This window comes from Streptomyces sp. NPDC029014 (genome assembly GCF_055564695.1).
Genome location: NZ_JBVHVT010000020.1, coordinates 55,348 through 109,906, shown reverse-complemented (window position 1 = coordinate 109,906; position 54,559 = coordinate 55,348). Strand labels below are relative to the sequence as shown.

54 protein-coding genes and 3 pseudogenes (1 of these 57 cut by a window edge) are annotated in these 54,559 nt (G+C 72.9%); 33 read left to right on the top strand and 24 right to left on the bottom strand.

All coding sequences use genetic code 11. The annotated features are described in order from the left end of the window. Positions 1-126: 126 nt before the first annotated feature. The gene (locus tag ACZ4VL_RS13885) at positions 127-936 is read right to left on the bottom strand and encodes an SDR family oxidoreductase (RefSeq protein ID WP_468199445.1); all 810 of its coding nucleotides are present in this window, start codon (positions 934-936) and stop codon (positions 127-129) included. 11 nt (positions 937-947) lie between these two features. Next, the gene (locus ACZ4VL_RS13880; RefSeq protein WP_468199443.1) at positions 948-1,694 is read right to left on the bottom strand and encodes an SDR family oxidoreductase; all 747 of its coding nucleotides are present in this window, start codon (positions 1,692-1,694) and stop codon (positions 948-950) included. A gap of 317 nt (positions 1,695-2,011) precedes the next feature. On the opposite strand from ACZ4VL_RS13880, the gene ACZ4VL_RS13875 reads away from it, so the two are divergent. The 6 genes from ACZ4VL_RS13875 (at position 2,012) to ACZ4VL_RS13850 (ending at position 5,872) form a co-directional block, all read left to right on the top strand. Further along, positions 2,012-2,398: a hypothetical protein gene (locus tag ACZ4VL_RS13875; RefSeq protein WP_468199441.1), complete on the top strand. Its 387-nt coding sequence runs from the start codon at positions 2,012-2,014 to the stop codon at positions 2,396-2,398. A 205-nt stretch (positions 2,399-2,603) separates the two neighbouring features. After that, a complete protein-coding gene (locus tag ACZ4VL_RS13870) occupies positions 2,604-2,879 on the top strand; it encodes an isoamylase early set domain-containing protein (RefSeq protein ID WP_404236032.1) in 276 nt (91 codons plus the stop codon). Positions 2,880-2,892: 13 nt separating this feature from the next. Next, on the top strand, positions 2,893-3,369 hold the full coding sequence (locus ACZ4VL_RS13865; RefSeq protein WP_468199439.1) for a hemerythrin domain-containing protein: 477 nt from the start codon (positions 2,893-2,895) through the stop codon (positions 3,367-3,369). Positions 3,370-3,494: 125 nt separating this feature from the next. Then, entirely contained in the window at positions 3,495-3,797 is a 303-nt protein-coding gene (locus ACZ4VL_RS13860) for a hypothetical protein (RefSeq protein WP_468199437.1), read from the top strand. An 81-nt stretch (positions 3,798-3,878) separates the two neighbouring features. Continuing rightward, entirely contained in the window at positions 3,879-4,574 is a 696-nt protein-coding gene (locus tag ACZ4VL_RS13855) for a DUF6766 family protein (RefSeq protein ID WP_468199435.1), read from the top strand. A gap of 116 nt (positions 4,575-4,690) precedes the next feature. Further along, positions 4,691-5,872, top strand: coding sequence for an alcohol dehydrogenase catalytic domain-containing protein (locus ACZ4VL_RS13850; RefSeq protein ID WP_468199432.1), 1,182 nt, complete (start codon positions 4,691-4,693; stop codon positions 5,870-5,872). Between the two features lie 103 nt (positions 5,873-5,975). On the opposite strand, the gene ACZ4VL_RS13845 is transcribed toward ACZ4VL_RS13850, so the two are convergent. The 7 genes from ACZ4VL_RS13845 to ACZ4VL_RS13815 form a co-directional block, all read right to left on the bottom strand. Further along, positions 5,976-7,574, bottom strand: a complete 1,599-nt coding sequence (locus ACZ4VL_RS13845; protein WP_468199431.1) for a phytoene desaturase family protein — start codon at positions 7,572-7,574, stop codon at positions 5,976-5,978. After that, complete coding sequence (locus ACZ4VL_RS13840) at positions 7,561-8,004, bottom strand: SRPBCC family protein (RefSeq protein WP_468199429.1); 444 nt, start codon at positions 8,002-8,004, stop codon at positions 7,561-7,563. The genes ACZ4VL_RS13845 and ACZ4VL_RS13840 overlap by 14 nt, the downstream gene beginning before the upstream one ends. Positions 8,005-8,128: 124 nt before the next feature. Further along, positions 8,129-9,160: an SDR family NAD(P)-dependent oxidoreductase gene (locus ACZ4VL_RS13835; protein ID WP_468199427.1), complete on the bottom strand. Its 1,032-nt coding sequence runs from the start codon at positions 9,158-9,160 to the stop codon at positions 8,129-8,131. Continuing rightward, complete coding sequence (locus tag ACZ4VL_RS13830) at positions 9,157-9,699, bottom strand: Hsp20/alpha crystallin family protein (protein WP_468199424.1); 543 nt, start codon at positions 9,697-9,699, stop codon at positions 9,157-9,159. The genes ACZ4VL_RS13835 and ACZ4VL_RS13830 overlap by 4 nt, the downstream gene beginning before the upstream one ends. Before the next feature lie 194 nt (positions 9,700-9,893). Beyond that, positions 9,894-11,456, bottom strand: a complete 1,563-nt coding sequence (locus ACZ4VL_RS13825) for an FAD-dependent oxidoreductase (RefSeq protein ID WP_468199422.1) — start codon at positions 11,454-11,456, stop codon at positions 9,894-9,896. After that, positions 11,453-12,220, bottom strand: a complete 768-nt coding sequence (locus ACZ4VL_RS13820) for a methyltransferase domain-containing protein (protein WP_468199420.1) — start codon at positions 12,218-12,220, stop codon at positions 11,453-11,455. The genes ACZ4VL_RS13825 and ACZ4VL_RS13820 overlap by 4 nt, the downstream gene beginning before the upstream one ends. Then, positions 12,204-13,448 (bottom strand): lycopene cyclase family protein, encoded by a 1,245-nt coding sequence (locus ACZ4VL_RS13815; protein ID WP_468199418.1) that lies wholly within the window; start codon positions 13,446-13,448, stop codon positions 12,204-12,206. Before ACZ4VL_RS13815 ends, ACZ4VL_RS13820 begins: the two co-directional genes overlap by 17 nt. 231 nt (positions 13,449-13,679) lie before the next feature. Between ACZ4VL_RS13815 and ACZ4VL_RS13810 the strand changes: the two genes are divergently transcribed. Genes ACZ4VL_RS13810 through ACZ4VL_RS13795 form a run of 4 tightly spaced genes read left to right on the top strand, consistent with a single transcriptional unit; the run spans position 13,680 to position 18,641 of the window. Next, on the top strand, positions 13,680-15,074 hold the full coding sequence (locus tag ACZ4VL_RS13810) for a polyprenyl synthetase family protein (RefSeq protein ID WP_468199415.1): 1,395 nt from the start codon (positions 13,680-13,682) through the stop codon (positions 15,072-15,074). Next, positions 15,071-16,609 (top strand): phytoene desaturase family protein, encoded by a 1,539-nt coding sequence (gene crtI, locus ACZ4VL_RS13805; protein ID WP_468199413.1) that lies wholly within the window; start codon positions 15,071-15,073, stop codon positions 16,607-16,609. Before ACZ4VL_RS13810 ends, crtI begins: the two co-directional genes overlap by 4 nt. Beyond that, positions 16,606-17,628 (top strand): phytoene/squalene synthase family protein, encoded by a 1,023-nt coding sequence (locus tag ACZ4VL_RS13800; protein WP_468199410.1) that lies wholly within the window; start codon positions 16,606-16,608, stop codon positions 17,626-17,628. Before crtI ends, ACZ4VL_RS13800 begins: the two co-directional genes overlap by 4 nt. Next, entirely contained in the window at positions 17,625-18,641 is a 1,017-nt protein-coding gene (locus tag ACZ4VL_RS13795) for a DUF5914 domain-containing protein (RefSeq protein WP_468199408.1), read from the top strand. Before ACZ4VL_RS13800 ends, ACZ4VL_RS13795 begins: the two co-directional genes overlap by 4 nt. 36 nt (positions 18,642-18,677) lie before the next feature. Here ACZ4VL_RS13795 and ACZ4VL_RS13790 read toward each other — a convergent pair whose 3' ends face one another. Then, positions 18,678-18,890, bottom strand: coding sequence for a hypothetical protein (locus ACZ4VL_RS13790; protein ID WP_468199405.1), 213 nt, complete (start codon positions 18,888-18,890; stop codon positions 18,678-18,680). Positions 18,891-19,278: 388 nt separating this feature from the next. Here ACZ4VL_RS13790 and ACZ4VL_RS13785 point away from each other — a divergent pair, with 388 nt between their 5' ends. The 3 genes and pseudogenes from ACZ4VL_RS13785 to ACZ4VL_RS13775 all read left to right on the top strand — a co-directional run bounded on the left by ACZ4VL_RS13785 (position 19,279) and on the right by ACZ4VL_RS13775 (position 20,545). After that, positions 19,279-19,707: an Hsp20/alpha crystallin family protein gene (locus ACZ4VL_RS13785; RefSeq protein WP_468199403.1), complete on the top strand. Its 429-nt coding sequence runs from the start codon at positions 19,279-19,281 to the stop codon at positions 19,705-19,707. A 208-nt stretch (positions 19,708-19,915) separates the two neighbouring features. Beyond that, positions 19,916-19,993, top strand: a pseudogene (locus tag ACZ4VL_RS13780) (DUF2267 domain-containing protein); the annotation flags it as partial. A 150-nt stretch (positions 19,994-20,143) separates the two neighbouring features. Further along, complete coding sequence (locus tag ACZ4VL_RS13775; protein WP_468199466.1) at positions 20,144-20,545, top strand: DUF2267 domain-containing protein; 402 nt, start codon at positions 20,144-20,146, stop codon at positions 20,543-20,545. On the opposite strand, the gene ACZ4VL_RS13770 is transcribed toward ACZ4VL_RS13775, so the two are convergent. Further along, complete coding sequence (locus ACZ4VL_RS13770; RefSeq protein WP_468199400.1) at positions 20,540-21,952, bottom strand: M20/M25/M40 family metallo-hydrolase; 1,413 nt, start codon at positions 21,950-21,952, stop codon at positions 20,540-20,542. The genes ACZ4VL_RS13775 and ACZ4VL_RS13770 overlap by 6 nt on opposite strands. A gap of 127 nt (positions 21,953-22,079) precedes the next feature. Here ACZ4VL_RS13770 and ACZ4VL_RS13765 point away from each other — a divergent pair, with 127 nt between their 5' ends. Beyond that, entirely contained in the window at positions 22,080-23,336 is a 1,257-nt protein-coding gene (locus tag ACZ4VL_RS13765; RefSeq protein WP_468199398.1) for a preATP grasp domain-containing protein, read from the top strand. 146 nt (positions 23,337-23,482) lie between these two features. Beyond that, entirely contained in the window at positions 23,483-23,899 is a 417-nt protein-coding gene (locus tag ACZ4VL_RS13760; protein ID WP_468199395.1) for a CBS domain-containing protein, read from the top strand. A 64-nt stretch (positions 23,900-23,963) separates the two neighbouring features. Here ACZ4VL_RS13760 and ACZ4VL_RS13755 read toward each other — a convergent pair whose 3' ends face one another. Continuing rightward, positions 23,964-24,152, bottom strand: a complete 189-nt coding sequence (locus tag ACZ4VL_RS13755) for a DUF6381 family protein (protein ID WP_468199392.1) — start codon at positions 24,150-24,152, stop codon at positions 23,964-23,966. 198 nt (positions 24,153-24,350) lie between these two features. Here ACZ4VL_RS13755 and ppk2 point away from each other — a divergent pair, with 198 nt between their 5' ends. The 4 genes from ppk2 to ACZ4VL_RS13735 all read left to right on the top strand — a co-directional run bounded on the left by ppk2 (position 24,351) and on the right by ACZ4VL_RS13735 (position 27,874). Beyond that, complete coding sequence (ppk2, locus tag ACZ4VL_RS13750; protein WP_468199390.1) at positions 24,351-25,352, top strand: polyphosphate kinase 2; 1,002 nt, start codon at positions 24,351-24,353, stop codon at positions 25,350-25,352. Between the two features lie 242 nt (positions 25,353-25,594). Then, positions 25,595-25,891, top strand: coding sequence for a WhiB family transcriptional regulator (locus ACZ4VL_RS13745; RefSeq protein ID WP_468199388.1), 297 nt, complete (start codon positions 25,595-25,597; stop codon positions 25,889-25,891). Positions 25,892-26,082: 191 nt separating this feature from the next. After that, positions 26,083-27,561: an aminotransferase class I/II-fold pyridoxal phosphate-dependent enzyme gene (locus ACZ4VL_RS13740; RefSeq protein WP_468199386.1), complete on the top strand. Its 1,479-nt coding sequence runs from the start codon at positions 26,083-26,085 to the stop codon at positions 27,559-27,561. A 109-nt stretch (positions 27,562-27,670) separates the two neighbouring features. After that, positions 27,671-27,874, top strand: coding sequence for a CsbD family protein (locus tag ACZ4VL_RS13735; protein ID WP_468199384.1), 204 nt, complete (start codon positions 27,671-27,673; stop codon positions 27,872-27,874). A gap of 665 nt (positions 27,875-28,539) precedes the next feature. Here ACZ4VL_RS13735 and ACZ4VL_RS13730 read toward each other — a convergent pair. Beyond that, complete coding sequence (locus ACZ4VL_RS13730) at positions 28,540-29,571, bottom strand: YihY/virulence factor BrkB family protein (protein ID WP_468199382.1); 1,032 nt, start codon at positions 29,569-29,571, stop codon at positions 28,540-28,542. Positions 29,572-29,707: 136 nt separating this feature from the next. Between ACZ4VL_RS13730 and ACZ4VL_RS13725 the strand changes: the two genes are divergently transcribed. From ACZ4VL_RS13725 to ACZ4VL_RS13715, 3 genes and pseudogenes are all read left to right on the top strand, one after another. Next, positions 29,708-30,598 (top strand): LLM class flavin-dependent oxidoreductase, encoded by an 891-nt coding sequence (locus tag ACZ4VL_RS13725; RefSeq protein ID WP_468199380.1) that lies wholly within the window; start codon positions 29,708-29,710, stop codon positions 30,596-30,598. A gap of 27 nt (positions 30,599-30,625) precedes the next feature. Next, positions 30,626-32,010, top strand: a pseudogene (locus tag ACZ4VL_RS13720) (NtaA/DmoA family FMN-dependent monooxygenase). A 112-nt stretch (positions 32,011-32,122) separates the two neighbouring features. Further along, positions 32,123-33,242: pseudogene (locus ACZ4VL_RS13715) on the top strand (LLM class flavin-dependent oxidoreductase). Between the two features lie 122 nt (positions 33,243-33,364). On the opposite strand, the gene ACZ4VL_RS13710 reads toward ACZ4VL_RS13715, so the two are convergent. Together ACZ4VL_RS13710 and ACZ4VL_RS13705 are read right to left on the bottom strand one after the other, a co-directional pair. Beyond that, positions 33,365-35,056: a multicopper oxidase family protein gene (locus tag ACZ4VL_RS13710; RefSeq protein ID WP_468199378.1), complete on the bottom strand. Its 1,692-nt coding sequence runs from the start codon at positions 35,054-35,056 to the stop codon at positions 33,365-33,367. Further along, positions 35,053-35,472, bottom strand: coding sequence for a hypothetical protein (locus tag ACZ4VL_RS13705; RefSeq protein WP_468199376.1), 420 nt, complete (start codon positions 35,470-35,472; stop codon positions 35,053-35,055). Before ACZ4VL_RS13705 ends, ACZ4VL_RS13710 begins: the two co-directional genes overlap by 4 nt. Positions 35,473-35,897: 425 nt before the next feature. On the opposite strand from ACZ4VL_RS13705, the gene ACZ4VL_RS13700 reads away from it, so the two are divergent. Then, positions 35,898-36,194: a hypothetical protein gene (locus ACZ4VL_RS13700; protein WP_468199374.1), complete on the top strand. Its 297-nt coding sequence runs from the start codon at positions 35,898-35,900 to the stop codon at positions 36,192-36,194. A 255-nt stretch (positions 36,195-36,449) separates the two neighbouring features. Here the strand turns inward: ACZ4VL_RS13700 and ACZ4VL_RS13695 are convergent, their stop codons facing one another. After that, positions 36,450-37,280: a serine/threonine-protein kinase gene (locus ACZ4VL_RS13695; protein WP_468199463.1), complete on the bottom strand. Its 831-nt coding sequence runs from the start codon at positions 37,278-37,280 to the stop codon at positions 36,450-36,452. On the opposite strand from ACZ4VL_RS13695, the gene ACZ4VL_RS13690 reads away from it, so the two are divergent. Continuing rightward, positions 37,225-37,473: a hypothetical protein gene (locus tag ACZ4VL_RS13690; protein WP_468199468.1), complete on the top strand. Its 249-nt coding sequence runs from the start codon at positions 37,225-37,227 to the stop codon at positions 37,471-37,473. The genes ACZ4VL_RS13695 and ACZ4VL_RS13690 overlap by 56 nt on opposite strands. A gap of 331 nt (positions 37,474-37,804) precedes the next feature. Next, positions 37,805-38,689: a hypothetical protein gene (locus ACZ4VL_RS13685; RefSeq protein ID WP_468199372.1), complete on the top strand. Its 885-nt coding sequence runs from the start codon at positions 37,805-37,807 to the stop codon at positions 38,687-38,689. A gap of 89 nt (positions 38,690-38,778) precedes the next feature. On the opposite strand, the gene ACZ4VL_RS13680 is transcribed toward ACZ4VL_RS13685, so the two are convergent. Then, entirely contained in the window at positions 38,779-39,348 is a 570-nt protein-coding gene (locus tag ACZ4VL_RS13680) for a carboxymuconolactone decarboxylase family protein (protein WP_468199370.1), read from the bottom strand. Positions 39,349-39,558: 210 nt separating this feature from the next. Here ACZ4VL_RS13680 and ACZ4VL_RS13675 point away from each other — a divergent pair, with 210 nt between their 5' ends. Next, complete coding sequence (locus ACZ4VL_RS13675) at positions 39,559-39,843, top strand: winged helix-turn-helix transcriptional regulator (RefSeq protein WP_468199368.1); 285 nt, start codon at positions 39,559-39,561, stop codon at positions 39,841-39,843. Positions 39,844-40,279: 436 nt separating this feature from the next. On the opposite strand, the gene ACZ4VL_RS13670 is transcribed toward ACZ4VL_RS13675, so the two are convergent. Next, entirely contained in the window at positions 40,280-40,498 is a 219-nt protein-coding gene (locus tag ACZ4VL_RS13670) for a hypothetical protein (RefSeq protein WP_468199366.1), read from the bottom strand. A 325-nt stretch (positions 40,499-40,823) separates the two neighbouring features. On the opposite strand from ACZ4VL_RS13670, the gene ACZ4VL_RS13665 reads away from it, so the two are divergent. Beyond that, positions 40,824-41,366, top strand: a complete 543-nt coding sequence (locus tag ACZ4VL_RS13665) for a hypothetical protein (protein ID WP_468199364.1) — start codon at positions 40,824-40,826, stop codon at positions 41,364-41,366. Positions 41,367-41,528: 162 nt separating this feature from the next. On the opposite strand, the gene ACZ4VL_RS13660 is transcribed toward ACZ4VL_RS13665, so the two are convergent. Continuing rightward, complete coding sequence (locus ACZ4VL_RS13660; protein ID WP_468199362.1) at positions 41,529-42,092, bottom strand: HAD family acid phosphatase; 564 nt, start codon at positions 42,090-42,092, stop codon at positions 41,529-41,531. A gap of 384 nt (positions 42,093-42,476) precedes the next feature. On the opposite strand from ACZ4VL_RS13660, the gene ACZ4VL_RS13655 reads away from it, so the two are divergent. Continuing rightward, on the top strand, positions 42,477-43,058 hold the full coding sequence (locus ACZ4VL_RS13655; protein ID WP_468199360.1) for a DJ-1/PfpI family protein: 582 nt from the start codon (positions 42,477-42,479) through the stop codon (positions 43,056-43,058). A 121-nt stretch (positions 43,059-43,179) separates the two neighbouring features. Here the strand turns inward: ACZ4VL_RS13655 and ACZ4VL_RS13650 are convergent, their stop codons facing one another. Continuing rightward, positions 43,180-44,043: an NAD(P)-dependent oxidoreductase gene (locus ACZ4VL_RS13650; RefSeq protein ID WP_468199358.1), complete on the bottom strand. Its 864-nt coding sequence runs from the start codon at positions 44,041-44,043 to the stop codon at positions 43,180-43,182. 176 nt (positions 44,044-44,219) lie between these two features. Here ACZ4VL_RS13650 and ACZ4VL_RS13645 point away from each other — a divergent pair, with 176 nt between their 5' ends. After that, positions 44,220-45,122, top strand: coding sequence for a helix-turn-helix transcriptional regulator (locus tag ACZ4VL_RS13645; RefSeq protein WP_468199355.1), 903 nt, complete (start codon positions 44,220-44,222; stop codon positions 45,120-45,122). Positions 45,123-45,285: 163 nt separating this feature from the next. Here ACZ4VL_RS13645 and ACZ4VL_RS13640 read toward each other — a convergent pair whose 3' ends face one another. Beyond that, complete coding sequence (locus tag ACZ4VL_RS13640) at positions 45,286-46,542, bottom strand: serine hydrolase domain-containing protein (protein ID WP_468199352.1); 1,257 nt, start codon at positions 46,540-46,542, stop codon at positions 45,286-45,288. Positions 46,543-46,704: 162 nt separating this feature from the next. Then, complete coding sequence (locus ACZ4VL_RS13635) at positions 46,705-48,246, bottom strand: AMP-binding protein (RefSeq protein ID WP_468199350.1); 1,542 nt, start codon at positions 48,244-48,246, stop codon at positions 46,705-46,707. Positions 48,247-48,613: 367 nt separating this feature from the next. Here ACZ4VL_RS13635 and ACZ4VL_RS13630 point away from each other — a divergent pair, with 367 nt between their 5' ends. Both ACZ4VL_RS13630 and ACZ4VL_RS13625 read left to right on the top strand, forming a co-directional pair. Beyond that, entirely contained in the window at positions 48,614-48,964 is a 351-nt protein-coding gene (locus tag ACZ4VL_RS13630; RefSeq protein WP_468199460.1) for a DUF6191 domain-containing protein, read from the top strand. Further along, positions 48,961-49,470 carry a DUF3995 domain-containing protein gene (locus tag ACZ4VL_RS13625; RefSeq protein ID WP_468199348.1) on the top strand — a complete coding sequence of 170 codons (510 nt, stop codon included), beginning with the start codon at positions 48,961-48,963 and terminating at the stop codon, positions 49,468-49,470. Before ACZ4VL_RS13630 ends, ACZ4VL_RS13625 begins: the two co-directional genes overlap by 4 nt. Before the next feature lie 713 nt (positions 49,471-50,183). Here the strand turns inward: ACZ4VL_RS13625 and ACZ4VL_RS13620 are convergent. Together ACZ4VL_RS13620 and ACZ4VL_RS13615 are read right to left on the bottom strand one after the other, a co-directional pair. Then, the gene (locus ACZ4VL_RS13620; RefSeq protein ID WP_468199346.1) at positions 50,184-51,062 is read right to left on the bottom strand and encodes a DNA/RNA non-specific endonuclease; all 879 of its coding nucleotides are present in this window, start codon (positions 51,060-51,062) and stop codon (positions 50,184-50,186) included. 796 nt (positions 51,063-51,858) lie between these two features. Next, positions 51,859-52,404 carry a hypothetical protein gene (locus ACZ4VL_RS13615; protein WP_468199344.1) on the bottom strand — a complete coding sequence of 182 codons (546 nt, stop codon included), beginning with the start codon at positions 52,402-52,404 and terminating at the stop codon, positions 51,859-51,861. A gap of 554 nt (positions 52,405-52,958) precedes the next feature. Between ACZ4VL_RS13615 and ACZ4VL_RS13610 the strand changes: the two genes are divergently transcribed. Together ACZ4VL_RS13610 and ACZ4VL_RS13605 are read left to right on the top strand one after the other, a co-directional pair. Beyond that, complete coding sequence (locus tag ACZ4VL_RS13610) at positions 52,959-54,233, top strand: sensor histidine kinase (protein ID WP_468199342.1); 1,275 nt, start codon at positions 52,959-52,961, stop codon at positions 54,231-54,233. After that, positions 54,230-54,559 carry the start of a response regulator gene (locus tag ACZ4VL_RS13605; RefSeq protein ID WP_468199340.1) on the top strand. Its footprint extends 375 nt past the window's final position, so the window shows 330 of its 705 coding nt (coding positions 1-330); it begins with the start codon at positions 54,230-54,232; its stop codon lies beyond the right edge, outside the window. Before ACZ4VL_RS13610 ends, ACZ4VL_RS13605 begins: the two co-directional genes overlap by 4 nt.

Sequence of the window (54,559 nt, the reverse complement as noted above, 5' to 3'; positions counted from 1 at the left end):
GGCCGGGCGCCGGCGCCGTACGGCGCCGTACGGTGCCGGCCGGCCCCGACCGCGCGGCACGCGACCGGCCGGCGCCCGCCTCCGCGCGAGCGGCACCGGCGTGTGCGCCGCCCCGGCAGCTGCCCGTCAGGGCCGGCGCCAGCGGTCGTGGTCCAGGTGCGACCCGGCCATCGGTCCCATCAGCAGCATGCCGCCGTCGACAGGCCACGAGGCGCCCGTGACGTACGAGGCGTCGGGCCCGGTCAGGAAGGCGACGACGGCGGCGACCTCCCGGGCGTCACCGGGCCGACCGGCAGGCACGCCCGGACGCGGCTCCGCCCGGACGTCCCGGTCCTCCTGGCCGGTCATCGGCGTGGCGATCTCGCCCGGCGCCACGCAGTTCACGGTGATGCCGTGTTCGGCGAGTTCGAGTGCCATCACCCGGGTCAGCAGGCCCAGCCCGCCCTTGGCGGCGCAGTACGGCGCTGCGCCCACGCGGGGCTGGTGCTCGTGGACCGAGGTCACGTTGACGATCCTGCCTCCACCGCCCTGCCCGATCATGCGGCGGGCGGCCCGCTGGCCGCACAGGAGCGGGCCCACGAGGTCGACGTCGAGGACCTCCCGGACGGTGGCGAGGTCCAGGTCGAGGAAGGGCGTGGCCGTGCCGATGCCCGCGTTGTTGACGAGGACGTCGATGCGGCCGAGTTCGTCGGCGAGACGGTCGACCACGTCGGCGGCGGCCGGTAGGTCCCTCAGGTCCAGCCGGGCGACGGCGGCCCGCCGGCCCCTGCCCCGGACCTCCTCGGCGGTGCGCAGGGCCCCCGCCTCGTCCAGGTGCCAGGTGATGCCGACGTCCATGCCGGCGGCGGCCAGCCGGACCGCGACGGCACGGCCGATCCCGGAGTCGGAGCCGGTGACCACCGCCGTGGTGGGGGAGAAATCGAGCGGACTGATCATGGCGGTCCCCCTCACGGCCAGGACGGCTCCCGGCGCGGTACGACGACCAGCTCGCCCACCACGCTGCCCGGGGGCACGGAGAGCGCGTACAGCACGGTGTCGGCGACGATCTCCGGGCTCTGCAGGAGGCTGACGTCGGCGTCCGGGAACCGGTCCATGACGAACGGGGTCTCCATGCCGCCCGCGATGACCCCGGTCACCCCGATGCCCGTGCAGTCGCGCTGGGCCTCCTTGAACAGGGTGTGGGTGAAGGCGCGCAGCCCGGCCTTGCTCGCCGCGTACGGTCCGGCCTCCGTCCAGGTGCGGTTGGCCGCGGTGGAGAGGATGTTGACGATGTGACCGCCACCGGCGGCGACCATGCGGCGGTAGGTCTGCAGGCACAGGTACATCGGTCCGAGCAGATTGGTGGTCACCACCCGGGTGACCTCGTCCGCCGTCAGGTGTTCGACCGATTTGGACACGTCGACGGCGGCGTTGTTGACCAGGATGTCGACCGACCGGCCGTCCTCCTCGATGTCCCGCAGGACGGCGGCGACGGCGTCCGCGTCGCAGACGTCCATCTCGACGAACCGGGCCCGGCCGCCGGCCACCACCATGTCGGCGCAGAGCTGCTGGGCGAGGTCCTTGCGTACGTCGGCCACGAGGACGCCGGCCCCGGCCGCGGCGAGCCGGCGCGCGATGGCCGCGCCCAGCCCCCGGGCACCGCCCGTCACGAGTGCCTGCCTGCCCGTCAGGTCCACCTGTACCGCGCTGCTCATGCTGTCCCCTTCGTCGGTCCGGGGGCGGCAGCCTGCCCGGGCGGGCGGCTGCCGGTGGTCCCCGTACACCCCACTGTGGGCAGCCGAGCCGGGGCGGGCGCGCGGGGTTAGGCCGCTGGGCGGGGCGGCGCCAGCCCCTCGGGCGGGCTCTTCGGCGGTCCTGCGGCGCAGCGGGCCCGGTGGCGGGCAGGGACCCGGACGGCACCCCTGGCGGTGCCCGCAGCCGTCTCGGTGAAAGCGGCCGCTGCCGCGGTTGCCCGGCCGGGTGCGGGGCAGGCGCCCGGCGACCGAACACCCCGAACCGGGAGGTGGCTGTAATGGCCACGAGTCCGAAGTCGCACGTCCCCCACGGCGAGGGACCGAGTCGGCACGAAGGCACCGAGCAACACGGCTGGTCACCCGATGTCGACGCGACGCACACCCAGGAGAACCCCAGCGCCCGGCGGTCCTTCGACCCGCCGGAGAAGCACGGGGGCGGCTCCCGCAAGGCCCGCAAGAGCCCGCAGACCGGCAAGGCCGATGAGGGCGTACCGGTGAAGAGCAGCACGCGCAGCGGCGAGGACCTGGCCAAGCCCGGCGGCCCGAAGGGTCACCATGACCTGGGGTCCCAGGGACGCTCCCAGCGCCCCAGCGGCGGCAAGGACGAGTCCGCCTTCACCGGCGTCGAGAAGAAGGACGGCCCCAAGCGGCTCCGCCCTGGCTGATCCCGGCTCCTTCACCGGCCGTGAAGGCGTGAAGGAGGGAGGACCGCCCCGACGCGTGTTCGATCGGGGCGGTTGCCGCCGTGCGGCCCGGCGGCCGAGCGGGTGACGGCCGCCGCTGCCGATCGGCGTGTACGGACTCCGCCGTGGGCGGCCGTGCGACGGTGCAAGAACCTCATTTCTGCCAGCCACCCTCGGGAGTCTTCCGGTGCTCGAACGCAAGCAGCTCAAGGGCCGTACCCAGGTCACCTTCGTCCTTCCCGAGGACAGCCCCGAAGGACCGGTGAGCGTGGTCGGGGACTTCAACCACTGGAACCCCTCCGCGCACCCCCTGCGTCCCCGCGGTGACGGTACCCGTGTCGCCACGGTCGCGCTGCCCGCCAACGGCAGCCACTCCTTCCGCTACCTGGCGGCCGGCGACTACTGGTTCGACGACGACCAGGCCGACGGCCACGACGGCGCCAACAGCCGCCTCCACACCTGACGGACGGCCGGCCATGGACGCCATCGTGCTGCTGCGCGAGGACCACAAGACGGTCGAGAAGCTGTTCAAACAGTTCGAGAAGACCGGCGACGAGGACACCGCGGACCGCCGCGAGATCGCCGACAAGGTGATCGAGGAACTCACCGTCCACGCCTGGATCGAAGAGCAGTACTTCTACCCCGCCGCTCGCGAGGCCGCGCCCGACACCACCGATCACGTCCTGGAGAGCATCGAGGAGCACCACGCGGTGGTGTGGATGCTGTCGGAACTCAAGGACATGGACCCGGCCGACGAGCGGTTCAAGGCCAAGATGAGCGTGCTGATGGAACAGGTCCGCCATCACGTCGAGGAGGAGGAGCAGGACTGGTTCCCGGACGTGCGCAAGGCCATGGGCCGCAACCGGCTCGTCGAGCTCGGCGAAAAGCTCCGGGCGGCGAAGGACGACGCGCCGCGCGACCCGCTGTCCGTGCCCAGCGCCGACTCGAAGTGACGCGGCCGCAACCGTCCCGGTCCCCGCGCCGCAGGCGGGCGCTGCTCGTGTGGTGCGCCTGCGCCCTCGCGGCGTGCGGCTGCTCGGAGCCCGCATCACGCGAGGCCGCCGCCGGCCGGGCGGGTGTGGCTTTCGAACAGGCCGTGGGCGTGGGGGACCAGCTGCGCGCCTGCACCCTGCTCGCCCCGGGCACCCGCCGCCAGGTGGAGCAGGACGCACGGCAGAGCTGCCCGCAAGCGCTCGGCAGCGAGCAGCTCCCCCCTGCCGGCAGCCTTCGCGACGTCCGGGCGTACGGCAGACAGGCGATGGCGCGGATGTCGGGGGACACCCTGTTCCTGTCGCTGTTCCCCGACGGGTGGAAGGTGGTGGCCGCGGGGTGCACACCGCAGTCGGGCCGTCCCTACCAGTGCCTGGTCAAGGGGGGCTGACATGCGCGGGCTGTTCATCACCACCCTCGTGGTGATCCTGGGCGGTCTGGGCTACTTCATCACCATCGGGGTGCTGCAGCGATGACGGACGGCCGTGAACGACGGGGCGGCTTCTGGCGGGACAACAGCCTGACGCTCGCTTTCGGAGGCGCCTTCCTGCTGACGCTGGCCTGCCAGGCCGTCGCCGGCCATGCCGAGTTCAACGAGCAGCTCACCGTGGACGGCATGCAGCCGCTCGGCTTCGGCGACTACCTGACCTCCTCGGACTTCGCCGTGGACGTGACCGAGAACTGGCAGTCGGAGTTCCTGCAGTTCTTCCTCTACATCTTCGGCACCGTCTGGCTCGTGCAGCGCGGCTCGCCGGAGTCGAAGAAGGTCCACAAGGCTGGCCCGGAGAGCGACGAGGACCAGCGCATGGGCGACCATGCGCGGTCCGACTCCCCCCGGTGGGCGGGGACCGGGGACTGGCGGCAGACCCTCTACTCCCGCTCGCTCGGGCTGGTCATGGGCGGCCTGTTCGTGCTGTCGTGGCTGGCGCAGTCCATCACCGGCACCGCCGCCTACAACGGCCAGCAGCTCCGCCAGCTCGAAGACCCCGTCACCTGGACCGGCTACCTCACCACCCCGGACTTCTGGAACCGGACGCTGCAGAACTGGCAGTCCGAGCTCCTCGCGGTCGCTGCCATGGTCGTGCTGTCCATCTACCTCCGCCAGCGCGGCTCCCCGGAATCCAAACCCGTCGGCGCCCCCCACACCACCACCGGCATCGAGGGCTGACCGCCCGGCCCGCCGGTGGCTCCGCCGGCCACCCCGGCGCCGTGCGCGGGCGTTGCGGCGCGGAGACGGGGTAGGCGCGCTGATCCGGACTTCGGAGTCGTAGGAGAGGAGGCGCGATGAAAGCCGTGACCTGGCAGGGCCGCCGCGACATACGGGTGGAGACCGTTCCGGATCCGCGGATCGTCGATCCCACCGATGCGGTGATCGAGGTGACGACCACCGGCCTGTGCGGATCGGACCTGCACCTGTACGAGGTGCTGGGCCCCTTCCTCGACCCCGGGGACGTCCTCGGCCATGAACCGATGGGCGTGGTCGTCGAGGTCGGACCCGAGGTGAAGACGCTCGCGCCGGGCAACCGCGTCGTCGTCCCGTTCAACGTCTCCTGCGGCACCTGCTTCATGTGCGCACAGGGTCTGCACTCGCAGTGCGAGACCACGCAGGTCCACGAGCACGGTACCGGCGCGAGCCTGTTCGGCTACACCAAGCTGTACGGCCAGGTGCCGGGCGGGCAGGCCGAATACCTGCGGGTGCCGTTCGCCGACACCCTGCCGATACCCGTACCGGACGGGCCGGTCGACGACCGGTTCGTCTACCTCTCGGACGTCCTGCCCACCGCGTGGCAGGCCGTCGCCTACGCCGACGTACCCCCCGGAGGCAGCGTCGCCGTGCTCGGCCTGGGCCCCATCGGCGACATGTGCACCCGCATAGCCGCCCACCAGCGGGCCAGGGTCTTCGGCATCGACCTCGTCCCCACCCGTCTGGCGAGGGCGAAGGAACGCGGAGTGGAGGTCTACGACCTCGCCCAGCTCGGCGACGGCCTCGTCGAGGCGGTCCGCGAAGCGACCGGCGGCCGCGGCCCGGACGCAGTGATCGACGCCGTCGGCATGGAGGCCCACGGCAGTGCACTGGCCAAGGCCGTCCAGACCGCGACGGGGTTCCTGCCCGACGCCCTGGCGTCCGTGCTGATGAAGAAGGCCGGCGTCGACCGGCTCGGGGCCCTGTACCTGGCCATCGACCTCGTCCGCCGCGGCGGCACCATCTCCCTGTCGGGCGTGTACGGGGGGACGGCGGACCCGCTGCCGCTGCTCACCATGTTCGACAAGCAGATCCAACTGCGCATGGGACAGGCCAACGTACGGCGCTGGGTCGACGACCTGTTGCCGCTGCTGACCGACGGCGACCCGCTCGGCGTCGAAGGCTTCGCCACCCACCACCTCCCCTTGGAGGAGGCGCCCGACGCCTACGCGGACTTCCAGAAGAAGCGGCAGAACACCGTCAAGGTCCTCTTCCGCCCCTGACCCGTTGACCCGTTGGTGACCCGTTGCGGGCCGTGGCCCGCCCGGGCTCGCCGGGAGGAGCGGGACGCACCTGCCGCCGGGACGCATCTGCCGCTCATGCCGCTCAGCGGCTGCGGCGGCACCGGCGCAGCCGGGTCAGCGGCCGGTGCGCGGAGAGGACCGTCCGGGCCGCGTTGGCTCCGGGCGCCCCGTGGACGCCGCCTCCGGGGTGCGCCGTGGCGGAGGCGAGGTAGAGCCCGGCGATGGGGGTGGAGGGCCGACCGGTGCCCGGGAGCGGCCGGAAGACGAGCTGCTGGTGCAGGTTGGTGGTGCCCTGGTTGATGGCGCCGCCCACCAGGGCCGGGTTGAGGCGTTCGAGGTCGGGCGGGGCGAGGATCCGGCGGGCGCGGACCGAGGCGCTGAACCCCGGGGCGTAGCGTTCGATCTGCGCCTCGATCCTGGCGGCGATGGCTTCCTTCTCCCGCTCGTCCCAGCGGCCGGTGATGCCGTCCCCGCCCGCATCGCCCGCGATGTCCTGCGGGACGTGCGTGTACGCCCACGCGGACTCGGTGCCCGCGGGGGAGCGGCTCGCATCCGCCGTAGTCATCTGCCCGAACACGGTGAACGGGGTGCTCGGCACCTGGCGCATGGCGATCTGCGCGGCCAGGAGGGTCAGCTCGTCCACGCTGTCGGCGAGGTGGACCGTTCCCGCCGTGCGCGGGCCCTCCACCGCCCAGGGGACCGGCCGGGCCAACGCCCAGTCGACCTTGACGGTGGAGAAGTCCCACTGGAACCGTCGCAGATCGCTCCTCAGGCGCTCGGGCAGCGCTTCCCGGGGAAGGAGCCGCTCGTAGAGCACCGGTGCCGGCAGGGCGGCGAGCACCGCTCTGCGCGCCCCGACCAGCGTGCCGTCGACCGTACGGACGGCAACGGCCCGCCCACCCCGCACCAGTACCTCGGTCACCTCCTGACCGCACTGCAGCACACCTCCGTGCGCCGTGAAGCGGCTCACGAGGGCGTCGGTGAGGCCCTGTGCGCCGCCGCGGGGCACCGGGAAGCCGTACTTCTGGCCGAGCATGCACATCATCCAGCCGAATCCGCCGCCGAGCGCCGATTCGGGCGCGAGGTCGGCGTGCAGGGCGTTGCCCGCGATCAGCAGGCGCCCGCCTGCGCCGGCGAACTCCTCCTCGCCGAGCCGCCGTGCCGGCAGGACCATGGTGCGCGCCACCCGCAGGCCTTCGGCGTAGCCCAGCCGGACCGCCAGCCTGCCGGCCGCGCGGGCCGGCGGGAACGGCGTGAAGAGGCAGTCCAGCAGGTCGTCGCCGATCCGCTCCCACAGTCGGCACAGCCGCAACCACGCGGCCCCGTCACCGGGGGCGAACCGCTCCAGCGAGGCCGCCGTGGCCTCGGGGTCGGCGGCGAGGACGGCGCAGCGCCCGTCGGTCAGCGGGTGCGCGACGGTGACGGGCGCACGGCTCCACCGCAGCCCGTGGTCCTCCAGGCGGAGCCGCCTGATCACCGGTGAGGCCGCCGCCAGCGGGTAGAAGGCGCTGAACACGTCATGGACGTACGCCGCGTCGACGCCGCGGTCGCTGCGCACCGCGCCACCCGGTACGGGCCGCGCCTCCAGCAGCACGACCTGCCAGCCGGCGTCGGCCAGGAGATTGGCCGCGACCAGCCCGTTGGGGCCGGAGCCGATCACGACCGCGTCAGGGTCGGCCATGGCCGCCGTCCTCGCATTCGCGGGCCAGCCGCGCCAACAGCAGGCGGTGCCGCAGCTGGGCGACGGCGTCGATGGCCGCGTGGTGGAAGGACCAGCCCCGGCCGCGCAGGGGATGCTCGTCCACGACCACCAGCGTCTCCGCTCCCCACGGCCGCACCTCGAAGGCGATGCGCGCGCTGGCGTCACCCGCGACGGCTTCCAGCTCCAGCCGGTCCGGTGCCTCGTTGACGCGCACGACGGTTTCGCCCTCGTACCGCAGCGGGCCGAGCTTGACCTGGTACTTCAGCACGGCCCCCTCCAGCGGCCACCTGTCGTCCGCCTCCCGGGCGCTGTGCGCGCCCACCACCCACTTCGCGTACCGGTTCCCGTCGGACAGGACCTGCCACACCCGTTCCGGCGGACACGGCACAAGCCGGTGCTGCACTGCCATGATTGCCTCCCCGATCGGGGCCCGAGCCTGTAGGAGTCGGGCGTCTACCCGCCGGCGGACACCTCACGCCCGCCAGCCGGCTCCCCGGCCGCGCGCGCTGGCTAACCGGCCGGGCGGGCGCCGGCTAACCGGCCGGACGTACAGCGCGTACGGCGCGCAGCGCTCCCAGCGCGACGGCGGCCGCGGCCGCCCCGCGGGCAGCCGTCCTCAGCCGCCCGTGGCGTCCGCCGTGCACGGCGGCGTCCGGCCCGCAGGGCACCTCCAGGATGCCGGAGGTGGCCTCCTGCGGTCCGCCGCCGAAGTAGGCGCGATCCGTACGCCACGCCACGGTCCGCCGCACCACCGCGGGGCACACGGCCCGGGCGCCGACCAGCAGTCGGGCGTAGGGGCCGACCAGCACCCGGCTGCGGGGGCGGCGGGCGGTACCGGCGATCGCACGGGCGACGCGTTCGGGGCTGGCGACGGGCGGCAGGGAGCGCAGCACGCGTCCGGTGTGGTTCGCCGCATGGCGGAAGAACGGCGTGTCCACCCCGGCGGGCAGCACCGTGCACACCCGGATCCGCCGTTCCCCCATGAGGGCCAGCTCCCCGCGCACCACCTCGTCGAACGTGATGAGCGCCGCCTTGGACAGGGCGTAGCCGCCCACGTACGGTGCCGTGACGCGGCCGCCGAGCAGGGAGGCCACGTCGATGACGACTCCGCGGCCCTGCCGGCGCATGACGGTGACGGCGGCCCTGGTCCCGTGGACGGCACCGAGGACGTTCACGTCGACCAGCCGGCGCAGCTCCCGCGCCGGAACCTGGTCGAACCGTCCCAGGATGCCCACCCCGGCGGCATTGACCCATACGTCGATCCGGCCGAACCCGTCGACCGCGCGGCGCGCGAGAGCCTCCACGGCCGCCTCGTCCGTCACGTCCGTGGGCACGGCGAACGCCTCGCCGCCGCGACGCCGGCACACCTCGGTGACCTGCTCCAACTGGGCGGCGCTGCGGGCCGCCAGCACCACGCGGGCGCCGCGCCGTGCGCACTCCACGGCGGTGGCCCGTCCGATCCCGCTCGAAGCGCCCGTGATGACGACGACGGCATGGCGCATGCTCACGCCCGGCCTCTGACCCGCCAGCGCCGCGTTCATGCCGACCGGGACGAAAGACGTCACGGTGGGGGAGTGCGTGGTTCGGAGGCCTGCGCGGTCGCGCCGGCCACGAAGGTGTTGTGTGCTTCGACCGGGGACATGCCGTCGTTCTCGCGGGGGAGTCCACTGGTCCCGTCCCGCCGAGCGGCGGGTCCCTGCCCGATCTCGATCCTGCGGCGCCGCTGCCGTGCGGCCCGGGGCACCGTCACGGTCAGGACGCCGCTGTCGAGGGTGGCCCGGCAGCGCTCGGCGTCGGCCCCGGCGGGCAGGGCGGTGCGGAACACGAAACGGCCCTGCCGGCGACTGAGCACCCTGGCGCGGTCTTCTTCCGGCAGGTCGCCGCTGATGATCAGCCGGCCGTCCTCCACCTCGATGTCGATGCTGTCGGCGGGGTAGCCGGGGAGTTCGAGCTTGAGGACGAAGGAGCCGTCGCGCTCGTCCTCCTCGGACGCGGGGAGCCAGGTTCCGCCACCCGTTCCGGGGGGTGCGGCCCGGTCCAGGAACCGGCCTGTCTGTTCGCGCACCCTGTCGAGGTCGCCGAGCGGCGCCAGGGCCCTGAGCACTCTGCCAGGACTGCTTGCGCAGCGTCGGATGAGCCGTGCCATCCCCTTCACCTCCGTCCGGATCCCGGGGCGGGAGCGCCTTCCGGTACAGGGCGACTAACCGCGCCACCAGCGGCCAAACCCGCTCGGCCCGGCCCGGCACCGGTGGCCCCGGGCTGAGGGTGCCTCCCGCCGCCCCCACAGCCGCGGGCGCCTCACCGGCCGTACGCCGTGCGGGCCGCCCACCGCAGGGCTGCGGTGCGGCCCCGGACCGGCACCGTCCACAGCGGGTGACCGCGCAGGCCCCAGCCGCCCAGCAGGGCGTTGGCGGCGAGGAAGCCGCTGGTGGCCGCCCGTTCCATCAACGCGACGGGCAGTCCGGTCCGCACGCCGTCACCGGCCACGACCAGGCCGGGCGTGGGCGTGCGCACGGTGGGCCGGTCGCCGTACCCGCCGACCGGGAAGAGCGGGCAGTCGGCACGCCATTCGTGGCGGGCGTCCACCGTCCTGGCCGCCCGCGTCTCCGGATAGATGCGGTGCAGGTGCGCCAGGAGTTCCTTCTGCCGCACCTGCCGGTCGGTGTCGCAGGGCAGCGCGTAGGCGTGCAGCTCCAGCACCGACCCTCCCGTACGGGCGGCCCAGCGCGCGGCCTCGCCCTCCCACCGGTTGAGGACGCTGACGTTGTCCAGCGGTCCGTATCCGCTGGTGCCGAGGAAGCCGGGGCGGTCGGGGCGCACGGGCCGGTCCAGCCAGAGCCGGGAGACGAGGAACGGCGGCGCGCACCGCAGACGCGCCACCTGCCCGCGCCACCGCTCGTCGCCCAGGCTTGCGGAGCGGGCCGCCAGGGCCCGCAGGCCCCCCGGGTCCAGGGCCAGCACCACGGCGTCGCAGCCCTCCTCGGAGCCGCCGCCGGCGAGGGTGAAGCCGCCGCCGGGCCGGGCCGTGACCGTCTCGACCGCGGCCGAGGTGCGCAGGTCCACCCCGAGACGGGTCAGGTGGCCGGCCAGCGGCTCCCACAGGGCCTGCGGGAACGGCTCGTCGGGCACGTCGAACAGCAGCCCCTCGGAAGACCCCAGGAAGTAGATGTGGAACATGAGCGCCATCTCCGCCGCGGACAGCAGCCGGGGGTCGGCGAAGAAGCTGCGCGAGAAGACCTCGAAGGCGAGGTGCCGGGCCGCCGCCGGGAAGCGGATCGCCTCCAGGAAGTCGTGGGCGCTCGTACGGTCGAGGCGGTCGTACACGCCCGGCACCCGCACGTCGAGCAGCGGCAGCGCGGCCCGGGCGTTCATCCGGGCCAGGTCGCGCACCCGGAAGGAGCGGCTGAGCGCCGCGAAGCCGACCGCGCTCAGCGGCGGTGTGCGCGGTACGTGCCGGAAGCCGTCCCGGCCGCCGCCCGCATGGCGCAGGGGATAGTCGGGCAGGCCGGTGAGACGGGTCAGGGCCGGGTCGGTGCGGCGCAGCAGGGCCCGCAGGTTGTAGTACTGGCGGAAGAACGCGTGGAAGCCCCGGCTCATCGTCACCGTGCTCCCGTCGGCGAGCCGGGTGCGCCAGCCGGCCAGCCGGCCTCCGAGCACCTCCTCGCGTTCGTACAGGGTGACCCGCACCCCGCGTTCGGCCAGCGCCGTGGCCGCGGTCAGCCCGGCGATGCCTCCGCCGACGACCACGGCGCGCGGTGCGGCGGCGGGATCGGCGCGGGCCGCCCCGGGCGGCGCGGGGATCAGCCGCGCCAGCCGGTCCCGGCCGGGGCGCCCGGAGGGCCGTGGCGTGCCGTGGGTCATCGCGGGGCCTCCTCGCCCGTCGGGACCGGGCCGTCGGACCCGAGGGCGGGGTCGGCGGCCGGCCGGCGCGCCACCACGGTGTGGGTGATGCCGGTCTGCCAGCCGGGCAGCGGCAGGACGCGCACCCTCTCGAAGCCTGCCCGCGCCACCCGGCGGCCCAGGGCGCCGGCCGTGTCGAACGCGCGGACGCTGCGCCACAGGTGCCGGTAGAGGGGCCCGTCCCCGAGCAGGGCGGCGACCGGCAGCACGAGTCCGCCGCACACGGCGTTCCACACCGCCCGGTGCGCGGCCCGCCCGCTCAGTGCGTACTCGTGCACCGCCAGGCGGCCGTGCGGCGCGAGCAGCCGGAGCGCGGTGGCGAGCACGGCGTCCGGATCGGCGGCGTTGCGCAGCAGGTAGGCGGCGAACACCGCGTCGAAGGGGCCGCTCACCCCCGCCTCGTCCAGCCGCTCCACCGGCGCGTGCACGAACCGCACCGGCCGTGCCCAGGTCCTGTCGGCGGCGTGCCGGAGCATGCCCGCCGAGGCGTCGACGGCCGTGATCTCGGCGCCGGGCAGCACGGCGGCCAGGGCCGCCGTGGACGCCCCCGTGCCGCAGCCCAGGTCCAGCACCCGCAGTCGCCCGCCGTCCGGCGGGAGGCCGAGACGCCGGGCCGAGCGGCGCAGGTGGGCGTGGTAGCCGGGGTTGGCGGCCACGAGCGTGTCGTAGCTGCGGGCCGCGTGGTCGAAGGCGTCGGCCAGGTCGGCGTCACGCAGAAGGGGCATGCGGCTCGGCTCCGGTGTCGGTCGGGGGGCGGTGGGCGGGAAGGGCCCGGCGCGGGGCGAAGGGGAGGGTGACGGCGGAGGCGAGCATCGCGGCGACGGGCACGTGCGCGCCGATCCCGAGGTCCTCCGCCAGGTTGGTGCGGCCGTCCAGGAACCGCAGCAGCCGCTCCGCGGGCACGCGCGCGAAGAGACGGGTGAAGAACGCGGGGCCGTCGATGCGGCCGCCGGCGAGCGCGTGCAGCAGCACCGCGTCCATGAGGCGGGCGCGGGCGGAGTGCGGCCGCGGCGGCAGCGGGTGCCGTCCGCAGTGCAGGGCGGCGGCCACGGCGCGCGCCTGTCGCTGCACGCCGCTGAACGTGTACCCGGTCGACGGGCGGGTGGCACCGGCGCACGCGCCGATCCGGAACACGCCGGGCGCGGTCTGCCGGGCGAACTCGGCGTCCGTCATCGGGATCACCCCTTGCTCGCGCCCGGTGACCTCGTAGCGGTCCAGGCCGAGCACCCGCTCCGCGTAGTGCCGCAGCACCCGCTCGTACGCGGCGCGGCCGAGCACCCGGCGGGAGAACTCCGTGTACTCGACGAGGGCCTCGCGCGGGCCGACGGGCAGCACGTAGCCGAAGGAGAGCCCACGCGCCGGCTGCGGTGTGCGGAAATCCATCAGTTCCACCACCCCGGGCTCGAAAGCGGGCCGCTCGGTACGGACGAACCAGCCGCGGAAGTGCTGGAGCAGCGTCGTGCGGGCGGGTGGGAGAAGGCCGAGCGGACGGGAGTCGAACACCCATCGGGCGTGGACGGTGACCGGGGCGCCACCGGCACGCCGGGCGTGCACCAGGGCGCCGTCCGGCGTCGGCGCGATCCGGTCGACGGCCGCCTCGACGCGCGACACCCGTCCGCTCGCCGCGATCTCACGGTCCGCCAGTCCTTCCAGTGCCTCGGAGCGCAGCATCTTGTAGTGCAGCGGGGCGATGGCCGCGGTCACCTCCGACCCGCCGGTGCCCCGAACGCGCAGCCGCTGCCAGGACGCGGCCAGCACCTCGTCGTACGGGCCGCCACCCGCCTCCCAGAAGCACCAGGTCCGCGGGGCGGCGCGGCCCGGGCCCGCGGGGGCGGCGAGCAGCACCGTGTCCAGCGGTCCGGCGCCCGCGGGCGGCCGGGCCAGCCGCAGCGCCAGGGACAGCCCGGCCGCTCCGGCCCCCACCACGGCGACGTCGGCCGTCACATCCACCACCGCTGCTCCCTGCTCCGCGCGCCCGGGTCCCTCGGCAGTCCGCGGAGGACCGCGCCCGCGCGCCTGCTGCCCAGTGTTCCGGCCGGGAGGGGCGAACGGATGCGGAGCAGGGCGTGTCGTCACGGCGCGGGCCCGCGCCCCCGACTTCTCCACCGATCGGCGCATCCGGTCCGGCGTCCCGCGCGGAATGTGTCTTGGCAAGGAACGGGACGTCGGCCGAGAGGAACCGCGATGAGCTCCACCCAGGCGACGCTCCGGTGCACGGCACCCCCCTCGGGCGCAGGGCGCGCCACCTCGGTCGCGCCCGCTGCTGCCGCGGGGCCGCCGGGCGCCGCGGCGTGCCGGCCGCCGGGCGGTGCGGCCCCCGGCCACCACGCGGCGGCCCCCGACCGGACCGCCCGCGGCGGCGGGTCCCGCTCCGATGCGGCAGCCGTCGACCGCGACGTCGCGGCGGCGGTCCACACGGTTCTGGACGGCCTCCTCGCCACCCGACTGGCGCACTGCGACCGGTTGGGCGGGCTCTTCGCCCGGGACCTCGTACGCCGCGTCACCGACCTCACCCTGCACGCCGGGCACCGCACCCGCCCCCGGCTGCTGTGGTGGTCCCTGCGCGCCTGCGGCGGCGGCGACCGCGACCAGGTCCGGGCGGCGCTGCGGGCGGGCGCGGCACTGGAGCTCCTGCAGACCTGTGCGCTCGTCCACGACGACGTGATGGACGGCGCGCCGACCCGCCGGGGCCGCCCCGCACTGCACGCCGCCGTCGCCCGCCAGTACGCCGCGGGCACGCCCGGCGGGGCCCGGCGGCTGGGCGACGCAGCCGGCGTGCTCGCCGGCGACCTGGCCCTCGCGTGGGCGGACGACACCGTGACGGACCTCCTGCTGGACGGAGGCGCGCTGCCGCCCGGGGCCGTGCACCGCGTCCGCGACCTGTGGCGCACCATGCGGACCGAGATGGTCGCCGGCCAGTACCTCGACGTACAGGGCCAGGCCACCGCGCACATGACCGTCGCCCGGGCGCTCCACGCGGCCTGCTTCAAGAGCGCCCTGTACACCGTGGCACGTCCCCTGGAACTGGGGGCCGCCCTCGCCGGCGCCGACGCGGCCGTCACACGGGCGCTCGGCCGAGCCGGCCGCTGCGCGGGGCTCGCCTTCCAACTGCGCGACGACCTCGACGACCTCTTCGCCGACCCCCGCGCCACCGGCAAGCCGTCCGGCGGTGACGTCCGCGCCGGCAAGCCCACCTACCTCATGGCCGTCGCCCGCGCCCGCGCCGCGACCGCCGGGGACCCGGCCGTGCTCGGCGTCCTGGACGCGTCACTCGGCCGCGCCGACCTCACCGAGGAGGACCTGGAGCGGGTCCGCGACGCCCTGACCGCCGACGGCACCCGCGACCTGGTCCGAGCGAGGATCGAACGGTTGGACCACCGGGCCCGCGGCCATCTCCTCGCAGCCGGCCTCGCGTCGGGCCCCGCCGCGGCGACGCTCCACGCCCTCCTCGCCGAAACAGCGGGCGTGCCGCCTGCCGCCCGGTGTCCCCGGCCGCCCGACGGCCCGCCCGACGGAGCGCCCGACGGCCCGCCCGACGGAGCGGCGACCGCCGCCCCGGGTGCGGGGGAACGCCGGTGACCGGCGCCCTGGAGGGGCCGACCGACCACGTGGTCGTCGTCGGCGCCGGCCTGGCCGGACTGTCCGCGGCCCTGCACCTGCTCGGCGCCGGGCGCCGGGTGACCGTCGTCGAGCGGGACCCCGGCCCTGGCGGGCGTGCCGGCCGGCTGGTCCGCGGCGGCTACCACTTCGACACCGGCCCCACCGTCCTGACCATGCCGGAGATCGCAGACGAGGCGTTCGCCGCGGTCGGCGCCTCGCTGCGCGACCGCGTCGAGCTCGTCCCCCTGCACCCCGCCTACCGGGCCTCCTTCGCCGACGGCAGCACCCTCGACGTCCACACCGGCGCCGAGGCGATGGAGGCGGAGGTCGAACGCTTCGCCGGGCCGGCCGAGGCGGCCGGCTACCGCCGGCTGCGCCGCTGGCTCACCGACCTGTACCGCGCCGAACGGCACCGCTTCCTCGACGCCGACTTCGACTCGCCCTGGCAGCTGCTCGGCCCCGACCTCCTGCGGCTGGCCCTGCTCGGGGGCTTCGGCCGCTGGGAGACCGCGATCGCCCGCCACCTGCGCGACGAGCGCCTCCGCCGCGTCTTCACCTTCCAGGCCCTCTACGCCGGCCTGCCCCCTGCACGGGCGCTGGCCGCCTACGCGGTCATCGCCTACATGGACACGGTCGCCGGAGTCCACTTCCCGCGCGGCGGCATGCACGCCCTGCCGAAGGCCATGGCAGAAGCGGCCGAGGAGGCGGGCGCGGTCTTCCACTACGGCAGCCCCGTCACCCGGCTCGAACGCAGCGGCGACCGCATCACCGCGGTCGTCACCGACGAGGAGCGCATCCCCTGCGACAGCGTCGTCCTCACCCCAGACCTGCCCGAGGCCTACCGCCTCCTCGGTCGCACCCCGCGCCGCCCGGTGCGGCTGCGCCACGCCCCTTCGGCCGTGGTCCTGCACGCGGGCTGCGACCGCACCTGGCCGCAACTGGCCCACCACACCCTGTCCTTCGGCCGCGCCTGGCGGCGCACCTTCGACGAACTCACCCGCACCGGCGAGCTGATGAGCGACCCCTCCCTGCTGATCACCCGGCCCACCGCCACCGACCCCGCCCTCGCCCCGCCGGGCCGCCACCTCCACTACGTCCTGGCGCCCTGCCCCCACACCGGCATCGGCCCCGGCCCCGCCGACTGGCACTCGCTCGGGCCCCGCTACCGCGACGCGCTGCTGGGCGTCCTGCAACGCCGGGGACTCGACGGCATCGCCACGGCGATCGAGGAGGAATGCCTGGTGACACCCGCCGACTGGACCGCACGGGGGCATGCGGCCGGCACGCCGTTCTCCGCCGCCCACACCTTCTCCCAGACCGGCCCGTTCCGCCCCCGCAACCTGGTCCGCGGAACGGTGAACGCCGTCCTCGCCGGCTGCGGCACCACCCCCGGAGTCGGAGTGCCGCCGGTCCTGCTGTCGGGAAAGCTGGCGGCCACCCGCATCACCGGAGCCGGCCGCACCACCACCCGGCGCCCGAACCCCCGGCCCCACCCGGAAGGAGCCCGTCCATGACCGCCCGGGAACTGGACGCCGCGGGCATCACCGACCCGGCACTGCGCAGCGCCTACACCCGCTGCCGCCAGCTGAACGCCCGCCACGGCCGCACCTACTTCCTCGCCACCCGCCTGCTCACCCCCGAACGGCGGCCCGCCGTCCACGCCCTCTACGGATTCGCCCGCTGGGCCGACGACATCGTCGACGGCCCGGGCGGCGACGCCGGTCCGGCCGCACGCGCCCTCGCCCTGGACCGGCTGGAAGACGACCTGGCCCGCGGCCTGGCCGGCGGCGCCGGAGCCGAGCCGGTGGTGCGGGCGCTCACCGACACCGTGAGCCGCCACGGCATCGCCCCCCAGCTCCTCGCCGACTTCCTCACCTCCATGCGCAGCGACCTGACCGTCACTTCGTATCCCGACCACACGGCCCTGCGCGGCTACATGCACGGCTCGGCAGCGGTGATCGGACTGCAGATGCTGCCCGTGCTCGGCACCGTGACGCCCCATGAGGAGGCCGCACCCCACGCGGCCGAGCTCGGCGTCGCCTTCCAGATGACGAACTTCCTGCGCGACGTGGGAGAGGACCTCGACCGCGGCCGGGTCTACCTCCCGCAGGACCTCCTCGGCGCCCACGGCGTCCACCAGGACCTGCTCCGCCACTGCCGGGACACCGGCCGCACCGACGGCCGCGTCACCGCCGCACTGAAGGCGTTCGAGAGCCTCACCCGCACCGCCTACCGGCGGGCCGCACCGGGCATCGGCATGCTCGACCCGGTCTCCCGGCCCTGTATCCGCACGGCTTTCACCCTCTACGGGGAGATCCTCGACGCCGTGGCCGCCACCGGGTACCGGGTACTCGACCGCCGCGCCGTGGTGCCCCGGCGGCGGCGCGCCCTCGTGGCCGCGAACGGCCTGCTGAGGGCGACCGCGGCCCGCGCCGCCGCCCGCCGCGGCCCGGGCGCACCACCCGGTCCCGCAGCGCCGGCGCCGACCGACCCCTCCGCCGCGCCGCACCCCGCACACCGGGAGGTGGCGTGAAGCCCGCCCGGCGCTTCCGACCGCCGCTCCGCGTGCGCCGCAACCCGGTCGCCTGGGAGCGGCAGCGCCCCACGTGGCGCGAGGCACGGCCCGCCCTGATCGCCGACGCCCTCAAACGGGCCCTGGCCCGGCCCTGCGGCAACTGGTACGTCGTCGGCGACTCGCGCGCCCTGCGCCCCGACCGTCCCCTGGCCCGGACCGTCGCCGGCCGCGAGGTGGTGCTGTGGCGGGACGCCGGCGGACGCCTCGTGGCCGGTCCGGGCAGCTGCCCCCACCTGGGCGCCCCACTGGCCGACAGCCCGGTCCGCTGCGGCACCCTCGTGTGCCACTGGCACGGACTGGCCCTGACCGGACGGCCGTTCGCCGGCTGGCAGCCGTGGCCGGCCCACGACGACGGCGTACTGCTCTGGGTTCGGCTGGACGAGGGCGCGCAGGATCCCACCGACCGCCCGCCGGTGCCCGAGCGCCCGAGCCCGGCGGGGGCCCTCACCGCCGTGTACACCGCGGCGGGCGCCTGCGAGCCGGAGGACGTCCTGGCCAACCGCCTCGATCCCTGGCACGGGGCCTGGTTCCACCCGTACTCCTTCGTCGACCTCAGCGTCGTCCGCACCCCCGACGCGGCCGCGGCGGCCGACGCCACCGTCGAGGACGACGCCTTCGCGGTGGACGTGTCCTTCAAGGTCGCCGGGCGGCTCGTCGTCCCCGTCCGCGCCGTCTTCACGGCTCCCGGACCGCGTACGGTCGTCATGCGGATCACCCGCGGCGAGGGACGGGGGTCCGTAGTGGAGACGCACGCCACCCCGCTCGGCCCGGACGCCCTCGGGCGGCCCCGCACCGCGGTGGTGGAAGCCGTCGTGGCCACGTCCGACCGGCCGGGCTTCGCGGCGGCCCGCCGCGCCGCCCCGCTCCTGCGCCCGTTCATGAGGGCCGCGGCGGGCCGGCTCTGGCGCGACGACCTTGCCTACGCCGAACGCCGCTGGACCCTGCGCTCCGCGGGCCGTTCACCGGGCTGACCGGCGCCCGCTGCCGGGAGGCGGGCGGCGGGCGCGTCAGGAACCCCGGTGCCAGCGGCTCTGCTCACGGGTCCGCCGCTTGATCGCGTACAGGTCGGGGAGAGCCGCTGCCGTCAGCGCGAAGCAGGCTGCGGCCACCGAGATGTGGACGCTGCGGGACGGCGCCGCATGCGCGGGGGCGTGCGAGCCCAGCAACAACAGGAGAGCTCCTCCGACCGCGAAGACGGGCGCGAAGACGGGCGACAGCATGCGCCGCAGGCGCAGGTCGCTGCGCGCCCGGCGGGCCTCTGAACCGTCGTGGCGCCACCGCGCGGCTGCGGCGCGCGCACGGCGGTCGGCCGCGCGCCCACTGGTGGGGGCTGGGCGCCGGTCGCGGGTCCCCCGGGCTGGCTGCTCGCCCGAACTGCCCTCCGTGCCGGGGCACAGCCGCAGGTAGCGGCGTTCGGCCGCCTGCCCGGCCGGCTGACCTTGCGCAGCAGCAGGAGCGGGAGCCCGCGCAGGTGTCACCCTTCGGCTGACAACGGACGTGTCGTCCATCCGGTGAACCGCTTGCTTGTCATCGTTTCGATGACGTGCTACAACGGAGTCACCTGAAGCGCACTGGCATCCGCTGCAGACACATCAGGAGGTGTTTTTCATGCTGATGCGCACTGACCCCTTCCGTGAGATCGACCGTCTCACCCAGCAGCTGCTGGGCCCGGGCACCTGGTCGAAGCCGTCCGCAATGCCGATGGACGCCTACCGCGACGGCGACGCGTACGTGATCGCCTTCGACATCCCGGGCGTCGGCAAGGACGCCATCGACATCGACGTCGAGCGGAACATGCTGACCGTCAAGGCCGAACGCAGGCCGGCCCCGAGGTCGGACCAGGCCCAGATGGAGCTCTCCGAACGCCCGCTGGGCGTCTTCTCGCGGCAGGTCATGCTGGCGGACACCCTCGACACCGAGCGCATCGACGCCGACTACGAGGCGGGCGTGCTGACCCTGCGCATCCCGATCGCCGAGCGCGCCAAGCCGCGGAAGGTCGCGATCGGTGACGGCGGCCGGAAGCAGCTCAGCAGCTGACCCCTCCGGTCCCTCCGGGGCCTCCCTCCGTGCGTGGTGCGGCGAAGGACGGCGGAACCCCGGAAAGGGGAGGGGCAACAAGCCCCTCCCCTCCCCTCCCCTTCCCCGCCCGGCCCCTTCGCCGCACCGCGGGGACCACCCCCGGCCACGCGCGGGACCGCACAGCGCCGAGCGCTGCCGGGCGCCCACCTCGTCGGCGAGGACCACGGCCGAACCGCTCGACACGCAGCGGTTCATACGCGCCACCGCAGCCTGGATCTGGGGCGCGACCGAGCTGACCGCAGCCCCGGGACGTCAGCTCCGTGCCCTGTTCGGCCGAAACCACCGCCCCGCCTGACGCGGGCACCCGCCCGCGAGGGCCCCGCCGTCTCCCCTCTCGCAACGAAAGGCACGCCCCGTGTTCGAGCAGCTCGCCACCCACCGGCCGGCCCCGGACATGACCTACGAGCAGATGCTGCAGGCCGTGCAGTACGAAGGGGCCTACCCCGATGCCGGCCGTACGGCCGAAGCCGTCCACCGCGTACTCGCCGCCCTCGGCCGCCGGCTGACCGGACAGGAGCGGGTGGACCTGGCCGGCCGCCTCCCCACCGAAGCCGCCCTCGCTTTCACCGCCCAGGTCCCCGAGTTCGACCGGCTCACCGGTTGGGGCTTCGTGAAGGACATCGCCGCCCGTGCCGGAGTCAGCCCCGCCACCGCCCGCTGGGACACCGGCGCCGTCCTCGCCGTCGTGGCCCGCCTGGCGGGACCCGACCTGCTGGCACGCATCCTACGCAGCCTGCCCGGCGGCTACGCCCTGCTCTTCGGACAGCTCGACCCCACCGCAAGCAGTCCTTCATGACCCCCCGGTGATCGCTACCCCGCCCGCGTCACGCCGCCCCGCGGGCAGCTCCGCGAGGAACTCGGCGATCACCTCGGTGCCGAGGCGCAGGGCTTCGAGCGCGGCCCGCTCGTCGGGACCGTGCCAGCGGTCCCCGGGCAGACCGGTCCCGAAGAACAGCACCGGGGCGTCGCACGCGCGCGCCAGCTGCGCCGCCGGCGCGGCACCCCCGTTGCCGATCGTCAGGGCGGGGGACCGGTAGGCGCGGCCGACGGAGCGGGCGAGGGCGGCCAGCGCCGGGTCGTCGGGCGGGGTCTCGTACGGATCCGAGATGGTCGAGGACACCTCGAGCCGGTACGCGTACCCCTCCCGGCGGTGCTGTGCCAGCCACCCCCGCAGCTGCTCGGCCACCTGGTCGGCCCGCTGCTCGGGGACCAGCCGCAGCAACAGGTCGGCGCTCGCCTCGGCGGGGATGACACCGAGCGCCGGGACGTCGGTGCGGCCCGCGGTGACCCGTGCCACTTCGGCCGAGGGCCGGGCCCACAAGCGCTCGAGCACGCTGTATCCCGCTTCGCCGTCGGCCGTGAAGGTGCCGGTGTCCGCGAGCCACGTGCGACTGTCGAAGGGCAGGATGTCGAAGGACGCGCGGCGCGCGGGGCGGACTTCGGCCACCGCGTCGTAGAAGCCGGGCAGCGTGACCCTCCCGGCCCCGTCGTGCAGGCGGGCCAGCAGCCGGCAGAGCTCCGAGGCCGCGTTGGCGGCGGCGCCCGAGACGGCACCGCTGTGGACGTCCCGGCGGGCGCCGCACACCGTGAGCGTGGCGGTGACCGACCCGCGGACCGCCGTGCACACGGCCGCACGGTCCAAGGACCACAGCATGGTGTCGGACACCATGACCACGTCGGCCGCGAGCGTCCCCGCATGCTCCGAAAGGAGGTCGGCCAAGTGCACCGAGCCGATCTCCTCCTCGCCCTCGACCAGGAACTTCACCGTCACGGCCGGGCCGGCCGGGCCGCGCCGCTCCAGGTGCGCCCGCAGGCCCCACAGGTGGCACATGACCTGTCCTTTGGCGTCGGAAACGCCCCGGCCGTACAGCAGGCCGTCCCGCAGCACGGGCACGAAGGGCGAGCCCAGCCGCCATTCGGCGGGGTCGGCGGCATGGACGTCGTGGTGGCTGTACACCAGCAGTACGGGCGCCGCCGGATCGGCGGCCGGCATGCAGCCGTAGACCGCCGGCAGGCCCTGCGTCTCCCACACCTCCGCCTGCGGGCACCCCAGCCCGCGGAGCGCGTCCACCAGCCACTGCGCCGAGCGGCGCACGTCCCGGGCACGGGCCGGGTCGGACGACACGGACGCAACGGCCGCCCACTCGGCGAGGACCTCCGGCTCCGGCACGCGGTCCCGCCCGGTGAAACCATCCCCGCTCATGGTCGGGCGCCTGCCCCGCCCCGGCCCCGCCAACCGCCTCGACCGCCGCCGTACGGCGGTCCCGCGGGGAGTACCGGCCGGTCGCCGGGGTAGGGGGACGGCTGCCCCCGGACGAGGGAAGCAGCTCTTGATCCTCTACGCGAACCTGGTCTCCGACCTCGCCGTCGACCTCGCCCAGCGTGACGTACTACGGGCCTGGGCCGAGCAAGCGCCGCGGGACGTGTGGCTGCTGCGCCCGGGCGACGTCCTGGTGAGTCCGGTACCCGTCGGCGAGAAGTTCCTGAGGTACGCCTGCGGCCTGATGCGGATCCGGCCGGAGTCGGTGGCGGTGGTCGTCATGGCACGGCCCTTCGAGGTGGTGGGCGGTCCGGGGCCGCCACCGGGGGTCGTGCCGGCCGTACTGAAGGCGGCACCGGGGCGACGCGCCGGCGCGGTGCTCCCCACCGCCCTGGACTCTTCGGCGGTGGCGCTCGCGCGTGCCCTCGGCGTGCCGGTGGCACCGTACCCCTCCGCCGGGGCGGCCGAGGCCGCCCTGCGGATCACCGGGTCGCTCAACACCAAGGCCGCGTTCCGGCGCACGGCGCAAGAACTGGGCATGCGGCTTCCGGACGGCCGCGTCTGCCGCCGCGAAGAACTGCCGGACGCGGTGGAGGAGCTGCTGCGCGTCCACGGGCGCGTGGTGGTCAAACCTGACAGGTCAGCAGGGGGTCACGGCCTGCGCTTCCTCCCGGCGGCGACCGGAGCCGCACCCCTGGACGACCTGCCCGCGGTGGGCGGCCGGGACGGGCTGTGGGTGGTCGAGGAGCGCATCGACGTGGCACGCGCGGTGAGCATCCAGATGGAGACCGGACCCAGCGGGCCGCGGCCGGTGTTCAGCGGCGAGATGCGGACCGTCGAGGGCTCCTTCACGGGCTACGTGGCACCGCTGCCGGCCGCCTTGGAGGAGATCGGGCCGATGCTGGAGGGGTGGGGCGCCGCCCTGGGCCGACACCTGGCCGGGCACGGTTACGCGGGGCCGTTCGGCCTCGACGCGATGGTGTCCGCGGCAGGCGAACTCTTCGCCGGCGAGAGCAACGTCCGCCGCACGGCGACCACCACCCCGCACGCCCTGGTGCAACGCCTCGCGGCCGACTCCGGGACGACCGCGACGGCCTGGGCGACCGGCACACGGCGCACGTCCCGTCGGTACCGGTTCGACGAGGCCGTACGCCGGCTGGGCGCCGAGCGGATCGCCTACGACCCGGCCCGCGGAGAAGGGGTGGTCCTCTACGCCGGTGCACCCTCGGACGGTCGGACGTGGCGCTACGCGGTCGTCGCCGGCAGCCGCGCCCGCGTTGCCCGGTACGAGGAACTGCTGGACTCCACATGGGCCTCGGCCCCCTGAGGCGGGCCCGCCGTCCCGGACCGCCCGACCGGGCCGGGGCGGCCGGCGTCGCCTGTGAATGGTGTGCAGGCCTGCGGCCGCCTCCCGCATACGCCGCCGTGGGGCGGGCAGGCGCCACCTGCTCACCACTACCAGGGAGGCGTGGAATGACCACTGCCCGCGACATCATGACACCGGACGCCACCTGTATCGGCGCCAACGACACCATCACGGAGGCCGCGAAGAGGATGACCGACCTGGGCGTCGGCGCCCTGCCGATCTGCGGCACCGACCAGAAGCTCAAGGGCATGCTGACCGACCGCGACATCGTGGTGAAGGTCCTCGGCGCCGGCAAGGACCCCGCTACGTGCACCGCCGGGGAACTCGCCCAGGGCGAGGCCATCACCATCGGGGCCGATGACGACGCATCGGAAATCCTCCGCACGATGACCGAGCACAAGGTTCGGCGCCTTCCCGTCATCGACGGCCACACCCTGGTCGGTATCGTCGCCCAGGCCGACGTGGCCCGTGCACTGCCCGACCCGCAAGTCGGTGATCTCCTGCAAGCCCTTTCGACGGGCTGAGCCCGGACCGGTGGCCTGACCGGCGTCCACCGCGCCGCAGCCGGGCCACCGGCCGTGCCGCCGGCTACATGGGATCCATGGTCGCGCTCTCCGGACCGTCCTCCCGCTCGATCCGCTGCCGGAGCCGGACGGCCTCCTCCGCCAGCCTGCGCCGCTCGGTGTCATCGGTGGCGCGCTGGGCCGCCTGCTCCAACTCCTCGGCCTTCGCCCGCAGCTGCCGGGCGGACTCGCCGGACTGGTCTCCCACGCTCATGGTCGGTCCCCAACGTTGGCTGGTGTGTCCTGGTACCTCCTACCCAAGCGGCAGCACCGCCCCGGCCAGGGCGGCAGCGCCGGTACGACGAGAAATTCCCCCTCGAACGAGGGAACTGCCTGCCCCGGTGCCCGGCCCGGCTCCGTCCTCGCGCCGGAAGTGCGGTAGCGCCCCGTTGAGGCGGGGTAGGCGGCAGTCATGAACGGGCAGGGACGGTACGGGCCGGGGCCGGAGAATCTGCTGCTGGCGGGGCTGAGCGTGGATACGAGCCGTCCGGAGCAGCCGGTCCTGCTGGACGGCTCCGGAAACCCGATCCGGACCTGGCGGGAGAACTACCCCTACGACCGCAAGATCCGCCGTGCCGAGTACGAGCGGGCCAAGCGGATCCTGCAGATCGAGCTGCTGAAGCTGCAGCGCTGGGTCAAGGAGACCGGTGCGCGGGTGGTGGTGATCTGCGAGGGCAGGGACGCGGCGGGCAAGGGCGGCACCATCCAGCGCTTCACCGAGCGCCTCAACCCGCGCGGCGCACGCATCGTGGCCCTGGACAAGCCGAGTGAGCGGGAAGCAGGGCAGTGGTACTTCCAGCGCTACATCGCGCACCTTCCCGACCGAGGGGAGATCGTTTTCTTCGACCGCTCCTGGTACAACCGCGCCGGCGTGGAGAGGGTCATGGGCTTCTGCACCGACGAGCAGTACCGCCGCTTCCTCCGCCAGTGCCCGGCCTTCGAGGCCATGCTCGTCGAGGACGGCATCCTGCTCGTCAAGTTCTGGTTCTCCGTCTCCCGTGCCGAGCAGCGCACCCGCTTCGCGATACGACAGGTCGACCCCGTGCGCCAGTGGAAGCTCTCGCCGACCGATCTCGCCTCGCTGGACCGGTGGGACGCCTACACCGGTGCCAAGGTCGAGATGTTCCGGGCCACCGACACGGCCCACGCCCCGTGGACCGTCGTCAAGAGCAACGACAAGCGGCGCGCCCGGCTGGAGGCCATGCGCAGCCTGCTGTGGCGGATCGACTACACCAGCAAGGACGAGGCGGCGGTCGGCCGTCCGGACGCCTTGATCGTCGGTGGGGCGGACACCCTCCTCGAGGCGGGCGAGGATCCGGCAGCCCTGTCGCCGACCCCGCTGGGCGGGCCGCCCACGGGCCCCGGCCACCACCCCCCGGCCTCCGGCCCGGGACACGACGGCGCTGCGACGTGAGGACCCGCCCGCCCGGGACGCGTCGAGGACGAGCTCCAGCGGGCCGCCGGCGTACCGCAGGGCGGTGGCCACGATTTCGGCGAGGGCCCGTACCGGTCCGGAGGCGGTCCCACCCGTCAGGGGGAAGAAGCCCGGGTCGGCTGCACTTCCCGGCCACGGGCACGCATGGATGCGCGAGTTCCGGTGATACGCACCGCACCGGCGGTCACGACGGACCGCCTCCACCGGAAGGAGCCGCGGCCGTGGCCGACACCATCTCCCTGTTCGTGGCCGGACCGTTCGACCAGCAGGGCGATCGGCCCCTCGACGGGCCGTGCCGAACCGCGGACGGCGGCGTCTTCGTCCGCGCCGCGCACGAGCACGCGGCGGCAGCCCGGGAGCGCGAGGAGGCCGCCAAGGCCGTGTGCGGCGGCTGCCCGGTCCGTATCCCGTGCCGCCGCCACGCCCTCGCCGCCCGCATCCCGCACGGCGTGCGGGGCGGCCTGACGGCGGACGAACGCCACGCCCTGCTGGCAGACGCCTCCCGCGCACTCATATGACCGTGCGGCGTTGTACGCCGCTGTCCGCGGAAGTCGGCCGCGCGCCCCGCCGCGGTGCACCCGCACCGCGGACCCGTACGGACAGTGGGCCGCCCGACAGCCGGTGACGGCGGGAGGCGTTTCCCCTGGTGCCGGGCGGCAAGACGCCTCTACAGCCCCGCAGACCGACGCCGCCCCGGAAGGAATGACCGATGGACCAGTCACGCGCTCCGATACTCGAGGCTCTGCAGGAGTTCCGCCGGCGGAACGACGTGGTGTACGGGCCGCCGGGGCACAAACAGGGGCGGGGTGCGGACCGTCGGGTGGCGGACGTCGTCGGCATCGACGTGTTCCGCTCCGACGTGCTCCTGCTCAACGGACTCGACGACCGCCGGCAGTCCCAGGGGTTGCTCGAACAGGCGCAGGAACTGATGGCCGACGCCGTCGGCGCCGAGCACGCGTTCTTCTCCACGTGCGGCAGCTCCCTGTCCGTCAAGACGGCCATGCTGGCGGTGGCCGGGCCCGGCGAAAAACTCCTGGTGTCCCGCAATTCCCACAAGTCCGTGATCTCGGCGGTCGTCATCAACGGCGTCGAGCCGATCTGGGTGCACCCGAAGTTCGACGCGCAGCGGCACCTCGCCCACCCGCCCGAACCGGAAGACGTGCGCCGCCGCTTCAAGGAGCACCCGGACGCCAAGGGCATGCTCCTCATCACCCCCACGGACTGGGGAACCTGCGCGGACGTCCAAGGCGTGGCCAGGACCTGCCACGACTTCGACGTCCCGCTCATCGTCGACGAGGCGTGGGGCGCGCACCTCCCCTTCCACCCGGACCTGCCCCCGTGGGGCATGTACCACGAGGCGGACCTCGTCGTCACGAGCGTCCACAAGATGGGGGGCGCGATCGAGCAGAGTTCGGTCTTCCACCTCCAGTACGACCGGGTCTCGCCCGAGGTGCTGAAGCAGCGGGAGGACCTGCTGGCCACGACCAGCGCCTCCACCCTCGTCTACGCCACCCTGGACGGCTGGCGCCGCCAGATGGCCGAAGACGGCCGCGAACTGCTGGACGCCGCGCTGCACCGCGCGCAGCGCATCCGCGCCGCGGCCCAGGACCTGCCCGGGTTGCAGGTGATGGACCGCGAGGTCGTGCAGTCCGGGCTGGCCGCCGACATCGACCCGCTGAAGATCGTGATCGACGTACGGGAGCTGGGCGTCGGCGGCATGCAGGCGGCCGAATGGCTCCGCACCCACCAGCACGTCGACGTCGGGGGTTCGGACACCTGCCGGATCAGTGCGTCGATCACCCACGCCGACGACGCCGAGACGGAGGAAACGCTGCTCGCGGCATTGCGCGCCCTCGTGGAGGCCGCGGACGACATGGAGGCCCAGCCGCCGGTGCACCTCCCCGACCCCTCGGCGCTGGAGCTCGAACAGGCGATGCGGCCGCGGGACGCGTTCTTCGCCCCCGCGGAGCACGTGCCGGCGGAGCGGGCCGCGGGCCGGATCGCGGCGGAACTCGTCAGCCCCTACCCGCCGGGCGTCCCCGCGATCGCCCCCGGCGAGGTGATCACGAACGAGGTGGTGGACTACCTGCGCAGCGGCGTCGAACACGGCGTGTTGATCCCCGACGCAGCCGACTCCTCCGTGCGCACCCTGCGCGTCGTCGCGCGGGGCGGTGCCGAGGCGGCGTGATCCGACGACGGCCGCCCGGGCGAAGCCGGGCTGCCGGCTCGGCGCGCGAAATACACCGTTCTCACGTAGTTTGTGCCCGTAAGCAAGTCCTTCGAAAGGGAGACTTTCCATGGCTGAGAAGGCCAAGGGCAAGATGGACCAGGCCAAGGGCAAGGCGAAGGAAGCTGCCGGCAAGGTGACCGGCAACGAACGGATCGAGGCCGAAGGCAAGATGGACCAGGCGAAGGGCAAGGCGCGGGAGACCGCGGGCAAGGCCCAGGAGACGGCGCGCGGAGTCACTGACTCGCTGCGTGACCGCGGCGAGAAGCCCTGATCCCGATTGCTGCTCTCCGGCCCCCGGCGTGCACTGCGCCGGGGGCCGCTCCGTGGGGCGCCGAGGCCGCCGGAGGGGCGGAGCCGCCCAGCGCGGAGGAGCGGAGCCGCCCAGCGTCGACTCGTCCCGGGATCGGGTTCGGGAGCACCCCGGTCGAGGTTCCTCCCCACCACGCCGACGCGCCGCACGGCCGCGCCGGTTCACCCGTACGCAGTCGTTCGCGTCGGAACTCCTGGGAGCCGGCGGCTGCCCCGTCCGGCCGCTGCCCTCGAACGGTGAACCCTTCCCCGCCCGTTCCACCCGTCGTCCCGACTGCCGGGCCGAGGGGCATCGGGCGTGGTGGGCGGCCCGCAGCGTGTCGAAGTCCCCAGACCCACTGGGCGGCCGCCGCGTACCCCGTCCCTGGTCGGGCCGGCGTCCCCGAGCGTGCTGCCGAGTTGCCGTGGTGTCAGGTCCCGCGAGCGGCGCCCGTTGCTGTGCCCGCCTCGGCTCATGCCTGCCAGTCCAGTCGGACGGAGTCCGGAAGCCGGTGTCCGGCCGCGTCGTCTTCGCGGAGCAAGAACGACGGCCCCCGCTCGACGGCCACCCACACCGGCGGCCCTGGCGGCCCGGCGCCCACGACCGAACGGCGGCCACGCCGGATGTCCTGCGCCCCGGTAGGGGGCTCAGTCGCGGTGGCGGCGGCGGTGGTCGTCGTCGTTCCACGCCCGCGTGTCGCGGGGTTCCACGTACGGCTCCTCGCGCTCGGGCAGCCCACCGGCGATGGCGCGCTGGCGGGTCATCTCCGCGTCGAACTCCAGGCCGAGCAGGATGGCCAGATTCGTGATCCACAGCCACACCAGAAAGATGATCACGCCTGCCACGGTGCCGTACGTCTTGTTGTACGACCCGAAGTTCCCGACGTAGAACGCGAAGCCGGCCGAGGCGATCATCCAGATCAGCAGCGCCAGGAAGCTCCCCGGCGTGATCCACCTGAAGCCGCGGCCTTTGGCGTTCGGCGCGGCCCAGTACAGAAGCGCGATCATGATCGTGACGAGCAGGACGAGAACCGGCCACTTCGCGATCGACCACACCGCCATGGCGGTGTCCCCGATCCCGAGCGCCGCGCCCGCCTGCCTGGCCAGGCCGCCGGTGAACACGACGATCAGCGCGCTGGCGACGGCCAGTACCAGGAGCGCCACGGTCAGGGCCAGACGCAGCGGCAGGATCTTCCACACCGGGCGTCCCTCGGGTACGTCGTACACGGCGTTCGAGGCACGGATGAACGCGGCGACGTATCCGGAGGCCGACCAGACGGCCACGAGCAGTCCGGCCACGGCCAGTACGGATCCGACTCCGCTGCGGCCCTGCAACTGGTGCACCGCACCGCTGACCACGTCGCGGGCGGCCCCGGGGGTCAGCTTCTGGAGGGTGTCCAGCACCTGCCTGGTGGCGGACTCGCCCGCCACCCCCAGGAGGGACACCAGCACCAGAAGGGCCGGGAAGACGGCCAGTACCCCGAAGTACGTCAGGGCTGCGGCGCGATCGGCCAGCTCGTCGCCCTTGAACTCCTTCAGGGTGCCGCGCAGCACGGCCTTCCAGGATTTCTTGGGCATCTGCGAAAGTTCGTCGGGCGCTCGTTCCTCGACCAGCTTGCCGGGACCCGTGCTCGCCGACTCGTTGTCATCACGTTGCTCTGGCGCTGCTCTGGACCTCATGGTCGGCGCATGTCCATTCCAGGCGCACTCATGCATGGCGGACGCCGACGCCCCGCTCCTCGGCGAGCACGGCCGCTGACGTCGTTCGACCGGGGTTCGATCTCCCTCGGCGGAACCGCCCCGAGCACGCTCGTGCGTGCCGGACACGTCCGGGCGCACCGCCCCGGCGCGGCACGGACTGGTCCCGAGCGTGACGGCCACCCACACCGAGCCCCTCCACATCTCGAAGGCGATCGCCACGCTCGACTTCGTCAGCCGGGGTCGGGCGGGCCTGCGCGTGCAGACCTCCGGGCTGCCCCACGAGGCACGGCACTTCGGGCGCCGGGAGTTCCCGGTGCCGGTGGGCGAGCTGGCGGAGGAGGCCGCCGACCACGTGGAGGTGGTGCGGAGGCTGTGGGACAGCTGGGAGGACGACGCGGAGATCCGGTGCACCGCCACCGGCCGGTTCATCGACCGGGACAAGCTGCACTACATCGACTTCGCGGGGCCGCACTTCAGCGTCCGGGGGCCGTCGATCACCCCGCGTCCGCCGCAGGGTCAGCCCCTGGTCACGGCCTCGGCCGGCACGGTGGCTCCCCGGGCCGGCCTGGTCGACCTCGTGTACGTCACCCGGCGCGACCTGGACGAGGCGCGGGCGGCGGCCTCGGTGCTGCCTCCGCCGCCCGGCCCACGGCATGTCTTCGCCGACCTCACCGTGTTCCTGGACGGGGACCGCCATGCGGCCGCCGCCCGCCGCGAACGGCTGGACGAGCTCGCCGGCGCCCCGGCCACTGCCGACACCGCCGCGTTCGACGGGACCCCTGCCGAGCTCGCGGACCTGCTCCAGGAGTGGCAGGAAACCGGCCTGACGGGTTTCCGGCTGCGGCCGGGCGTCATCGCCCACGACAGGCCGGCCATCACCCGCCGGCTGGTGCCCGAGCTCCAGCGGCGCGGCGCGTTCCGGAGTACGTACGAGGCCTCCTCGCTGCGCGGGCTGCTGGGACTGGAACGCCCCGCCAACCGCTACACCGCCGCTCCCTCGGCCTGACCTCGCATCCGGAACCGGAAGGACGCCATCAGCACCAAGCCGCTCAAACAGATCCGTCTCGCGGCCCACTTCCCCGGAGTCAACAACACCCCGTATGGAGCGACCCCGCGGCCGGCAGCCACATCGAGTTCGAATCCTTCGTCCGCTTCGCGCGGACCGCCGAACGTGCCAAGTTCGACTTCCTCTTCCTCGCCGAAGGGCTCCGACTGCGCGAACAGGGCCGGCAGATATACGACTTGGACGTGGTCGGCAGGCCGGACACCCTCACCGTGCTCGCCGCGCTGGCCGCCGTCACCGAGCGTCTCGGCCTCACCGGCACCATCAACTCCACCTTCAACGAACCCTACGAAGTGGCCCGCCAGTTCGCCTCCCTCGACCACCTCTCCGGCGGCCGAGCCGCCTGGAACGTGGTCACTTCCTGGGACGCCTTCACCGGAGAGAACTTCCGGCGCGGCGGCTTCCTGCCCCGCGAGGAGCGCTACACCCGCGCGCGGGAGTTCCTGGCCACCGCGACCGAGCTGTTCGACTCCTGGGACAGCACGGAGATCGTCGCCGACACCGTATCCGGCACCTTCGTGCGCGACGCGCGGGCCGGGGCCTTCGCCCACCGGGGCCGCCACTTCGCCATCGAGGGCCGGTTCAACGTGCCCCGCAGCCCCCAGGGCCGGCCGGTGATCTTCCAGGCCGGCGACTCCGACGAAGGCCGCGACTTCGCCGCCGCCCGCGCCGACGCCATCTTCGGCCGGTACGCGACCCTCGCGGAGGGCCGGGAGTTCTACGCCGACGTCAAGGGACGCCTGCCCCGCTACGGCCGCCGCCCCGAAGAACTGCTGATCCTGCCGGCCGCCACCTTCGTCCTGGCCGACACGGACACCGAGGCCCGCGAACTCGCCCACGAGGTACGCCGCTCCCAGGTCAGCGGGGCCACCGCGATCAAGTACCTGGAGCACGTCTGGAACCGCGACCTGTCCGGCTATGACCCGGACGGACCGCTCCCGGACGTGGATCCCGCCCCCGGCGAGAACACCATTGCGCTCGGCCGTGCGAGCGTACGGCAGTTCCGTGACCCCGTGGCCACCGCCCGTCAGTGGCGCGAGCTCGCCGAGGCCAAGAACCTCTCCATCCGCGAGCTGGTGATCGCGACCACCTCCCGGCAGACCTTCGTCGGCTCTCCCGCCACCGTCGCCGACTCCATCAACAGCCTGGTGCAGGGGGACGCCGCCGACGGCTTCATCCTGGTCCCGCACATCACCCCGGACGGACTGGAGGGCTTTGCCGACACCGTCGTCCCGCTCCTGCAGGAACGCGGCGTCCTCCGCAGCGAGTACACCGGCACCACCCTGCGCGACCACCTCGGACTCGACGTGCCGTCGGCCCGGACGGCCGGCGTCCGGCAGGCCACGGCCCCCTGAAGTTGCTGGCCACCCCACTGAGCGCGCACGTCCGGGACATGTCCCACAGGCGCAGCGGGAGCTGCTCGCGAGTCCCTGATCCCCCTTCCGCCGATCTGTGAGGAGCCTGGCCATGTCCGGCATCCCGCTCGGAGTCCTCGATCTCGTCCCGGTCCCCTCCGGTTCCACCGCGGCCGACGCCCTGCACAACAGCATCGACCTGGCACGGCAGACGGAACGGCTCGGCTACAGCCGTTACTGGTTCGCCGCGCACCACCTCAGCCCCGGTGTGGCAGGGACCTCCCCGGCCGTGGTGTCGGCCCTGACCGCTTCTGCCACCTCCACGATCCGGATCGGCTCCGGAGCCGTACAGCTCGGCCACCGCACGGCGCTGTCCACGGTCGAGGAGTTCGGTCTCATCGACGCCCTGCACCCGGGCCGCCTCGACCTGGGCCTGGGCCGCTCGGCCGGCCGGCCTCCGCAGCGGGCCGCGGGAACGGGGTCCTTCGTCGGGTACACCCCGAACGGGCTGCGTATTCCCGAGGCCTTCTCGTTCGCGCACCTGTCGGGCCATCCCCGGCTCGCTCTTCAGCAGAAGCTGCTGCACCTGCCCGGCGCCCAGCCACAGGACTACGGCGAGCAGGTCGACTAAGTCCTCGCGCTGCTGCGCGGCGAGTACCGGTCCGCCGAGGGCATCGAGGCGCACGCCGTCCCCGGCGAGGGGGCCGACGTACAGGTGTGGATCCTGGGCAGCAGCGGCGGCCAGAGCGCCGAGACGGCCGGCCGCAACGGCCTGCGGTTCGCGGCGGACTACCACGTGAGCCCGTCGAGCGTGCTGGAGGCGGCCGAGGGCTACCGGGCCGCGTTCAAGCCCTCCGCCGAACTGGACCACCCGTACCTGACGGTGTCCGCCGGCGTGGTCGTGGCCGAGGACGACGCCACGGCCCGCGAACTGGCCGCCGGATACGCACCCTGGGTACGCAGCATCCGCACGGCCGAGGGCGCCATCCCCTTCCCGTCCCCGGCCGAGGCGCGGGCGCTGACCGGCCCCTGGACGGATGCCGACCGGAAGCTGGTGGCCGACCGGGTGGAGACCCAGTTCGTCGGCTCGCCGCGGACCGTCGCCAACCAACTCGAACGACTCCCGGGAAGCCACCCGTGCCGACGAGCTGCTGATCACGACGATCACGCACGATCACGCCGACCGGGTCCGCTCCTACCGCCTCCTGGCCGAGGAGTGGCGCCGCCGCTGACCTGACCTGACCTGCCCGGCCGAGCCGTGCGGGGCGCCGTTGGCCCCTCGCCCGGCCGCCCCCAGCCGCCGGGGACGCACGACATCGACCTTGGTGTGAGGCGTGATGGTGGCGCCGCCGGGTCAGACGACCCGGAAGTTGCCCATCATCGCCATGTCCTCGTGCTCCAGGTTGTGGCAGTGCATCATGTACCTCCCGCGGTAGCCGTCGAACCGCGCCAGCACCTCGACGACCTCGTACGGCCGCACGTCGACCGTGTCCTTCCAGCCGCCGTCAGTGGCGAGCGGTGCGCCCGCACCCCGGCCCACCACGGCGAAGTGCGCGAGGTGAACGTGCACGGGGTGGTGGAAGTCGCTGGAGAACCGCCACAGTTCGACCGAACCGAGCGCTGGATCGGCGAGGTCGCCACCCACGTCGAACGGTTTGCCGTTGATGGTCCACATCGCGCCGTCCCCGCCCATGTCCTCCGTACGGCGGAAGTCGAACACGCGCGTGCGCACGGCCTGGCTGCGCTGGGGCAGGTCCAGTTCCGCGAGCACGGGCCGTAGGACCGAGTCGTCACGGGCGGAACGGACGACGCGGAAGCGCATCACGTCCCGGGTGGCTCCCGTCTCGCCCAGCGTGTTGCGGACGGTGATCAGTGTGCCCACCGGGTAGCGGCCGAAGTCGATGACCAGGTCGAAGCGTTCGGCCGGGGACATCGGCACCTCGCGGTGCGTACGCGGCCCCGCGAGCAGGCCGGCGTCGCTGCCGACCTGGGTGAACGGGGCGCTGCCGTCCGGAGGGGGCGGGTCGAGGCGCAGGCGGTAGCGGCGGGCGTTGGACGCGTTGAGGAAGCGGAAGCGGTAGCGGGCGGCGTCGACCTCCATTTCCGGCCAGGGTGCGCCGTTGACCAGGAGCACGTCGCCCAGCACACCTTCCATGTACGCGTCCGTCACACCCGGCACGCCGGTGAGGCTGGCATCGAGTGCGGGGTAGCGGAACTGGCCGTCTGCGTCGAACGAGCGGTCGCAGAGCATCAGCGGCACGTCCCGGGGGCCGGCGGGAAGTCCTGATGCGTCGTCGGTGGCGTCGTCGACGAGGAAGAACCCGGCCAGACCCCGCCACACCTGCGGTCCGGTGAAGTCCATGCGGTGGTCGTGGTACCAGAGGGTGGCGGCCCGCTGCCGGTCGAGCGGGTAGGCGTAGTCCCGGGTCCGCTCGTGCAGTGTCCACGCCCCGGGGGGCACGTGCGAGGCCATGGGCATGGAGCCACGGCCGTGCCCACCCCCTGAGGCACCTCCGTGTGGGCCGCCCCCGGCGCCGTCGTGCGTCGGAGCGGGGGCGGCACCCGGCCGGTAGCCCCCCGCCGGTACGACGAGGTCCGTCGGGTAGCCGTCGGAATCCGGCGGCGTGACCCCGCCGTGCAGGTGCGTCGACGTCGGCACGGGAAGCTCGTTGGTCACCCGCACGGTTGCCGCGCGCCCCGAGCGAACGCGGAAGGTCGGTCCGGGAAACGTACCGTCGTACCCCCATACCGTCGTTCGTACGCCGGGGAGGATCTCGACTCCGGCCGAACGCTGGACCACCTCGTAGAGTTCGCTGCCGCCCGGTCCGCCCGCCGAGACGGGCCGTGCGGTGCGCGGTACGGGAAGCGGAACGGTGAAGCGACGTGGCAGTCCGGCCCCGCCGCTGCGCAGCAGTTCGCCACTGGTCTCGCGGGCGCAGCCGGTGGCGAAGGGTGCGGTCAGTCCGGCGGTGGCGCCCGCGACGAGTCCCAGGAAACGCCGGCGGGACAGCGTCGCCCGGGGCGTGGGCGCGCCCGTGCCGGTCATCGGGTGGCCTCCTCGGGCGCGGCCGGGGCGAGGAGGGTGCGCGGGGAGTCGGTGCCGGGAGCGTCGTCGGTGAGGTGCCGACGGTAGCCGAACGCCCAGATGAGGTGCCCCACGGAGATTCCCAGGAGGCCGGCACCGAGGGGGATGTGCCACGCCAGGTTCCGGCTGAACCCCACGCCGATCTGTATGCCGACCAAGGCGAGCAGCGAGAGGGGGATCGCGACGCACCACAGCGGCCCGCGCCCGAACCACCACAGGGCCAGCGCGGCGGGCAGGGCCAGCAGCGGCAGCAGGGTCAGCGCGGTGCCCAGGGCGCCGTGGACCTCCAGTAGGTTCACATCGCCGGTCACGAACTGTCCGGCAAGGGCCGCCTGGGCCAGAACGCCGGCGGTGAACAGCAGGGCCAGGACGCGCACGACCACGAGGGGCCAGCGCCGGGGGCGCGTCCGTGCCCTTGCGCGGGCGATCGTGGTAGGCCGTCGCCCGGGCGGCGCGGCGGCGGCGGTTCCGGTGGGTAAGGAGTGTTGCTTCATGGCACTGCATCGTGGTCCCTGACACGGGTGGACCGCGTCCACCTGGAGCGGCAATCTGTCACGTCCATCCCGGGCAGTAGGGCCGTACCCCAGCGGGATGAGGCAGTCGCCCTCCCGGGGGACCGGCCCGACGCCGACTGCGACGAGAGGGTCAACACCGCAACGGGTAGCGACCGGTACGGAGTGGAGTGGGCTGCCGAGTTGCGTAGGCCCGCCGCAAGAGCATGCTGTACAGGGGGCATTGGATCACGAGGCGTCAGACCTGCGTTCGGCGCGCTCAAAAGACGGATATCCGGTGAGGTGGACCCATGGCGAAAATGACACGCGAGGCTCCACAAGAGTCGGTGCAAGAGGTGGAAACCTTCAACCTTGAACTGAGTCCGGATGAAAAGTCCGCGTTTCTCGCGGATCCCGACGAGTTCGCCAGGAAGTTTCTCGAAGGCGAGGGACACAAGGTGAACCGAGTCATCATCGACAGGTGCTTCTACCGTGGCGATGGTGACGGCGGAGATGATTTTCCCTGTCCTGAGCCGCTGGTGCTGGTACATGCGATACTGGGGGACTTGATTTCCCACTGGGTGTGGGTCTGCAGGCACCCGATTTAGCCTCGGACGGCGTCGCAGCCCAGATCTCGAACGCGGTCTGGGCTCGGCTCACGGAATTCGCCACTGCTGGGCCTTGTTCCCTGCATTGCAGGGGACCACGGTCAGCTGTCTGCCGGCGCCGTCGTCGGTCAGGGCAGCCCCCTTGGAAAGCGATGTCCTTGATGTAGTACGCGCCGTTCCCCGGGACCCGTTCCAGGTTCCACCATCCCCATCCGCCACCGTTGAGTTCGACGCGTACGGTGCCGCCGAACTGTGTCAGCGCCCGGGCGAGGTAGGGGCCATTCGGGGAGCAGGTCCGGAAGGACTCGTAGTTGCTGCGCCCGTACACCCAGCCCGGGGACGTGGTCCCGCCCATGACCACCTTGGTGCCGGCGCTGGTGCTGCTGGATCCCAGGCCGACCGCGAGTCCGTCCCCGACGTTGGTGATGGTGCCCCAGACGCCTCCGCCGCACCCCAGAGCCGGAGCCGGATCCGGATCCGCCGCCCGCGCCTCCGGCTCCGCCGGGGCCGGAGCCTCTGGTCGGCTGCTGACCACCGCCGGCAGGGCTGCCGCCACCCGGCCCCACGGAGCGATCTGGAAGACGGTGACGGCCACCCCCTCGGGCAGACCCAGCCGCCGCCACCACTTCTTTCCCCCGGCGCCACCCGCCGCGGGGTCCCGGCCGGCCGGGCCACTACAGGACCCGCCGGCGCGTCGCGCTCACCGAGCGGCCGCCCGGCCGCCGCGCGGCGTGCTGCCGCAGCCATCACGGAAGCGCCGACGTACCGCTCCTCGGGCTGTTTGCGCAGCGCTCGGGCAACGAAGGCACGTACCGGCCCGGGCAGTGCATCCGGCAGATCGGGCGCCGGCTCCCGGAGGTGTTTGAGCGCGATCTCGACCACCGATGCGCCGGTGAACGGCGGCTCCCCGGTCAGCAGCTCGTAGACGACCACACCCAGCGAGTAGAGGTCGGAGGCCGCGACCGCACCGAGGCCCTCGGCCTGCTCCAGAGCCATGTAGAGGGCCGTGCCGAGTACGGCGTGGGAGTCGGTGACAGCGGTACTGGCCGCGCTGGAGCGGGCGATGCCGAAATCGGTGACGGTCACCCGACCGTCGCTCCGTGACACCCTGCAGATGTGCGACGTGCAGCGCGTCCAGAGCCTGTGCGGCGATGTCGAATGCCTGCTCGGGAGGCAGGGGGCCGGACCGGGTGCGGACCTCGTTGAGGGGCGCCCCTCGATCAGCTCCATCACGATGCAGGCGATCCGCTCACCCGAGTTGATCGGGCTCTCGCCGTAGTCGTGCACGTCCACGATGCCGGGGTGGTTGAGCGAGGCCAGGACCGTGGCCTCCCGCCGGAACCGTGGCGCGAAAGCCGGATCGTCGAGCAGCGCCGGAAGCAGGACCTTGACGGCGACCCGGCGCCGGAGCACGGCGTCGTCGGCGCGCCACACCTCACCGGTGCACTGGCGCACAGGGTACTTGCGGGCATCATCACCGACTGTCGCTCCGGCACCAAGGCCCGGGGCGGTCCGATCCCATGGTGCAGGTGGTGCAGGCGCGCGCGGATCGCTCCGGCGGCGCCGAAATCCGGTGCCGGACCCGACACCGCCCGACATAGCCTCGGTACGTGCTCCAACTCGTCCTCGCCCTGTCGGTGTCCGTCGTGACCGCCGCCGTCTACGGATCCATCGGCCTGCGGTGGCGGCGCCGCGCCCGGATCCGGCGCGAGGTCCTCCGGCTCGTGGCCGCCCTCCACCTGGAGCCCTACCATGCCGCCCTGCTCAGGAACGAGGCGACCGAGGCGGCAGCCGCCGAACTCGTCCTCGACGGGTACCTCCGCATCGACGGGGAAGGAGCGGCGCGCATGACCGAGGAGGGCCGCGACCCTGGTCGGACCCCCTCCCACCCCCTGCCCGCCGCCCTGTTGGAGGCCGTACGCCGGCACGATCCCGAACCCGTCTCGATCGGCTGGATCGACCGGCGCGATGAGCAGTACGTGGTGCGGCGCAGCGCGTACGGGAGCGAACGGCAGGCCGTGCTGCCGGATCTCCCGCGGATGCCGGACGGTGAGGGAAACCGATTGTCGGCTTGTTGCGGCTGCGTCGGCATCGTCCTGGTGATGTTCTTTTGGTGCCTGGCAGGCGTGCTGCTGCTGGCCGAGCGCCCGCACGGCGTCCAGGAATGGGCCTGCGCCGGGGTAGCCGCCCTCGGCCTGGTGGCGCTGGCGTTCGCGGAGAGGGCCAGCGGGGCGGTCCGGGCCCGGACGGAGTGTGGCGACCCGCTGGGGGACGTGATCCGCGCCGAGCGGCACCCGGCCTTCGCCGCACTGGACGAACAGCAACGGTGCCGCGTGCTGCTGAGCATCGGCGACGACAGCACGTGGCGCGGCGTCGACCGGATCGTCGACGAGGACGATGAGTGGCTGGACGACAAGGTGTGGTGGGAGGACGCGTACGAGTACCGGGCCGCCGACGAGAACGACTCCGAGGCCACCTCACCGGGCAGCGGATGACGGCGAGCGGACGGACCTCCTCCGTGTAGACGGCGATGCGGGAAGTTCCCTGACTCCGCCAGCACCGCCCGACACGCGGCCCGACAGCCTCAAGAACCCCGCACGCCCCGGAAATCGTCGAACCGCGGAGTGCCCGGCTCCAGCGGCAGACGGGCGGCCCGCGCGGTGAAACTGATGGCGTGGTACCAGCCGCACAGCATCAGCAGATCCAGGAGCTGCTCCTGGCTGAACTCGGCGGCCAGCCGGACCCACAGCTCGTCGTCGATGTCGCTGCGTGCGTGGAGGGCGTCGGCGGCCTCGATGAGCAGCCGGTCGCGTGTGGACGTCCAGCAAGGGTCTGCGGCGCTGCCGTGCGCGAGCGAGCCGATCTGGTCGGCGGTCAGCCCCGCACGCTGCGCGAAGCGCTGTACGTGCACACCCCATTCGTACTCGCAGCCGCACAGGGCGCAGGTGCGGTCGATGACGATCTCCCGTTCGCGCACGCCGAGCGTGAGCCGGCGGCTGAGCTGGTAGGAGCACAGTGCCGCGGTCAGGGCGGGGTGGCGCGCGTACGTACGGAAGAGGGCGATCGGCTCCTCGCCGGCGGGCATCATCCCGCGCAACAGCCCTTCGACGTCGGAGGGGTACGGGGCGGTGACGGGCCGAACCCGGTCGGTCATAGGGCGCCCCTCTTCACGTTGCTTCGATTTTCGAAGCACTTGCGGCGAAGGCTACTGTTTCCGAATCCGAAGCACCACCCTGCCGCGCCCCGCGCCCCGAAGTCCTCACCCCGGCCCGCCCGCCCACCACCCAGCAGAACGGCAGGTTCGATGACGCCGACACCCGCACCCCGACGCCCCGTCCGCGGATCGGCCACGGGTCGTCCGCTCATGGCGGCCCTCGACCTGTTCGGCCGCCGCTGGACGCTGCGCATCCTGTGGGAACTACGGGCCGGAGCCCGCGGCTTCCGGTCCCTGCAGCAGCAGTGCGACGGGATGTCGTCCAGCGTGCTCCAGCAGCGCCTCGCCGAACTCCAGGAGACGCGCCTGGTCGAACACGACGCCGACGCCGGCTACCGGCTGACACGGCTCGGCGCGGAGGCCTGCCACGAACTGCGCGGCTTGCAGCTGTGGTCCGAGCGCTGGGCCGTCGCCCTCGAAGAACCCCAGGGATAGCCGACGCCCGGGGGAGCGGCCCGGACCTTCGCGCGACCAGGGGCGTTCGTCGTGGTGGACCGGTCCGCGGCGAGCAGGTCGGTCGCAGAAGAAGCCGGTCGACCGGAGCCGTGCCCGAGGCCGAGCCGCCGCGCGGGCATCACCTCGTCGCGCCCGGACCGAGGGTCTCATGGACAGAGGAGGGCCGCCACCGCACGCTCGGTGCGATGGCGGCCGGCCCTGACCGTATCCGCAGAGGCCTCTGGCCCGGAGGCGGACCGGGCCGCCCACACGATCCGATGGCCGCTCGGCGCCGCCGTCTGCGGGCGGCAGGAGTTCGGCGGTGATCCCGGGTGCGGTCGTGTGACAGTCCCGGCACGCACCCCGGAGGCGTGAGGCTGCCGCACGACGGCCTCGGGCCGTCGGCGGTGAGCCGACGACCCTGGTCCCTTCCTCGTCAGTAACCGCTGCTGCCGTAGACGCGCTGGCCGTCGTACGTACCGCCCTTGCAGTACCAGTAGCCGCCGCTGTGCTTCACCGGGGAGCCGCCGCCGTATTTGCAGTCCGCCCAGGAGACCTGGGGCGCGGACGCCTCAACTGCGGCAGATGCAGTGACGCTGACTGTTGCGAAGGCCAGGGTAGCCATGGCCAGGCCGAGCAGTCGTCGAACGCGCATGGGTCGCTCCTCTCGGGGTTAGCCCGTTCGGGTCTTTCCAGGATGAGCGCACGGCAGGTCCGTAAGCGCGCGCGACTACTCCGAACGAGTGACATCGGGGTATCTGCAGCATCGCTGCGGATATCCGGCGAACAGTCCGCTGAGCGCACCAGCCCCAGGGCCATGCCCAGGGCCATCTCCAGGACCGTCACCACCGCCGGAGCAGGGTCTGCAGGGAACCGGTGGTGCGGCGGGCGGGTGAACGGAATGTCTGCCCCCGGGGTGGTTGCCCCGCGACCGGTAGGTGGGGCTGCGACGATCGGTCCGCGGGGAGGAGGCAGAAGACATGACGAGCGATGCCGCACACCGACCTGCCCCGGCGCCGGATGACCTGCGGGCGGCCGCCAAGGGCTGGCAGGGCATCCAACTGGCCGCCCTCGGTTTCATCGGCCTGTGCGGGGTGCTCAAGGGCAGCGGCCCGGCCGGGGTCCCGCGCGAGATCCAGGTGGTGGCCGGGGTGCTGGCGCTGAGTGCCCTGGCCCTCGCCTGCTGCGCCATTCTTCTCGTCGGCCTCGCGGCCTGGCCCCTGTACCGGGCCGTGGCCCGCCCGGCTGACCCGCGGCGGATCAGCCGGGCCCTGCGTACCGGGATTGCCCTCACCTTCACGGCCGTCGCGCTGCTCGCCCTGTCGGCGGCTGCTGCCTGGTGGCCGGTGAAAGCGGACAGTGCGGCACGCAGCCTCGTGCGCGTGAGCACGGAGGCAGAAACGGTGTGCGGGCCTCTGACCGAGAGCGACTACGGATTCGTGGCTCTCCGGGCGAAAGACCGCAATGTCACCGTGGCGCTCGGCGAGATCACGGGCCTGCAGCCCGTAGCGTCCTGTGAGTGACGTCTTCGACGGAGCACGACGCGCGAACCCGACAGGTTCACGCCAGGCCGGGTCCGGGCTCGCGTCGATGCCGCCCCGGCTGGGATACCGCGTCCTGTCTCCTCACCCGGCAGGTCTCGCGCCAGCGCCAGGCCCACAGGGGCCGGCCCCGCCGGATGCCGCTCAGTCGAGCAGATCGCCGTAGCTCGGCAGCTTGAAGCGCTTCTCGTAGTAGCCGCCCTCGTAGTCGGTCGACCGGTTGCCGATGTCGGCGGTGATCGTGTAGCCGTTCGCGGTGAACTCCTGCCGGCAGCGCGCCTTGCCCTCGCTGAGGCTCTCTCCGTGCCTGCGGGTGCAGATACCGTCCACCGGATAGCCCGCCGCCCTCAGCTGCGTGCTGGCCGACGACGAGGACGTACGGGCCGTGACGAACAGGACGTTCATGCCGTGCGCGTCGGCCCAACGGGCCACGTCACGCACCGGTTCGTTGGCGTGACCAGGGTGGTAATACGTCTCCAGCGCGGTGTTGTCGATGTCCAGGACGATCGACAACCCCTGTCCGCCCTCCGCGCGGCGCTCCCGCAACCAGGGAATCGCGGGCGATACCGCCGCCCGTACGTCCGACTGCCACGTCTGGTAGCCGGGTGCCGACGCGGCCTGTGCGGTGGGAGCGGCGGCCAGCAGCATGGTCGGCACCGCTACCACGGCCAGCGCACCGAGCGCGGCAGAACACCTTCGAAGGATCACCGGTTCCATAGCCTCTCTGATCAGGACTGACCTCGTCGGCAGTCGAACACCGCACGGTTACATCCCCGCGAACGCAAGACGCCGGTGGGCGTAAGAGGCTTCGACAGAAGTCGACCTGGGCACGGCCAGCATGACTGCTCGTCGGCTTGGCCGCGGGGGCAAGCGCGGTCCTCGGCCGCCCGCGGCTCGCTGACCGGAGATGTCGGCTCGTGGACCGTTCGACGGGTGAGCCGCCGCGTACCGCCCGGGGGCGAGTCGGGGCAGTCGGGGCCGGACGGGAACCAAGCGACCGGTGCGCCCGACTCATGGGGCAGCCCCGCAGCCCCGCAGCCCCGCAGCCCCGCAGCGTCCGCGAACGCTGCACGAGCCAAGGAGAACAGGCCGATGCCCTTACGTGTTCAGATCCTCATGTACGACGGGGTGGAGGAGCAGGATGCCATCGGGCCGCGTGACGTGTTCGGGCACGCCGTGCAGGCGGGCGGTCAGGTCGAGACGGCACTGGTGCGACCGTCGGCACCTGGCGAGGTGACGTGCTACTTCGGCACCAGGGTCATGGTGCCGGCTGCCTGGAAGCCCACCGATGCCGATCTGCTGATCGTGCCGGGCGGCGGCGATCAGCTGATCAAGGACCCAGATGTTCTGCGGGACCTCGCACGGGCTCAGCAGGCGGGAGTCACCGTCGCGGGTGTCTGCACCGGGGTCTTGGTGCTGTCCGCAGCAGGCTTGACCTACGGCCGCCCGTGCACGACGCACCACCTGGCCAAGGCTGAGCTGGCTGCTCAGGGCGGCAAGGTGATCGACGCCCGAGTCGTCGACGACGGGAACCTGGTGACTGCTGGCGGCGTCACCAGCGGAATCGACCTGGCGCTCTGGATGATCACCCGCGAGTGCGGAGCAGAGGTCGCCGTCGGCGTCGAGTCGATCATGGAGTACGAGCAGCGCGGCGTCGTCTGGCGAAGCTCCTGATCAAGGCCGCGGGGGAGTCACGGAAGGGAAGCCCGAGGAAACGCCCCGCGGCGACGCCGTACTCGCTCCTCCCGGCGCGAGGAACACCGACGTGACGCCCCTGCGGAGCGCACCCGGCCGTCTATGCCCGTGCGGTCGGGTTCACGGTGCTCCAGTCGTGCTCGCCCCGCCCGTCGGCAAGCGCGGTGGCGAAGAGCGAGAGCACCCCGTCGAGGAGCGGGTGGCCGTCCTGCCCGGCCTCGTCGGCCATGCGGGCCGCGTAGGTCAGGTCCTTGTGCGCCCATGCGGCGGAGAAGTTCAGCGGCTCGGGCGGGGTCAGATAGCTGTCCCAGGCGAGCCGGGTGACCACGCCTCCTGGGCGGTCGAGCAGGGCCTCTCCGACCTGGTGCGGATCCAGGCCCGCCGCCTGCGCGATCCGGAGCGCCTCGCCGAAGCCGGCCAGGTGCATGGCCTGCAAGGCGTTGAGGACCAGCTTGAAGCGGGTGCCGGCGCCGGCGGGGCCGAAGTGCCGAACGTCCCGGGCGATCGCGTCGAGCACCGGTCGCACCGCCGGGAGGCCGCCCGCATCGCCGCCCGCGAGCAGCACCAGGTCCCCGGTCCTGGCGGCCGCGGCTCCGCCGGTGAGCGGCATGTCGTAGAAGACCACGTCCTGCCGTGCGCACCGGGCGGCAAGGTCCTCGATCCAGCCCACCGAAAGAGTGGCGGAGGCGATCAGCACGGTGCCACGGGCGGCGCCCTCCAGGATGCCGTCAGGTCCCAGCCACACCCCACGGGACGACTCGTCGTCGGCGGTCACCTCGAAGACGACGTCGGCGCCGGCCGCGGCCTCCGCCGGGGTGGCCGCCACGATGGCTCCACGGTCGGCGAGCCCGGCCGCCTTGCGGGGGCTCCGGTTCCACACCGTCACGGTGTGACCGTGCTTCAGCAGGTTTTCCGCCATGCCCAGACCCATGATGCCGAGCCCCACCACCGCGACGTTCGTCATGCCCGCGGCTCCTTTCATCCGATCAACCGAGTGAGTTCGACGGCGCCCCGAGTCCTCCGGTGCGGCGCCGCCGGTCACCCCAGTCTGCTCCGAAGGGCCCCCCTTCGGGACGCCCGTCCAGGAGGGGCCCTCGCAGGGCCCCTCTCGGAGGCCGGGATGATCGTCATACTCGTGGGGTGGAGATCGAAAAAGCACCCGGACTGGGAGAGTTCCTGCGGACGAGGCGGTCCAAGGTCACGCCCGAGCAGGCGGGGCTCCCCGCCACCACGGGACGCAGGCGCACCACGGGCTTGCGCCGGGAGGAGGTGGCAATGCTCGCCGGCGTCAGCATCGAGTACTATCGGCGCTTGGAGCAGGGCAAACAGCACCGACCGGGTCCGGCGGTCCTGGAGTCGGTCGCACGTGTGCTGCGACTGGACGACGACGAGCGGCGGCACCTCCTGGCGCTCGCCAGAGCACCTCTGGCCACCGCCGCGGAGCCGGGGACGGCGGCGCCGTCGCGCGTCCTGCGCCCGGACGTGCTGCGCATGCTGGACATCGTCGATCCGTGCCCAGCCTACGTGCTGGGCCGGGCCAACGACCTCCTGGCCGCCAACATGCGCGGGCTGCATCTCCTGCCCGGCATCGAGGAATGGCCGGAGCCGCGCCGTAACACCGCCCGCTACACCTTCCTCCATCCCGCGGCGCCCGCCGTGTACGGCAATTGGGACGAGGTCGCCGCGGCCACCGTCGCACACCTGCGCGCGGTGGCCGGACGGTACCCGGACGCACCGGACGTCAATGCCGTCATCGGAGAACTCGTCGCCAAGAGCGAGGCCTTCGCGCGCCTGTGGCAGCGGTACGAGGTGCGCCACCGCACCAACGGCCGCAAGCGCTACACCCACGTGGCCGGCGCACCCATGACCCTGACCTACGAGGCGTACGAGGTCGCCCGAACCGACGGCCACCGGCTGATCGTCTACCAGGCCGAGCCCGGCAGCGCGGACCACGAGACGATGGTCCAGCTGGGACGGACGCCCCCGACACGGGCCCGTCAGCCCGACCCCGCCGACCAGCGGGCGGACGGGACGACGAAGTAGCGGCGTGGCGCGATCACGGCCGCGCTCGCGCCGCCCGGCCGTCCAGCAGGCCCCGGGCCGGATCGACCAGCCGGGGCACCGCACGCCGGCATCGTCTCCAGCGACCGGCGCACGCTGCCCGAGGCGCAGCCGGCGGTGGGCTGCGCCGGCTGATGTGTCTTCGTCAGTGCAGCATGTACGGCTGCGCCACGAACGCCCCCGCGCTCTTCGCGGCGGCGTCGCCTCGGCCTCCGCAGCCGGCCCTGTTCAGGAACTCGAGCGTGGCGCGCCCGGCTGCGGCCGGGTCCGCCGGGCGGTCGTACGGGTTCTGGGAGAGCGCCACCTGGCGGGTGCCGTCGGCGTTGCCGATCAGCACGGTGGAGTATCCGGGGATCCCGCCGGTGTGGCCCCAGAAGTCGCCGCAGGCGGATGACATCTGCATCAGACCCAGGCCGTACCGGGTGCCGTTCTCGGCGTCGACGGTCTGCTTCATCTCGCGGAGCTGGGCAGGTCCCAGCAGCCTGCCGCCCAGCAACGCCGCGTTGAAGCGGGTGAGGTCGGCCGCGCTGGAAATGCCGGCACCGGCTGCTCCGGCCATGGACGGGTTGAGCTCGGTGACGTCCACCGGGCCGGACGACAGCTTGAAGTAGCCGTGCGCGTGCCGGCCGGGGATGGCCCCCGCGGTGGTGGGCATCGAGGTGTCCCGCAGGCCGAGCGGACGGATGATCCGGCGCTCGACCTCCTCGTTCCACGTCCGGCCGGTGACCTTTTCGATCAGCATGCCGGCCACGATGTAGTTCGTGTTGGAGTACTTCCAGTCGGTGCCGGGCGGGAAGTAGGGGTCGTGGCGGTTGGCGATGTCGACCAGCTGCTGGGCGCTGTGGGTGGTCCAGCGGCCCTCGTCCAGCCAGTGCCGGATGCTCGCCTCGTCGTCCGGGTCGGCCAAGAAGCCCGGCTCGCTGGTGTAGTTGAACAGGCCGCTGGTGTGGTTGAGCAGCTGGCGCACGTTGATCGTGTCACCGTTGCGGACGACACCCGGCAGGTAGCGCCCGATGGGCGCGTCCAGTTCGACCCGGCCCTCGCCGACGAGCTGGAGCACGACGGTCGAGACGAAGGTCTTGGTCACGCTGCCGATCCGGAACCGGCCGTCGGCCCGGGCCGGCGAGCCGCTGTCCAGATCACCGGTGCCGGCGGCCCCGCGCCATACCGCGCGGCCGTGGTCGCGCACCTCGGCCAGGCCGGCCGAGGAACCGCCGGCCTTGAGCAGGGCGTCCAGGGATTCCTGCAGACCTCGATCCGGCGCGGTAGGGCTCTGCTCGACACCGGTCCGCACCGGCTCGGCGGCCATCGCGGTGGGGGCGAGCGCCAACACGGTTGCACCCGCCAGGACAGCGCTGGCGATCCGCAGGCCGAGGCGGCGACGCCTGGCCGGTAACTGCATGTCAGACATCATGGTCCTTTCTCCGCCGGTCCCGTCCGGCTGCAGCCAGCCTCACAGCGCGCCCCCGGCCGGTCATCGGCCTCAGGTGCCATTCGACTCTCCCTCTGGGGAAGGACAGGACCCTTGGTCTTCCCGGGGAGTTGGGTACGGGTTCGTCCGCGGTCAGGGGGACTCGACCAGCTCGACAGCCCGGGTGCGGAGCAGTTTCTTGTCCGGCTTGCCCGCGTCGGTCAGGGGCAGCGCGTCGACGAAGGCGATGCTCGCGGGCTCGTACATGGTGCCCTTCCTGTCCCGCACGATGGCGCGCAGCTCCTTTTCGTCGACGTCGCCGCCCGGCGTCCGGACGACGAACGCGTGCACCCGCTCCATGACGTTGGCGTCGGGGACTCCGAGCACCGCACTCTGCAGGACCTGCGGATGGGAGTTCAGCACGTCCTCCAGTTCCACCGTGTACACGTGGCCGCCCACCACCACGATCATGTCTTTCAGCCGGTCCACGACCGTGACGTAACCGTCCGAGTCGACGAACCCGATGTCACCGGTGTGCAGCCAGCCATCCCGCAGTACCTCTGCGGTCAGCTCGGGCTGCTTCCAGTAGCCCTTCATCACACGCGGGGAACGTACGCATATCTCCCCGTGCTCGCCGGCGGGAAGGTCCCGTCCGTCGGCGTCACGGACGGAGACCTCGACGCCTTCCATGATCTTCCCGGCGGTTCGCAGCAGCTCCGGGCGCCGGGGATCGTGGTCCCCGGGGAGGAGCCAGCTGATGGCGCCCGCTTCGTTCTGGCCGTAGAACTGGTTCAGTACGGGGCCGAAGCGACGGACCGCCGCCGCGAGGCGGGCCGGGGAGGAGGCGCAGCCCCCGTAGCTGAGCATGCGCAGGCTGGAGGTGTCGGTGCGGTCGACCTCGGGGTGGTCCATCAACTGGTAGAGGAGCGGTGGCAGCAGGAGCATGTGGGAGATGCGCTCGCGCTCGATGGCGGCGAGCACGGCACCGGCGTCGAACTCGTCCAGCAGGACGACGGTGCCGCCGCAGTGCAGCGTGGCGTCCGCCATGTGGCCCGCCGCATGCGCGAGGGTGGTGCAGACCAGAGTCCTGACCGGCTCCTCCTCGGACCAGTCCGGTCCGATCGACACGCACTGCTCGAAGGTCGTGCAGATGGCCTTGGGATGACCGGTGGTCCCACCGGTGTGACGGATGGTGCAGATGTCCTGCGGATGCGCCGAGCCCGCTAATACCTCGACGGACTCCTCTGCGGCGAGTTTCACCAGGTCCGGGCCCGCGGCTCCGCTGCCTCCGAGGACCAGCACCCGTTCCAGCGGCACCCGCCGCGCCAGGTCGGTGGCCCGCTCGTCGTAGGCGGGGTCGACTATCAGCGTCCGGGTCTCGACGTCGCGGAGGATGTCGGCGTGCACGTCGGCCGACAGGCCGGCGTAGAGGTGGTTCACGGCGCAGCCGAGCAGCCCTGCGGCGTAGCGGGCCGCGATCGTCTCGGGAAGGTTGCCGGCGAGAAGGGTGACCGTCTGACCGCGCCCCACCCCCTGGGACCTCAGCGCGCGGGCCATGCCGTAGACGAGGCCGCGCAGTTCACCCGCGCTCACGCGCCGGCCCCGGTGCACCAGGGCCTCATGGCCCGGTTGCTTTGTCAGGGCGTCAAGAATCCGTTCCACGTGGGTGTGGAAGCGTTCGGTGGTGTCGTCCATACCGGTCCCCATTGGTTGACTTGAGCAACTAGCGCGAGGTTAACGGCCAGTGATCCACAACCCCAAGCCGGACGTCGACATCCAGCCAAGGGCCGCCCCTCGTTCCAGGCCTCTGCTGGCCAGCAGGAATGCGCAGACGTGGCCGCGTTCGGCAGATCTACCGAAACCGGCACATCGACGGCCGTGGCCCCCTGCGGTCATCTCCATGGCAGCGCCTCCCCCGAACGGGGGAAGCGGATCATGCGCTGGTCTGATCCCTGCGCGCTGCGGATCCAGAACAGTGATCCCATGGAAATCACGACGCGGGCCCTTCCACGGCTTCCCGGTGGTGGACCGTGGTGCGGACGATGAGGGGCGATCTGTGGCGATGTGGCTCATGTCGTTCCCGGCATTCGCGTGTCTGCTGGTCTTGTTCGCACTGGTGGAAAGCGTGTGGCGATGGTTCACGGGACTCGGCCTGATGCCGTGGCTACGCAGGCGTGCGGGGCGTTCGCTGTCGAACACGGTCTTCGACGAATTCACGGCGGTCGTGCACGGAAACAAGGCGGTGGAGCTGGAGCAGCGGCGGGTGGAGCTGCTGCGGCGGGACGACGAGAGCGACGGTGCGCCGCCTCGCTCCAGCATCGACCTGGTCGGGGGCACCGCGATCATCGTGCTGCCACGGGCATCCGGCGGCCAGGGCGACGACAGGCGCGCGGCCAGTGAGGGCCGGCGGTGAGACACGGAGGGGAGCGAGCCGGCGTAGAACCGTCCACGTGGTGGGGGCGTATCGCATGCTCGTGGGCGGCCGCGTTCGCTGGCCTGCACTTCTACTGGGCCGTCGGCGGTGACGAGGGGCTGAGCGCGTCTGCCGGTCCGCTGGCCGGCGAACGCCCGCTGTGGTTCGTCGTAGCCGGTTTGTGGGGTGTGGGCGGGCTCTGTCTCCTCGGCGCCCTGCTGGCATGGCTGCTCGCCCGGTCCAGGCTCCGGGGCGCTCCCGCTCTGGTGGCAAAGTGGCTGGGACGGGGTGTCAGTGCCCTCCTGCTGGCCCGTGGCATCGGTGTCGAGGTGCTGCTGCTGACCGACACAACACACCTGGACACCACGGTGAGCGCGGGCCAGCGGGCCTGGACGCTGGCCCTGTGGAACCCCTGGTTCATCGCCGGAGGGCTGGCGTTCGGCCTCGCCACCCTTCGGTCCCGCAGGTACACCGGTGCAGAACCGCCACTCGCATCCCGACGCTGATCGCTCAGCCCCACTACGTCAACAGCGGCAGGATGCGCCGGGCCAGTGCCATGCCCCACGACAACCCCGGCACCGTCTGTGGCGAGATCCTCCAGACGAAGGGAATGGATCGAGCTCAGCAGAACTCCTGCCCCGCGGGACGAGGTCAGCAGGCGGTGGCGCACGGCGGTGGTCGGTGGCGTACGGCGGCCACCAGCTGCGGCGGCGGGGATGTCGCTGCCGCAGCGGTCGAGCAGCGGTACGCCGTACGCCTGGGACGTCGTCAGGCTCGCACCGTCCCGGACTGCGACGCGTACGGCGTCTGGCTCGTGCGTGTGGGGAGGAGTGCTCGGAGGACGGGACCGCCTCCGAGGGGAGTCGCCGTGAGCCGGAGGACGGCCCGGGACACCGGCTCCTCGCCACTCGAGCGTAGGCGGCTGGCGGGGCCGCGGCGAGGGCTGTGGGGAGCAGGGCTGCTGCGCAAGCAGATCTCCCTCGCCGGAATCCGGCGCCTGGACCGGGTGGCCGCACAACACCGGCATCCGCAAGGTGGCACGAGGGCCTTCCTGGCCGCCGGTGCAGATGTCGCAACCCACACCACGCCAGAAGGCCCTCGCCCCTTTCACGATCCTTGGCAGAGACCTGCACCAACCGTCTACGACCTTCCTGACCAGCGGATCTAGCGGACCTTGCTCCCGCTGCCATGGAAGTGCACGACGGCCGGGCCGGCCGTTTCAGCTCCGCAGGATCATGTCGTCGTACGACTCCAGTTGCTTCCAGCGTTCCGCGGGCGCCCGGCTGACGGGCATGAGGTCCACGGCTGGGAGCGGGCCGAAATTCAGGCCGGTGAGCTGGACGATGTCGCTGACCGGCACCTGGAAGGTGCGGAACGGGCCGAGCGGCGGCGGGTCGCCGGGCTTGGCGCCCGCCATCGCCCGCTCGAAGGCGCGCGTGAGGTCGGGGCTCTGGTCCAGGACGTACCCGGTGGAGGCGAGCTGTCCACCTTGGATGAAGGCGGCGACCTTCCAGAAGCGCAGTGGCACCTGGATGCCCCGGTAGGGCGGGTCGGAGTCGTGGAGCACCGGGCCGGTCATGACGGTGAGCTTGCGGTCGAACTGGGCTGCGTGGTCGAGCAGATGGTTCTCGAGCCCCTGCCACAGCTGTTTGCCCTGGTTGAAGGTGTCCTGTTGCGGGGCCGCGTTGGTGAAGTGGAACGTGTCGGTGTTCGCGCGGTTGGCCTCGGCCGTGGAGCCCCAGACCGGGTCGAGCCGGCGGACCAGGTGACCGCGGTCCAGGGGGTTGTTGCGGTAGATGTCGTTGCCGGCCTGCTGGGACTCGGGCAACCGGGGGTCGAATTCCCAGGCGTCGTCGCGGCGCACGTCCTCCAGGAGGCGCGCGCCATCGATACAGACGGCGGTGGCAGCGGCCAGCCTGCGGTCGGGTCGGTGGACGACGGTGAAGTGCGTGTACGGCAGGACGACCGTCTCGACCGCGGCATCGGAGGGCATCGGAAGCGGTACCACCGGTCCGAGGAACGATTCGTCGTACCCGCCGCGGTCGGACAGGGAGCCGGCGCGCGCCGCCAGGTCCGGCGGCGTCTCAATTGCGTTCATGTGATGGAATTACCGCGCAGGAGAGATCCCTCACCGTGCGGTGCGCCGGGCCACCCGAACAGCGGCCACCCCCGTGCGCATCCCGGCAGGCCCGATCGGGCGACGCCTCGACGGCCCTGGTTCAGAGCGCGCCGGCCGTGGGGCCCAGATTCCCTCGTGACCCCGGAGCGACGAGGTTCCCGACAAGTCGCCGCTGGATTTCGGTTCGCCAACAGCGGTTCGATCACTCGAACCAGCCAAGGGCACCCACAGCCCAACTCCGCGCGAGCAGTCACTACTGGACGCTGAGGGCCAGCACCTGCCGTGGTCGGCTACCTGCAGGGCCGCTGCCGCGGTGGGGCACGGCAGTCACCTGCCTGGAGTCAGGATCCAGGCTTACGTCCTGGGCGTAGGCGGCCGCGGCCTCGCAAGCGAGGCCGCAGCCGTTGCGGCTGCCCCGCGCCGCGGAGCCCGTCTTTGGCCGGGGCACCTGGCTGGCGAGTTCAGGCGCCTGCGCGCGAAGACCGACACCCCGGCCAGTGCACCAAACCTATGCGGCCTGGCGCCGGCCGACACCCAGATCGAAGAGCAGGCAACCCGCCCACCCACTACGACGTGGGACCGCCCCGGCCACCGGTGAGCCGTCCCCGACCCGCAGTCGAGGGGGCAGAGGCGGGAAGAGCTGAAATCTTGATGCCCATTCAGCCCACTCCGAACGGCCGTCGGGCGGTGCTGCGACACCCGCGCGGGGGAAGCGGAGCTGGCTGTGCGCTTTGAGGGCGCGCGGCGGCATGCGCGAGGCTGGGGTCTTACCGGTCTACGGCGCCGGTGTCTGCCGTGGTACTGGCGTCTGCTGCTGCGTCGACACTCTGCGCCGGCGTTGTGTGGCGGGTGCGGGTTCCGCAGGGTTGGCGGCTTGGTTGTGCATCTGCTTGGCGATGCCGTGGTACTGCTCAAGGAGGATACGGTTGAAGTTGACCAGACTGGCGAGCTCCATCCGCTTGCGGAGGTCGTTTGCTGCACTGTCCAGCCGTTGGGCGTCCTGTTGTCGCGCGGCAGTGTTGCGGCGGTCTCGCAGTACTGCTGCCACGACGGCGGCGCCGAACAGGATGAGGCCGCTGGTGGTGATGGCGGGCAGGACCCAGCCTGGCTGCTTGCTGGATTTGGTTGCGGTGGATACGTAACCCGGCGCCAGGACGATCAGCGAGGCGAAGAGAAGGCCACCCATGAGGATCGTGGCCTGCGTGGTTCGGCGGTGCCGCAGTTCGGCTAAGTCTCGTTGCAGCTCCGCTTCGGTTTCAGCGGCCACGCGCGCTTCGAAATCGTCCTTGTACTTGTGTGGCGCTGCCTTGATGTCTGCCATGCGCTTCCCCCCCCGCGGTAGAAGGCTTTCAGGCTAGTGGGTCTGCGCACTCGTCGTGCCGGTTGAGGGGGCGCGGCAGCCTGGCCGCGAAGAGGCGGTTGCCGGCGCCGAGGACTTGTGCGCGGCTGGCGTCACGGCCGGGTGACTTGTGTCGTCGGCGACCGAGCGGTGTGTTGCGTCGAGGGGCCGTTCCCAGGCGAGGGTGATCCGGAGTCACCTTTCAGCCACGCGACCCGCGTGGGTAGAGGGGCCGGGCGTCCCGTCGTTGCGGGGTCATCCTCGTCCCCCTGGAGAGCTACATCGGATACGGCTCTCCAGCAGGATGCTGACCAGGGAGTTCCTCCGTAGTTTCGTTTCCGGACGAACATCTGGAGGTACGTCTCATGAGCGATCGGAAGCCGGGCTCCTCGGCTGTGCACGGGGCGTGCGGCGGGGCCGTGCCTGCCTGCTCCGGCCCGCTGACTGCCATGGACGGCGGGCCCGGGCCCGGCGCACGCACGGCACCCGTGGTTCCGGGTCCTCACCGAGTCGTCGCGATGCCCAATAATGATCACGTGTTCGAGACGACGACCGTAGCTCCGGCAGGCCGCCCGCTGCTCAGCGATACGACCCCCGTCGCCCACGGCCTGCGCATGGTGCGGGCGGACCTCGTCACGATCCGCGCGCGTCCCATGCCACCGATGGCCTGGCCCCGCTGGCTGCGTTGGCTGCCCCACGCTCTCGTGTGCCCGGCAGCCGCCTTGGCAGCCGCTGCGACGGACACGGCCACCCCGCTCGTGGCCTGCGCGCACGCGGCCACGCTGGTGGTGGCACTGCGTTGGCCGGCGCTCGCCTGGTGGCTGTCCATGGCAGGGCTGAGCACCATCACGCTCGAGTATCCGGCCGCCCCCAACAGTCAGTTGTACGTGTGGATGGTGCATGCCGGCGTCCTCTTCCTCCTCACGCTGCGGGTGCGGTTGGTCTCCGCGATATCCGCGGCGCTGCTCAGCACCCTGCTGGCCGTGATCCTGAAACTGTCCGGCCACGCCGTCGGCTCATGGAACGTGATCACCGGTGCTGCACTGCTGTTCGCGCTCGCCGTCCTCATCGGCGCCGTCATCCGCGGCCGTCGCCAGGACCAGGCCCGCCTCACCGATCAGATCGCCGTCACCGCCCAGGAGCGGGCGCTGCGCACGGTCCTGGAAGAGCGCACGAGGATCGCCCGCGAGCTGCACGACGTCGTCGCCCACCACATGTCGCTGATCTCCATCCAGGCCGATGCTGCGCCCTACCGGGTGCAGAACCCGCCACCGGAGCTCGTCACCGAACTGGCCGCGATCCGTGTCAACGCGCTGGAGGGGCTGGCCGAACTGAGTCACCTGCTCGGCCTGCTGCGATCAGACGGCGACGACCATACGACCGGCACCAGTCCCCAACCGTCCCTCGCGCAACTTGATGCGCTCCTCGCCAGCGTGCGCGCCGCCGGTCTGCACGTCACCGTCCGGATCGCCGGCACCATCCGCCCGTTGTCACCGGGCGTGGAGCTGTCCGCCTACCGCATCATCCAGGAAGCGCTCAGCAATGTTCTGCGCCATGCACCCGGAGCCGAGACGAGCATCCGACTCACCTATGCGCGAGACGCGCTGTACCTGCGGGCCCTCAATGGCCCTGCCACGCTCCCGTTGAGCCCCTCGCCTGGTTCCGGGCACGGCCTCACCGGTATGCGGGAGCGCGCCGCGATGCTCGGCGGCGATCTCGCTACCGGCCCCACCCCCGGCGGTGGCTACGAAGTCACCGCCACCCTGCCCGACCCCGCCTCGCCCGCCACCGGCAAGGAGCACCACCAGTGACCATCCGCGTAGCCGTCGCCGACGACCAGGCCATGGTCCGGGAAGCCTTCACCGTCCTTCTCGGTGCCCATTCCGACATCGAGGTCGTCGCCACCGCCGAGAACGGCACACAAGCCGTGGCCCAGGCCCGGGAACTGACACCCGATGTGATCGTGATGGACATCAGGATGCCGGACATGGACGGCATCGAGGCCACACGCCGGATCACGTCCCACCCCGGCACGCCCACGAAGATCCTCATCCTGACCACCTTCAACCTCGATGAATACGTGTACGAGGCGCTGCGCGCAGGGGCTTCCGGGTTCCTCCTCAAGAACGCCTCCGGG

Bases quoted from the DNA above. Each gene is read 5' to 3' on its own strand.
- ACZ4VL_RS13675 (WP_468199368.1), top strand. From the start codon at position 39,559: ATGGCGGCCCTCGACCTGTTCGGCCGCCGCTGGACGCTGCGCATCCTG.
- ACZ4VL_RS13640 (WP_468199352.1), bottom strand. From the start codon at position 46,542: ATGCAGTTACCGGCCAGGCGTCGCCGCCTCGGCCTGCGGATCGCCAGC.
- ACZ4VL_RS13755 (WP_468199392.1), bottom strand. From the start codon at position 24,152: ATGAGCGTGGGAGACCAGTCCGGCGAGTCCGCCCGGCAGCTGCGGGCG.
- ACZ4VL_RS13630 (WP_468199460.1), top strand. From the start codon at position 48,614: ATGTGGCTCATGTCGTTCCCGGCATTCGCGTGTCTGCTGGTCTTGTTC.
- ACZ4VL_RS13700 (WP_468199374.1), top strand. From the start codon at position 35,898: ATGGCGAAAATGACACGCGAGGCTCCACAAGAGTCGGTGCAAGAGGTG.
- ACZ4VL_RS13740 (WP_468199386.1), top strand. From the start codon at position 26,083: ATGGACCAGTCACGCGCTCCGATACTCGAGGCTCTGCAGGAGTTCCGC.
- ACZ4VL_RS13730 (WP_468199382.1), bottom strand. From the start codon at position 29,571: ATGAGGTCCAGAGCAGCGCCAGAGCAACGTGATGACAACGAGTCGGCG.
- ACZ4VL_RS13775 (WP_468199466.1), top strand. From the start codon at position 20,144: ATGACCTACGAGCAGATGCTGCAGGCCGTGCAGTACGAAGGGGCCTAC.
- ACZ4VL_RS13800 (WP_468199410.1), top strand. From the start codon at position 16,606: ATGACCGCCCGGGAACTGGACGCCGCGGGCATCACCGACCCGGCACTG.
- ACZ4VL_RS13615 (WP_468199344.1), bottom strand. From the start codon at position 52,404: ATGGCAGACATCAAGGCAGCGCCACACAAGTACAAGGACGATTTCGAA.
- ACZ4VL_RS13850 (WP_468199432.1), top strand. From the start codon at position 4,691: ATGAAAGCCGTGACCTGGCAGGGCCGCCGCGACATACGGGTGGAGACC.
- ACZ4VL_RS13655 (WP_468199360.1), top strand. From the start codon at position 42,477: ATGCCCTTACGTGTTCAGATCCTCATGTACGACGGGGTGGAGGAGCAG.
- ACZ4VL_RS13680 (WP_468199370.1), bottom strand. From the start codon at position 39,348: ATGACCGACCGGGTTCGGCCCGTCACCGCCCCGTACCCCTCCGACGTC.
- ACZ4VL_RS13770 (WP_468199400.1), bottom strand. From the start codon at position 21,952: ATGAGCGGGGATGGTTTCACCGGGCGGGACCGCGTGCCGGAGCCGGAG.
- ACZ4VL_RS13760 (WP_468199395.1), top strand. From the start codon at position 23,483: ATGACCACTGCCCGCGACATCATGACACCGGACGCCACCTGTATCGGC.
- ACZ4VL_RS13855 (WP_468199435.1), top strand. From the start codon at position 3,879: ATGACGGACGGCCGTGAACGACGGGGCGGCTTCTGGCGGGACAACAGC.
- ACZ4VL_RS13665 (WP_468199364.1), top strand. From the start codon at position 40,824: ATGACGAGCGATGCCGCACACCGACCTGCCCCGGCGCCGGATGACCTG.
- ACZ4VL_RS13735 (WP_468199384.1), top strand. From the start codon at position 27,671: ATGGCTGAGAAGGCCAAGGGCAAGATGGACCAGGCCAAGGGCAAGGCG.
- ACZ4VL_RS13810 (WP_468199415.1), top strand. From the start codon at position 13,680: ATGAGCTCCACCCAGGCGACGCTCCGGTGCACGGCACCCCCCTCGGGC.
- ACZ4VL_RS13650 (WP_468199358.1), bottom strand. From the start codon at position 44,043: ATGACGAACGTCGCGGTGGTGGGGCTCGGCATCATGGGTCTGGGCATG.
- ACZ4VL_RS13840 (WP_468199429.1), bottom strand. From the start codon at position 8,004: ATGGCAGTGCAGCACCGGCTTGTGCCGTGTCCGCCGGAACGGGTGTGG.
- ACZ4VL_RS13710 (WP_468199378.1), bottom strand. From the start codon at position 35,056: ATGACCGGCACGGGCGCGCCCACGCCCCGGGCGACGCTGTCCCGCCGG.
- ACZ4VL_RS13620 (WP_468199346.1), bottom strand. From the start codon at position 51,062: ATGAACGCAATTGAGACGCCGCCGGACCTGGCGGCGCGCGCCGGCTCC.
- ppk2 (WP_468199390.1), top strand. From the start codon at position 24,351: ATGAACGGGCAGGGACGGTACGGGCCGGGGCCGGAGAATCTGCTGCTG.
- ACZ4VL_RS13825 (WP_468199422.1), bottom strand. From the start codon at position 11,456: ATGACCCACGGCACGCCACGGCCCTCCGGGCGCCCCGGCCGGGACCGG.
- ACZ4VL_RS13845 (WP_468199431.1), bottom strand. From the start codon at position 7,574: ATGGCCGACCCTGACGCGGTCGTGATCGGCTCCGGCCCCAACGGGCTG.
- ACZ4VL_RS13880 (WP_468199443.1), bottom strand. From the start codon at position 1,694: ATGAGCAGCGCGGTACAGGTGGACCTGACGGGCAGGCAGGCACTCGTG.
- ACZ4VL_RS13865 (WP_468199439.1), top strand. From the start codon at position 2,893: ATGGACGCCATCGTGCTGCTGCGCGAGGACCACAAGACGGTCGAGAAG.
- ACZ4VL_RS13790 (WP_468199405.1), bottom strand. From the start codon at position 18,890: ATGCTGTCGCCCGTCTTCGCGCCCGTCTTCGCGGTCGGAGGAGCTCTC.
- ACZ4VL_RS13635 (WP_468199350.1), bottom strand. From the start codon at position 48,246: ATGGACGACACCACCGAACGCTTCCACACCCACGTGGAACGGATTCTT.
- ACZ4VL_RS13820 (WP_468199420.1), bottom strand. From the start codon at position 12,220: ATGCCCCTTCTGCGTGACGCCGACCTGGCCGACGCCTTCGACCACGCG.
- ACZ4VL_RS13875 (WP_468199441.1), top strand. From the start codon at position 2,012: ATGGCCACGAGTCCGAAGTCGCACGTCCCCCACGGCGAGGGACCGAGT.
- ACZ4VL_RS13885 (WP_468199445.1), bottom strand. From the start codon at position 936: ATGATCAGTCCGCTCGATTTCTCCCCCACCACGGCGGTGGTCACCGGC.
- ACZ4VL_RS13670 (WP_468199366.1), bottom strand. From the start codon at position 40,498: ATGCGCGTTCGACGACTGCTCGGCCTGGCCATGGCTACCCTGGCCTTC.
- ACZ4VL_RS13785 (WP_468199403.1), top strand. From the start codon at position 19,279: ATGCTGATGCGCACTGACCCCTTCCGTGAGATCGACCGTCTCACCCAG.